The sequence below is a fragment of the Pseudomonas sp. DF11 genome (assembly GCF_058148565.1).
The window spans coordinates 1-57,671 of record NZ_JBYVYN010000004.1 but is presented as its reverse complement, the minus strand read 5'-3'; the positions used below and the strand labels follow the sequence as shown (position 1 = coordinate 57,671).

46 protein-coding genes (1 of these 46 running past the window's edge) are annotated in these 57,671 nt (G+C 62.1%); 14 read left to right on the top strand and 32 right to left on the bottom strand.

Annotated elements, in window-relative coordinates; genetic code table 11:
• Positions 1-267: the 3' end of a phosphoenolpyruvate--protein phosphotransferase gene (gene ptsP, locus AC30D9_RS13775; protein ID WP_058546640.1), read on the top strand. 2,013 nt of this gene lie to the left of the window's left edge; 267 of the gene's 2,280 nt are visible here — the last part of the coding sequence; its start codon lies off the left edge, out of view; it ends in the stop codon at positions 265-267.
• A gap of 132 nt (positions 268-399) precedes the next feature.
• Here the strand turns inward: ptsP and AC30D9_RS13770 are convergent, their stop codons facing one another.
• On the bottom strand, positions 400-1,146 hold the full coding sequence (locus AC30D9_RS13770; RefSeq protein WP_490144220.1) for an NRDE family protein: 747 nt from the start codon (positions 1,144-1,146) through the stop codon (positions 400-402).
• A 351-nt stretch (positions 1,147-1,497) separates the two neighbouring features.
• On the opposite strand from AC30D9_RS13770, the gene AC30D9_RS13765 reads away from it, so the two are divergent.
• The 3 genes from AC30D9_RS13765 (at position 1,498) to AC30D9_RS13755 (ending at position 4,176) form a co-directional block, all read left to right on the top strand.
• Positions 1,498-2,280, top strand: a complete 783-nt coding sequence (locus tag AC30D9_RS13765) for a sulfite exporter TauE/SafE family protein (protein WP_134922383.1) — start codon at positions 1,498-1,500, stop codon at positions 2,278-2,280.
• Positions 2,281-2,348: 68 nt separating this feature from the next.
• A complete protein-coding gene (lgt, locus tag AC30D9_RS13760) occupies positions 2,349-3,155 on the top strand; it encodes a prolipoprotein diacylglyceryl transferase (protein ID WP_490144219.1) in 807 nt (268 codons plus the stop codon).
• Positions 3,156-3,204: 49 nt separating this feature from the next.
• Complete coding sequence (locus tag AC30D9_RS13755) at positions 3,205-4,176, top strand: thymidylate synthase (protein ID WP_490144218.1); 972 nt, start codon at positions 3,205-3,207, stop codon at positions 4,174-4,176.
• Positions 4,177-4,312: 136 nt separating this feature from the next.
• Here AC30D9_RS13755 and cadR read toward each other — a convergent pair whose 3' ends face one another.
• A complete protein-coding gene (cadR, locus tag AC30D9_RS13750) occupies positions 4,313-4,759 on the bottom strand; it encodes a Cd(II)/Pb(II)-responsive transcriptional regulator (RefSeq protein ID WP_134922380.1) in 447 nt (148 codons plus the stop codon).
• Positions 4,760-4,845: 86 nt separating this feature from the next.
• On the opposite strand from cadR, the gene AC30D9_RS13745 reads away from it, so the two are divergent.
• The gene (locus AC30D9_RS13745; protein WP_490144217.1) at positions 4,846-7,065 is read left to right on the top strand and encodes a heavy metal translocating P-type ATPase; all 2,220 of its coding nucleotides are present in this window, start codon (positions 4,846-4,848) and stop codon (positions 7,063-7,065) included.
• 211 nt (positions 7,066-7,276) lie between these two features.
• Here AC30D9_RS13745 and AC30D9_RS13740 read toward each other — a convergent pair whose 3' ends face one another.
• From AC30D9_RS13740 to AC30D9_RS13730, 3 genes are read right to left on the bottom strand one after another with little or no spacing between them, the layout of a single operon-like run.
• Positions 7,277-10,324 carry an efflux RND transporter permease subunit gene (locus tag AC30D9_RS13740; protein WP_134922378.1) on the bottom strand — a complete coding sequence of 1,016 codons (3,048 nt, stop codon included), beginning with the start codon at positions 10,322-10,324 and terminating at the stop codon, positions 7,277-7,279.
• Positions 10,321-11,385 carry an efflux RND transporter periplasmic adaptor subunit gene (locus tag AC30D9_RS13735; protein ID WP_134922377.1) on the bottom strand — a complete coding sequence of 355 codons (1,065 nt, stop codon included), beginning with the start codon at positions 11,383-11,385 and terminating at the stop codon, positions 10,321-10,323. The genes AC30D9_RS13740 and AC30D9_RS13735 overlap by 4 nt, the downstream gene beginning before the upstream one ends.
• Positions 11,382-12,485, bottom strand: a complete 1,104-nt coding sequence (locus AC30D9_RS13730) for an efflux RND transporter periplasmic adaptor subunit (RefSeq protein WP_307573316.1) — start codon at positions 12,483-12,485, stop codon at positions 11,382-11,384. The genes AC30D9_RS13735 and AC30D9_RS13730 overlap by 4 nt, the downstream gene beginning before the upstream one ends.
• A 126-nt stretch (positions 12,486-12,611) precedes the next feature.
• On the opposite strand from AC30D9_RS13730, the gene AC30D9_RS13725 reads away from it, so the two are divergent.
• Positions 12,612-13,772 (top strand): AAA family ATPase, encoded by a 1,161-nt coding sequence (locus AC30D9_RS13725; RefSeq protein ID WP_307573314.1) that lies wholly within the window; start codon positions 12,612-12,614, stop codon positions 13,770-13,772.
• Positions 13,773-13,918: 146 nt separating this feature from the next.
• Here AC30D9_RS13725 and AC30D9_RS13720 read toward each other — a convergent pair whose 3' ends face one another.
• The 8 genes from AC30D9_RS13720 to AC30D9_RS13685 form a co-directional block, all read right to left on the bottom strand.
• On the bottom strand, positions 13,919-14,800 hold the full coding sequence (locus AC30D9_RS13720; RefSeq protein WP_490144216.1) for a transporter substrate-binding domain-containing protein: 882 nt from the start codon (positions 14,798-14,800) through the stop codon (positions 13,919-13,921).
• Positions 14,797-15,579 carry an amino acid ABC transporter ATP-binding protein gene (locus AC30D9_RS13715; RefSeq protein ID WP_307573310.1) on the bottom strand — a complete coding sequence of 261 codons (783 nt, stop codon included), beginning with the start codon at positions 15,577-15,579 and terminating at the stop codon, positions 14,797-14,799. The genes AC30D9_RS13720 and AC30D9_RS13715 overlap by 4 nt, the downstream gene beginning before the upstream one ends.
• Positions 15,576-16,235 carry an amino acid ABC transporter permease gene (locus tag AC30D9_RS13710; protein WP_307573308.1) on the bottom strand — a complete coding sequence of 220 codons (660 nt, stop codon included), beginning with the start codon at positions 16,233-16,235 and terminating at the stop codon, positions 15,576-15,578. Before AC30D9_RS13710 ends, AC30D9_RS13715 begins: the two co-directional genes overlap by 4 nt.
• Entirely contained in the window at positions 16,216-16,881 is a 666-nt protein-coding gene (locus AC30D9_RS13705; RefSeq protein WP_307573305.1) for an amino acid ABC transporter permease, read from the bottom strand. Before AC30D9_RS13705 ends, AC30D9_RS13710 begins: the two co-directional genes overlap by 20 nt.
• 598 nt (positions 16,882-17,479) lie before the next feature.
• On the bottom strand, positions 17,480-18,262 hold the full coding sequence (locus tag AC30D9_RS13700) for a MetQ/NlpA family ABC transporter substrate-binding protein (RefSeq protein ID WP_109751877.1): 783 nt from the start codon (positions 18,260-18,262) through the stop codon (positions 17,480-17,482).
• A gap of 212 nt (positions 18,263-18,474) precedes the next feature.
• A complete protein-coding gene (locus AC30D9_RS13695) occupies positions 18,475-19,410 on the bottom strand; it encodes a sigma 54-interacting transcriptional regulator (protein WP_307573302.1) in 936 nt (311 codons plus the stop codon).
• A 47-nt stretch (positions 19,411-19,457) separates the two neighbouring features.
• Positions 19,458-20,039: an alpha/beta hydrolase gene (locus AC30D9_RS13690; protein ID WP_134922374.1), complete on the bottom strand. Its 582-nt coding sequence runs from the start codon at positions 20,037-20,039 to the stop codon at positions 19,458-19,460.
• Positions 20,040-20,269: 230 nt separating this feature from the next.
• On the bottom strand, positions 20,270-20,515 hold the full coding sequence (locus tag AC30D9_RS13685; protein WP_490144215.1) for a DUF2789 domain-containing protein: 246 nt from the start codon (positions 20,513-20,515) through the stop codon (positions 20,270-20,272).
• 148 nt (positions 20,516-20,663) lie between these two features.
• Between AC30D9_RS13685 and AC30D9_RS13680 the strand changes: the two genes are divergently transcribed.
• Both AC30D9_RS13680 and AC30D9_RS13675 read left to right on the top strand, forming a co-directional pair.
• Complete coding sequence (locus AC30D9_RS13680) at positions 20,664-21,188, top strand: NfeD family protein (protein ID WP_307573297.1); 525 nt, start codon at positions 20,664-20,666, stop codon at positions 21,186-21,188.
• A 1-nt stretch (position 21,189) separates the two neighbouring features.
• Positions 21,190-21,951: a slipin family protein gene (locus AC30D9_RS13675; protein ID WP_109751872.1), complete on the top strand. Its 762-nt coding sequence runs from the start codon at positions 21,190-21,192 to the stop codon at positions 21,949-21,951.
• Between the two features lie 37 nt (positions 21,952-21,988).
• Here the strand turns inward: AC30D9_RS13675 and AC30D9_RS13670 are convergent, their stop codons facing one another.
• Genes AC30D9_RS13670 through AC30D9_RS13650 form a run of 5 tightly spaced genes read right to left on the bottom strand, consistent with a single transcriptional unit; the run spans position 21,989 to position 33,407 of the window.
• A complete protein-coding gene (locus AC30D9_RS13670; RefSeq protein ID WP_490144214.1) occupies positions 21,989-22,930 on the bottom strand; it encodes a sulfotransferase family protein in 942 nt (313 codons plus the stop codon).
• Complete coding sequence (locus AC30D9_RS13665) at positions 22,918-23,703, bottom strand: aspartyl/asparaginyl beta-hydroxylase domain-containing protein (protein ID WP_307573289.1); 786 nt, start codon at positions 23,701-23,703, stop codon at positions 22,918-22,920. Before AC30D9_RS13665 ends, AC30D9_RS13670 begins: the two co-directional genes overlap by 13 nt.
• Before the next feature lie 12 nt (positions 23,704-23,715).
• On the bottom strand, positions 23,716-25,230 hold the full coding sequence (locus AC30D9_RS13660) for a TolC family protein (RefSeq protein ID WP_134922371.1): 1,515 nt from the start codon (positions 25,228-25,230) through the stop codon (positions 23,716-23,718).
• 40 nt (positions 25,231-25,270) lie between these two features.
• Entirely contained in the window at positions 25,271-32,509 is a 7,239-nt protein-coding gene (locus AC30D9_RS13655) for an Ig-like domain-containing protein (RefSeq protein ID WP_490144213.1), read from the bottom strand.
• 52 nt (positions 32,510-32,561) lie between these two features.
• Positions 32,562-33,407 carry a sulfotransferase family protein gene (locus AC30D9_RS13650; protein ID WP_134922370.1) on the bottom strand — a complete coding sequence of 282 codons (846 nt, stop codon included), beginning with the start codon at positions 33,405-33,407 and terminating at the stop codon, positions 32,562-32,564.
• Positions 33,408-33,710: 303 nt separating this feature from the next.
• Between AC30D9_RS13650 and AC30D9_RS13645 the strand changes: the two genes are divergently transcribed.
• Together AC30D9_RS13645 and AC30D9_RS13640 are read left to right on the top strand one after the other, a co-directional pair.
• Positions 33,711-34,298 carry a phage tail protein gene (locus AC30D9_RS13645; protein ID WP_134922369.1) on the top strand — a complete coding sequence of 196 codons (588 nt, stop codon included), beginning with the start codon at positions 33,711-33,713 and terminating at the stop codon, positions 34,296-34,298.
• A gap of 45 nt (positions 34,299-34,343) precedes the next feature.
• On the top strand, positions 34,344-34,655 hold the full coding sequence (locus AC30D9_RS13640; protein ID WP_134922368.1) for a DUF6916 family protein: 312 nt from the start codon (positions 34,344-34,346) through the stop codon (positions 34,653-34,655).
• Positions 34,656-34,803: 148 nt separating this feature from the next.
• Here AC30D9_RS13640 and AC30D9_RS13635 read toward each other — a convergent pair whose 3' ends face one another.
• From AC30D9_RS13635 to AC30D9_RS13605, 7 genes are all read right to left on the bottom strand, one after another.
• Positions 34,804-35,295 (bottom strand): GNAT family N-acetyltransferase, encoded by a 492-nt coding sequence (locus tag AC30D9_RS13635; RefSeq protein WP_490144212.1) that lies wholly within the window; start codon positions 35,293-35,295, stop codon positions 34,804-34,806.
• 9 nt (positions 35,296-35,304) lie between these two features.
• Positions 35,305-37,401: an efflux RND transporter periplasmic adaptor subunit gene (locus AC30D9_RS13630; protein WP_490144211.1), complete on the bottom strand. Its 2,097-nt coding sequence runs from the start codon at positions 37,399-37,401 to the stop codon at positions 35,305-35,307.
• A gap of 1 nt (position 37,402) precedes the next feature.
• Entirely contained in the window at positions 37,403-38,722 is a 1,320-nt protein-coding gene (locus AC30D9_RS13625) for an efflux RND transporter periplasmic adaptor subunit (RefSeq protein WP_490144210.1), read from the bottom strand.
• Positions 38,719-39,495 (bottom strand): efflux RND transporter periplasmic adaptor subunit, encoded by a 777-nt coding sequence (locus tag AC30D9_RS13620; RefSeq protein WP_134922364.1) that lies wholly within the window; start codon positions 39,493-39,495, stop codon positions 38,719-38,721. The genes AC30D9_RS13625 and AC30D9_RS13620 overlap by 4 nt, the downstream gene beginning before the upstream one ends.
• A gap of 263 nt (positions 39,496-39,758) precedes the next feature.
• On the bottom strand, positions 39,759-42,194 hold the full coding sequence (locus tag AC30D9_RS13615; RefSeq protein WP_490144209.1) for a PEP-utilizing enzyme: 2,436 nt from the start codon (positions 42,192-42,194) through the stop codon (positions 39,759-39,761).
• Positions 42,195-42,203: 9 nt separating this feature from the next.
• Positions 42,204-43,646, bottom strand: coding sequence for a TIGR01777 family oxidoreductase (locus AC30D9_RS13610; protein ID WP_490144208.1), 1,443 nt, complete (start codon positions 43,644-43,646; stop codon positions 42,204-42,206).
• Positions 43,639-44,130, bottom strand: coding sequence for a cell division protein (locus AC30D9_RS13605; protein WP_490144207.1), 492 nt, complete (start codon positions 44,128-44,130; stop codon positions 43,639-43,641). Before AC30D9_RS13605 ends, AC30D9_RS13610 begins: the two co-directional genes overlap by 8 nt.
• A 619-nt stretch (positions 44,131-44,749) precedes the next feature.
• Between AC30D9_RS13605 and AC30D9_RS13600 the strand changes: the two genes are divergently transcribed.
• Positions 44,750-45,121 (top strand): DUF6124 family protein, encoded by a 372-nt coding sequence (locus tag AC30D9_RS13600; RefSeq protein WP_490144206.1) that lies wholly within the window; start codon positions 44,750-44,752, stop codon positions 45,119-45,121.
• 242 nt (positions 45,122-45,363) lie between these two features.
• A complete protein-coding gene (locus AC30D9_RS13595; protein ID WP_490144205.1) occupies positions 45,364-46,140 on the top strand; it encodes an RHS repeat-associated core domain-containing protein in 777 nt (258 codons plus the stop codon).
• An 80-nt stretch (positions 46,141-46,220) separates the two neighbouring features.
• Here AC30D9_RS13595 and AC30D9_RS13590 read toward each other — a convergent pair whose 3' ends face one another.
• The 7 genes from AC30D9_RS13590 to AC30D9_RS13560 all read right to left on the bottom strand — a co-directional run bounded on the left by AC30D9_RS13590 (position 46,221) and on the right by AC30D9_RS13560 (position 55,229).
• Complete coding sequence (locus tag AC30D9_RS13590) at positions 46,221-47,087, bottom strand: ABC transporter permease (RefSeq protein WP_307573272.1); 867 nt, start codon at positions 47,085-47,087, stop codon at positions 46,221-46,223.
• A gap of 12 nt (positions 47,088-47,099) precedes the next feature.
• The gene (locus tag AC30D9_RS13585; protein ID WP_490144204.1) at positions 47,100-47,960 is read right to left on the bottom strand and encodes an ABC transporter ATP-binding protein; all 861 of its coding nucleotides are present in this window, start codon (positions 47,958-47,960) and stop codon (positions 47,100-47,102) included.
• A 5-nt stretch (positions 47,961-47,965) separates the two neighbouring features.
• Positions 47,966-48,991: an ABC transporter substrate-binding protein gene (locus AC30D9_RS13580; RefSeq protein WP_307573270.1), complete on the bottom strand. Its 1,026-nt coding sequence runs from the start codon at positions 48,989-48,991 to the stop codon at positions 47,966-47,968.
• 37 nt (positions 48,992-49,028) lie between these two features.
• Complete coding sequence (locus AC30D9_RS13575) at positions 49,029-49,931, bottom strand: TauD/TfdA dioxygenase family protein (protein WP_134922359.1); 903 nt, start codon at positions 49,929-49,931, stop codon at positions 49,029-49,031.
• Positions 49,932-50,329: 398 nt separating this feature from the next.
• Complete coding sequence (locus AC30D9_RS13570; protein WP_134922357.1) at positions 50,330-51,697, bottom strand: HlyD family type I secretion periplasmic adaptor subunit; 1,368 nt, start codon at positions 51,695-51,697, stop codon at positions 50,330-50,332.
• Positions 51,687-53,843 carry a type I secretion system permease/ATPase gene (locus tag AC30D9_RS13565; RefSeq protein WP_134922356.1) on the bottom strand — a complete coding sequence of 719 codons (2,157 nt, stop codon included), beginning with the start codon at positions 53,841-53,843 and terminating at the stop codon, positions 51,687-51,689. The genes AC30D9_RS13570 and AC30D9_RS13565 overlap by 11 nt, the downstream gene beginning before the upstream one ends.
• Before the next feature lie 36 nt (positions 53,844-53,879).
• Positions 53,880-55,229 (bottom strand): TolC family outer membrane protein, encoded by a 1,350-nt coding sequence (locus tag AC30D9_RS13560; RefSeq protein WP_134922355.1) that lies wholly within the window; start codon positions 55,227-55,229, stop codon positions 53,880-53,882.
• On the opposite strand from AC30D9_RS13560, the gene AC30D9_RS13555 reads away from it, so the two are divergent.
• Positions 55,210-55,371, top strand: a complete 162-nt coding sequence (locus tag AC30D9_RS13555; protein WP_167659292.1) for a hypothetical protein — start codon at positions 55,210-55,212, stop codon at positions 55,369-55,371. The two genes, AC30D9_RS13560 and AC30D9_RS13555, sit on opposite strands and share 20 nt — an antisense overlap.
• A gap of 216 nt (positions 55,372-55,587) precedes the next feature.
• Positions 55,588-57,671: retention module-containing protein (locus tag AC30D9_RS13550; protein WP_490144203.1), on the top strand; the 2,084-nt coding region annotated here is incomplete at its 3' end.

The following is a 57,671-nucleotide window of genomic DNA, read 5'->3' as shown; positions in this document are numbered from 1 at the left end:
GTGAGCATCTGCGGCGAAATGGCCGGCGACCCGGCAGCGGCGGTGCTGTTGATGGCGATGGGTTTCGACAGCCTGTCGATGAACGCCACCAACCTGCCGAAAGTGAAGTGGATGCTGCGCCAGATCAACCTCAGCAAGGCCCAGGAGTTGCTGGCCGAGGTGATGACCATCGACAACCCGCAGGTGATCCACAGCTCCTTGCAACTGGCACTGAAGAACCTTGGGTTGGCGCGGATGATCAATCCGGCTTCGAACAAAACGCTCTGAACCTGTAGCGCCCCTATCGCGAGCAGGCTCGCTCCCACAGGAGATCTCGGTTGTTCACACAATATGTGTTCACCGCAGATCCACTGTGGGAGCGAGCCTGCTCGCGATAGGGCCAGACCTGACACCACAAAGCTAGACCCTGACCTCGACCTCCCCCAAGTGCCCCCCATGCGGCCCGAAACTGCGCTCGACCATATGCCGCGTCCCATCGGCATGGACAATCAACGCTGTGCTCGCCCGCGTCCCATAAGCCGGGCTGGCAATGAACACGCTCGACAACAGCATCTCGGTCGCCAACCCCACGCCCGTATCCGGCAGTTCAGCCACCGGGGCGGGTTGCGGGTCGTTCAGCAGCGCCAATAGGGCCTGGGGCTGCGGATCGTCGAGCACCTCGGCCAGCGCCGCCCGGGCCTTGAGCAGCTTGGGCCATGGCGTGTTCAGCCCGGCGTTCGACAAGCCATAGACGCCTTCGGCCAGTCGCTGTGGCCGGACATCGCGGGCGTTGTGGTGCCACAGCTCGGAGCCGTCGCCGAGCAGCAGGTTGAACCCGCCATACTCGCTGGCGCGGGGCACGACTTCGCTCAAGTACTCGGTAATCGAGAGGTTTCCGGTCAGGAACCGCGCCACCAGCTCACCACGCGACTTGAATGCCGGTAATTGGCCTGGGTCACGGATGTTGGTCAGGGCGGCAAAACGACCCTCGGCGCCAACGCCGAGCCAGGTGCCGCCGGCCTCCAGGTCGCGACCGGCATGGACCTGGGGCGCGTCAGGCCACTGGGCCAGGGGCAAGGTCGGCCGGGCGTAGAACTCGTCGCGGTTGGCCGCCACGATCAGTGGCTGGGCGTGGCCGGGGCGCCAGGCAAATACGATCAGGCACATCAGGTAATCCCGTTAGCGATGCCAGTCGGTTGAAAGAATAAAGCTGAACTCTGCTTTGCTGAACTCTGCTTTCGTGGCGAGGGGATTTATCCCCGCTGGGCTACGAAGTAGCCCCAAAACTTTCAACTCAATCAATCTGGTACACCAAGTTGCCAGGTTTTAGGGCCGCTGCGCAGCCCAACGGGGCGGTGCGACGTTTCGCTAAATCCCCTCACCACAGAGGTTCAGCGCAACTCAGCTATAAGTCACTCTACCCAGACATCGCCGCCACATCCATCGCCTTCAGTAGAGCCCAAGGCACTGGATCCGTTACCATGCCGCTCTTATTTCGGGGATGGTGGGGAGACGCTGGTGGAATTTGTGCTCTATCTGCTGCTCGGCGCCTGTGCCGGCGTGCTGGCCGGGCTGTTCGGCGTGGGCGGCGGGATCATCATCGTCCCGGTGCTGGTGTTCAGTTTCACCCTGCAGGGCTTCGACCCGCAGGTATTGACGCACCTGGCCGTCGGCACATCGCTGGCGTCGATCATCTTCACCTCGGTCAATGCCGTGCGCGAGCATCAGCGCAAGGGCGCGGTGCGCTGGCCAGTGTTCGCCTGGATGACCGTCGGCATCCTGATCGGTGCCGGTTTTGGCGCGATCACCGCCGAAGCGATTTCCGGCCCGCACCTGCAGAAGATCATCGGCGTGTTCGCTCTGATCGTCGCCGCGCAATTGGCCCTGGACCTCAAGCCCAAGGCCAGCCGTACTGTGCCGGGCAAGGGCGGCCTGACCTTGGCCGGCACGGTGATCGGCTGGGCCTCGGCGATCTTCGGCATCGGCGGCGGTTCGCTGACCGTGCCGTTCCTGACCTGGCGCAGCGTGCCGATGCAGCAAGCGGTCGCGACGTCATCGGCCTGCGGACTGCCGATTGCCCTGGTCAGTGCGTTAAGTTTCATGATTCTGGGCTGGCACGATCCGTTGTTGCCGGCCCATAGTCTCGGTTTTGTGTATTTGCCGGCGTTGCTGGGCATCGCCCTGACGAGCATGGTCTTCGCCCGTTTCGGTGCGCGGCTGGCCCATCGCCTGTCGCCGCGCTTGCTCAAACGGCTGTTCGCCGCTTTGCTGTTCTGCGTCGGCTTGAGTTTCCTGTTCTGACGCAATCCTGGCTTAATCCCGAGGTGGCAGCGTCGCCCGGGTATTTTTGACGTTTACGAGGAATATCAATGCTGCCTTACCCGCAGATCGATCCGGTGGCCCTGGCCATCGGCCCGCTGAAAATCCACTGGTACGGCCTGATGTACCTGGTCGGCATCGGCGGCGCCTGGCTGCTGGCGTCGCGCCGGCTCAACCGTTTCGACCCGACCTGGAACAAGGAAAAGCTCTCCGACCTGGTGTTCTGGCTGTCCATGGGCGTGATCGTCGGCGGGCGCCTGGGCTACGTGCTGTTCTACGACCTGAGCGCCTACCTGGCCAACCCGACGCTGATCTTCGAGGTCTGGAAGGGTGGCATGTCGTTCCACGGCGGGTTCATCGGCGTGATGCTGGCAGCGTTGTGGTTCGGCAAGCGCAACAACAAGTCGTTTTTCGAGCTGATGGACTTCGTCGCGCCGATGGTGCCGATCGGCCTGGGTGCCGGGCGCATCGGCAACTTCATCAACGCCGAGTTGTGGGGCAAGCCGACCGACGTGCCGTGGGCGATGATTTTCCCGCCGTTCAGCGATCCGGCACAGTTGCCGCGCCACCCGTCGCAGTTGTACCAGTTCGCCCTCGAAGGCGTGGCATTGTTCCTGATCCTCTGGCTGTTCTCGCGCAAGCCGCGGCCAACCATGGCGGTATCGGGCATGTTCGCGCTGTTCTACGGGATCTTCCGCTTCATCGTCGAGTTCGTCCGCGTACCGGACGCCCAGCTCGGCTACCTGGCGTGGAACTGGCTGACCATGGGCCAGGTGTTGTGCCTGCCGATGATCGTCGGCGGCCTGGCGCTGATCTGGCTGGCCTATCATCGCGCGCCAGCTGCGGCCAAGGTTTAAAATTCGAACCCCGGGGCGCTGGCCCCGGGTTCAAGGACACAGGTAACCCATGAAGCAATATCTCGATCTGGTGGCCCACGTCATCAAGAACGGCACCAAGCAAGCCAACCGCACCGGCGTGAACACCATCAGCTTTCCCGGCGCCATGCTGCGCTATGACCTGAAGGATGGTTTCCCGGCCATCACCACCCGCAAAATGGCTTTCAAATCGGCCATCGGCGAGATGTGCGGTTTTCTCCGTGGGGTCAACAACGCCGCCGAATTCCGCGCCTTGGGCTGCAAGGTCTGGGACCAGAACGCCAATGAAAATGCCCAGTGGCTGGCCAACCCGTTCCGCCAGGGCGAAGACGACCTGGGCGAGATCTACGGCGTACAGTGGCGCAAATGGCCGGCCTACAAACAGATCCCTTTGAGCAACCCGGCGGCCATCGAGCAGACTCTGGCCCAGGGTTACCGGCAGATCGCCGAAGGCGAAGAAGACGGCCAGGCCTACGTGGTGCTGTACAAGGCCATCGACCAGGTTCGCCAGTGCGTCGACACCATCATCAAGGACCCGGGCAGCCGCCGTATCCTGTTCCACGGCTGGAACTGCGCCCAGCTCGATGAAATGGCCCTGCCGCCGTGCCATCTGCTCTACCAGTTCCACCCGAATGTCGAGACCAGGGAAATTTCCCTGACCCTCTACATCCGCTCCAACGACCTGGGCCTGGGCACGCCGTTCAACCTCACCGAAGGCGCCGCGCTGCTGAGCCTGATCGGCCGCCTGACCGGCTACACGCCGCGCTGGTTCACCTATTTCATCGGCGATGCCCACGTCTACGAAAACCACCTGGACATGCTCAACGAACAGCTCAAGCGCGAGCCGTTCCCGATGCCGAAACTGGTGATTTCCGAGCGTGTACCGGAGTTCGCCAAGACCGGTGTGTACCAGCCTGAATGGCTGGAACTCGTGGAGCCGAGCGACTTCTCCCTCGAAGGCTACCAGCACCACGCGCCGATGACTGCGCCGATGGCGGTCTAAGCCACACCACCTCTCCCCTTGTGGGAGCGAGCCTGCTCGCGATAGCGTCCTCACATTCAATGCTTATGTGACTGACCCACCGCTATCGCGAGCAGGCTCGCTCCCACATTGAATCGGCATGAGCTCCAAGATCGGCTCAATGCCCATGACTCCTGCCCACATGTGAATGCTCCACCTCCGGCGCCACCGCCCCGCTCACTTCCAGGCGCTGCAAGATCCCGCATTGATCCAGGTCCGGCCCTTCGCCACAGCGATGACGCAGGTCGATCAGTTGTGTCTGCAAGGCCAGCAGGCCATCGATGCGGGCCTTCACGTGCTGGATGTGTTCGTCGATCAGCGCATTGACGTTTTCGCACTGGTCCTGGGGGCTGTCGCGCAGGGCCAGGAGGCTGCGGATTTCTTCCAGGGTCATGTCCAGGGTGCGGCAGTTGCGGATGAACGTCAGGCGCTCGGCATGGGCCTGGGTATAGACGCGGTAATTGCCATCGCTGCGGGCCGGTTCCGGCAGCAGGCCCTCGCGTTCGTAATAGCGGATGGTTTCGACCTGGCAGTCGGTGATTTTCGCCAGTTCTCCGATCTTCATGGTGCGGCCTCCCAAATAGGTGCTTGACCCTATAGTGGCTACAGGGTCTTTACTGTGCAACAGGCACTTTTCACGGACGTAACCCGATGAGCGATTCCCTCCACATCCACAAACCCGCCCACGGCCATGACCACGGACATTCCTGCTGCGCGTCGAAAGCGGCACCGGCGGTGGTCAACCTCGGCAAGACGCCGACGGACGGTGCGCGGCTGAGCAGTTTTCGCATCGAAGCCATGGACTGCCCCACCGAACAGACGCTGATCCAGAACAAGCTCGGCAAGCTCGAAGGCGTGCAGCAACTGGAATTCAACCTGATCAACCGCGTGCTGGGCGTAACCCACGATTTGCCCAGCGACGCGCCGATCATCAAGGCCATCGAATCCCTGGGGATGCAGGCCGACCCACTGACCCCGGGCCAGAAATCAGACCCCAATGACCTGCCCGCCCCAGCCAAGCCCTGGTGGCCGCTGGCGCTGTCCGGCATCACCGCCCTGGGCGCCGAGGTGATCCATTTCACCAGCGCCGCGCCAAACTGGGTGGTGGCGCTGGTGGCATTGGTGTCGATCCTCAGCGGTGGCCTGGGTACGTACAAGAAGGGCTGGATCGCCCTGAAGAACCGCAACCTGAACATCAACGCCCTGATGAGCATCGCCGTGACCGGTGCGGTGTTGATCGGCCAATGGCCGGAAGCGGCAATGGTGATGTTCCTGTTCACCGTGGCCGAACTGATCGAAGCCAAATCCCTGGATCGGGCGCGCAATGCTATCGGCGGCCTGATGCAAATGGCCCCGGAGCAAGCCACCGTGCAACAGGCCGATGGCAGTTGGCAGGTGCAGGCGGTCAAGGCCATCGCCCTCGGCGCGCGCGTGCGAGTGCGCCCCGGCGAACGCGTGGGCCTGGACGGTGACGTGGTCGCCGGCCGCTCCACCATCGACCAGGCACCGATCACCGGCGAAAGCCTGCCGGTGGAAAAAACCGTCGGCGACAAAGTATTCGCCGGCACCATCAACCAGGCCGGCGAACTGGAGTACACCGTGACCGCGGCGGCCGATCACTCCACCCTGGCGCGGATCATCCACGCCGTGGAACAGGCCCAGGGCTCCCGTGCGCCGACCCAGCGCTTCGTCGATCAGTTCTCGAAAATCTACACCCCGGCGGTGTTCATCCTGGCCTTGGCCGTGGCCGTCATCCCACCGCTGTTCATGGGCGCGGCATGGTTCGACTGGATCTACCGAGCGCTGGTGCTGCTGGTGGTGGCCTGCCCTTGCGCACTGGTGATCTCTACTCCCGTGACCATCGTCAGCGGCCTCGCCGCCGCAGCGCGCAAAGGCATCCTGGTCAAGGGCGGCGTGTACCTGGAGGGCGGTTACAAGCTCGACTACCTGGCCCTGGACAAGACCGGCACGCTCACCCACGGCAAGCCGGTGCAAACCGACTATGTGGCGCTGGACCCCACTGTGGAAAGCACCGCTCCGGCCCTGGCCGCCAGCCTCGCCGCCCGTTCCGACCATCCAGTGTCCCGGGCAATCGCCAACGCAGCTGTGGATAAGCAATTGGCCCCGCAGGTTGTGGATAACTTCGAGGCGCTCGGCGGGCGTGGCGTGCGCGGCGACATTGGCGGCCAGACCTATCACTTGGGCAACCACCGCCTCGTGGAAGACCTCGGCCTGTGCTCCCCCGAACTGGAAGAGAAACTCTTCGCCCTGGAAAAACAAGGCAAGTCCGTGGTGCTGCTGCTCGACGCGACGGGCCCCTTGGCGCTGTTTGCCGTGGCCGACACCGTGAAGGACTCCAGCCGCGAAGCCATTCGGGAGCTGCATGACCTGGGCATCAAGACCCTGATGCTCACCGGCGATAACGCCCACACCGCCGAAGCGATCGCCGCCCAGGTGGGCATGGATCAGGCCCGGGGCGATCTGTTGCCGGAGGACAAGCTGCAAGCCATCGAAGACTTGTACACCCTGGGTCACCGCGTCGGCATGGTCGGCGACGGCATCAACGACGCTCCGGCCCTGGCCCGCGCGGAAATCGGCTTCGCCATGGCGGCAGCCGGCACCGACACGGCCATCGAGACCGCCGATGTAGCCTTGATGGACGATGATCTGCGCAAGATCCCAGCCTTCATTCGCCTGTCGCGGCAGACTTCAAGCATCCTGAAACAGAACATTGCCTTGGCGTTGGTCATCAAGGCGATCTTCCTCGGGGTGACCTTCGCCGGCTTCGCCACCATGTGGATGGCGGTGTTTGCCGACATGGGGGTGAGTTTGCTGGTGGTGTTCAATGGGTTGCGGTTGTTGCGCAAGTGAAAGCGCTCTCGCGCTGATTTTCGGCGCAAACCCATCACACTTTGTGGCGAGGGGATTTATCCCCGCTGGGCTGCGCAGCAGCCTCAAAAAAGCCGCCAACCCGGTGTTTCAGGTTGATTGGGTTGTCCTCTGAGGGGCTGCTGCGCAGCCCAACGGGGATAAATCCCCTCGCCACAGGTTAACTCCTCTCCCCACAAAATCTGCGCATGGCTCAATCGCGCTTGGGCTCGCGAATCTTGTACCAGGCCACATACAGTGCCGGCAGGAACAGCAACGTCAGCAGGGTGGCGATGATGATCCCGCCAATCATCGCGTAGGCCATCGGCCCCCAGAACACTTCCCGGGCAATCGGGATCATCCCCAGGCTCGCCGCGGCCGCCGTCAGCAGAATCGGCCGGCGCCGATGTTCGGTGGCCTCCACCACCGCATCCCAGGGCTCGTAGCCGTCACGCTCATACTCGTCGATCTGAGTCACCAGGATCACCGAGTTACGGATGATGATGCCGATCAACGCGAGGATCCCCAGGATCGCCACGAAGCCCATGGGCGTGCCCGTCGGCACCAGCGCCAGCACCACGCCGATCAAGCCGAGGGGTGCGACGCTGGCCACCAGGAACAGTTTCTGCACGCTGTGCAGCTGGATCATCAGGAAGGTCGCCATCAAGAACAGCATCAGTGGCACGACACTGGCGATCGGCCCCTGGGCCTTGCTGCTCTCTTCCACCGTGCCGCCGGTGGCGACCTTGTAGCCCACCGGCAGGCCGGCGGCGAACTTGTCGATGGCTGGTTGCAGTTGCTTGACCAGGTCGGTGGGCTGGATTTCATCGCGCACCGCCGCCTTGATAGTGATGGTCGGCTTGCGGTCGCGACGCCATACCAGCGGCTGCTCCAGTTCATAGCCCACCGTGGCGAACGCCAGCAGCGGGATCGAGGTGCCGCTCGGGGTGACGATTTGCAGGTTTTGCAGGGTTTCCGGTGAGCCGCGCTCGGCGTCTTCGGCCCGGCCCACCACATTGATCAAGTAGATATCGTCATCGACCTGGGTCACTGGAGACCCGCTGACGATGCTGTTCATCAGCCTGGCCACGTCATCGGAAGACAAGCCCAGTTGCCGCGCCTTGTCCTGGGCGATGTCGATGCGCAGCACCTTGCCCGGCTCGTTCCAGTCGTAAATGATTTCGCCGATGTGCGAGTTCTTGTCCAGTTCGGTAGCCAGCTCGATCGCATGCTTGCGCACTTGGTCGATGTCCTTGCCACTGACCCGGTACTGGATCGGCCTTCCCACCGGCGGGCCCATTTCCAGGGCCTGCACGTAGCTGCCGACGCCGACGAAGTCTTCACGCAGGCGCTTTTGCAGACGCTCGGTGAGGGCGGTGCGCGACTCCAGGCCTTTGCTGACGATCACCAATTGCGCGTAGTACGGGTTCTGCAGTTGCTGGTCCAGCGGCAGGTAGAAACGAATGGCGCCTTCGCCGATGTAAGTGCTCCAGCGCTCGATGTCCGGATCGCCCTTGAGGCTCGCCTCCAGGCGATCGACGACCTTGCGGGTCTCATCCATCGAGGCGTTTTGCGGCAGGTTGAGGTCCACCAGGATTTCCGGCCGGTCCGAGGACGGGAAGAACTGGTTCTGCACAAACCGCATGCAAAACACCGCCAGCACGAACAGCAGCACGGTGATGCCAATGGCCCACCAGCGATTGCGCATCGCCCACAGCAGGCCACCGTTGAACGCCCGGCCGATCCGACCCGGCTCGGCGCTGTGGGGTTTCACGTTAGTGCTGAGGATGTGCACGCCAATCACCGGGGCGAACAGTACCGCGACGATCCACGACACCAGCATCGCCACGGCGATCACCGCGAACAGGGTAAAGGTGTACTCACCGGCGGAACTGGCGTTCAGGCCAATGGGCACGAAACCGGCCACGGTCACCAGGGTCCCGGTGAGCATCGGGAACGCGGTCGAGGTATAGGCGAACGTCGCGGCCTGGTCCTTGCTGTCGCCTTTTTCCAGGCGCGTGACCATCATCTCCACGGTGATCATCGCATCGTCCACCAGCAGGCCAAGGGCGATGATCAAGGCGCCGAGGGAGATCCGCTGCATGGTGATGCCGCTGTATTCCATGAACAGGAAGACCATCGCCAGCACCAGCGGAATCGAACAGGCCACCACCAGCCCGGCCCGTATGCCGAGACTGACGAAGCTGACGAGCAGGACGATGATCACCGCCTCGAACAAGGCGCTGGTAAAGCCACCGACCGCCTCCTCCACCACTTCGGCCTGGTCCGACACGGTATGCACGCCTACGCCCACCGGCAGGTCAGCGGTCAGCTCGCTCATGCGCGCATGCAACGCCTTGCCGAAATCCTGGATGTTGCCGCCCTTCTTCATCGCGATAGCCAGGCCGATGGCCGGCGTGCCATTGAAACGGAACATCGGTGTGGCGGGGTCGACGTAGCCGCGACGGATGTCGGCGATGTCGGCCAGTCGATAGAAGCGATCATTGAGCCGCAGGTTGACGTTGGCCAGGTCCTTTTCCGACTGGAATTGCCCGGACGTGCGCACGGAAATCCGCTCGGGCCCGGCGTCGATGACCCCGGCAGGTGTCACCGCGTTCTGCGATTGCAGGCTCTGCACCACCTGGCGTTGATCGATGCCCAGGGCCGCGAGTTTGCGCGTGGAGAAGTTCAGGTACAGCACTTCGTCCTGTTCGCCCACCATCTCGACCTTGCCCAGGCCGGGTACGTCACGGATCTCGGCGCGCACCTGTTCCACGTAGTCGCGCAACTGACGCATCGACAGGCCGTCGCCGGTGAAGGCGTACACCGAACCGTACACGTCACCGAATTCGTCGTTGAAGCCAGGCCCTTGCAAACCCTCTGGAAAGTCGCCGCGAATATCGTTGATCTTCTTGCGTACCTGGTACCAGATCTCGGGGATTTCCTTGGCCCCGGTGGTATCGCGCAGGTACACGAACACCGTCGATTCTCCCGGACGGGTGTAGCTCTTGACGTAGTCGAGGGAGTCGAGTTCTTCGAGCTTCTTCTCGATGCGGTCAGTGACCTGCTTGAGGGTTTCCTCCTGGGTCGCGCCGGGCCAACGGGTCTGGATGACCATGGTCTTGATGGTGAACGACGGGTCTTCTTCGCGCCCCAGGTTCATGTACGAAAACACGCCCATCAACAGCGCAACGAACATCAGGTACCAGACGAACGACTGATGCCGCAGGGCCCATTCGGACAGGTTGAAAGGCCCTTTCATCGTGCGTCCTCGTCGAGTTTCACTTTCTGCCCCGGCTGGAGACTGTTCACACCGGCGCTGACCACGCGGTCGCCAGCCTTGATGCCGTTGGCCACCAGCACCGAGTCGGCCAAACGTTCGAGAATCCGCACGTCACGGGGCGAGACTGTCTGGCTCTGCGGGTCGACCAGCCAGATGCGGGCCTTGCCATCGATTTCTTGCAGCGCGCTGAGCGGCAGCTCGATGCGCGGCTCGATGGTCGAGCTCAGGGTCACGCTGATCGCCGTGCCCAGGCGAAAGCCGGGCGGTGTATCGGCCAGCGTCAGGCGCGCGCGACGGGTGCGGGTGGCGCTCTGGGCCTGGGGTTCGATCTCCCGCACAGTGGCGGTGGTATGAATGCTCGGGTCCAATTGCGCGGCGACCTCGAACACCACGTCCTCGGGCAGGCGTTCGGCCAACCCGGCTGGCAGGTCGATCACCGCTTCCTTGATGTCTGGGCGGGCCAGGGTCACCACTTGCTGGCCGGCGGTGACCACCTGCCCGGCTTCGGCATTCCAGGCCGTGACGACCGCGTCGTGGTCAGTGCGCAGCTCGCTGTAGTTGAGCTGGTCGCGGGCCTGCTCCACCGCGGCGCGGGCCTGTTCGAGGGACGCGCCAGTGGTTTTCAAGTCGGTCTGGGCGATGTCCAACTGCGCCTGGGCGCCGACGCCACGGTCAAACAATTGCTGCTGGCGACGGGCATTGGCCTGGGCATTGATGTACTGCGCCTCGATCCGCGCCAGGTCGCCCTGGGCGGCGCGCAACTGGTTCTGCTGGTCGGTGGGGTCGAGAGTGGCGAGCAGGTCGCCCTTCTTCACTTCGGCGCCGACATCGACATTGCGGCTGGCGATCCGTCCCGGCACACGGAAACCCACGTTGCTCTCGTAACGTGCCTGGATATTGCCGGCAAACCGCCCCAGCGCCTGCTGGTCGAGGGCCTGAACCTCGACGGACAACACCGGACGCACCGGTTCGGGCGGTGCTTCTTCCTTGGAACAGGCGGCCAGCAAGAGAACGACCGAGACCATCCACAAACGCTTCATGGCTGGGCTCCCGACGTGGATTTTTCATGGGTGTTTTCGGCGATCTCGACGCGTACGCCGGGGTGCAGCAATTGCCCGCCGGCGGTGACGATTTTCTCACCGCCCTTGAGGCCGTCGCTGATGATGACCTTGCCGGTCAGGTAGCGGCCGACCGTCACCGTGTGCAACTGCGCCTTGCCTTCACCGTCCACCAGCCATACGGCCGGGTCGCTGAGGTTCTTGGTCAGGGCCGACCAAGGCAGTTCGAAGGCAGTCTTGCCGGCGGACTTGGCAGTGGCGCTGACCACCGACCCCAGGCGCATGCCTTCGGGTAAATCATTGAGGGTGACCTTGACCTGCACGGTGCCGGTCTGGGCAGACACCGCCGGAGTGATCTCGCGTACCGTGCCAGTGGTCTTGATGGCGGGGTTATCCAGCAAACTGATGGTGATGGCAGGGTCCGACGGCGGTTCGCTCAACAGCGATTCGTAGATGTTGAACACCGCGTCGCGCTCGCCGTCCCGGGCCAGGCTGAAGATCGGCTCCGTGGCCTGCACCACCTGGCCGACTTCAGCCTGGCGCGCGGTGATGATGCCCGGCGCCTCGGCGATCAGTGCGGTGTAGCTCAGTTGTTCGCGGGCGTTGGCCAGTTGGGCCTGGGCGGCGGTCAGCGCACTCTGGCTGCTGCGCAATTGGGCTTGGGCCGCGTCATATTCGCTCTGGCTGGTGTAGCCCTTGGGCAGGAGTTTCTGCTGGCGCACGAACGCCGCCGCACTCTGCTTGACCCGCGCCTGCTCGGCGGCCACCTGGGCCTCGGCGGAGTCGACATTGGTCTGCAAGTCGCGGGGATCGAGCCGCGCCAGTACTTGCCGGGCCGAGACCCGGTCACCGACATCGACCTTGCGCTCGATGATCTTGCCGCCCACGCGAAACGACAGATCGGTCTGCACGCGAGCCTGGACATCGCCGGTCAGGGTCACCGAAGCCGCATACTCGGAGGGCACGGCTTGCTGCACGAAGACCCGTGGCAGGGCTTTTTCCGCAGGCTTTTCATCACCGCATCCGGCCAGTAGCGCGCAAAGGCCCAGGCCTACTACCAGTTTGATTCGGGGACCAGCCATGCAGACTCCTTTGCGTTGTACAGACGTACCAGTGACGATACGACTGTGAGCTTAGAACAGGGTTCAACGAATACAATGGTCGCCGCAGATCAGGCACACTGATCGCCTCCCTGTAGGAGCCTGCGCATGCTCAAGACCCTGGCGGTGGCCAATTATCGATCCATCAACAAACTGGTCATCCCCCTGGGCCGGCTGAACCTGATCACCGGCCCCAACGGCAGCGGCAAGTCCAATTTGTACCGCGCCCTGCGCCTGTTGGCCGAGACGGCCCAGGGTGGAGTGGTCAACGCCCTGGCCCGCGAAGGCGGACTGGACTCGACCTTCTGGGCCGGGCCGGAAGAAATCAGCCGACGCATGCGCAACGGCGAGGTGCCGATCCAGGCCGTTGTGCGCCAGGGCACCAAGCGCTTGCGCCTGGGATTCGCCGGTGAAGACTTCAGCTATTCGATTGCCTTGGGCCTGCCGGAACCCAGTCTTTCCGCGTTTTCACTGGACCCGGAAATCAAGCGCGAATGCATCTGGGCCGGTCCGGTGTTTCGGCCGGCCAGCCTGCTGGTGGATCGCAACGGGCCGATGATCCGTGCCCGCGAAGGCCGTTCATGGGATGTGCTGGCCCAGCACACGCCGACCTTCGACAGCCTGTTCGACCAGGTCGGCAGTCTGCGCACTTCGCCGGAAGTCCTGCAGATGCGCGAGTTCATTCGTCGCTGGCGCTTCTACGACCATTTCCGCAGCGACGCCGACGCGCCGGTGCGCCAACCGCAACTGGGCACTCGCACGCCGGTGCTGCATCACGACGGACGCGACCTGGCCGCCGCGCTACAGACCATCCTTGAAATCGGTGACGTCGAGGCCTTGCATGCCGCCATTGGCGATGCGTTCCCCGGTGCCCACCTGCACATCGAGAAACTGCAAGGCGGACGTTTCGCCATCGCGTTCCAACAGCATGGTCTGCTGCGGCCGCTGTCCGCCGCCGAACTGTCCGACGGAACCCTGCGCTATCTGTTGCTGGTGGCCGCCCTGCTCACCCCGCGCCCACCCTCGCTGATGGTGCTCAACGAACCGGAAACCAGCTTGCACCCGGATCTGTTGCCGGCCTTGGCGCGGTTGATCATCCGCGCTTCGGCCAATTGCCAAGTCTGGGTGGTGTCCCATGCCACGCGCCTGATCGCCGCGCTGGAGCAGGATGAGGACTGCAATTGCATCGTGCTGGAAAAGGAGCTTGGGCAGACCGGAATCGTCGGGCAGCGGGCACTGGATGAGCCGGCTTGGCATTGGCCGGATTAATCAGCGCCAGATAAACCGCTTTCGCGAGCAAGCCCGCTCCCACAGGGGGAATGGTGCTCGACCGCAAATCTTCCGCCCCCCGCCGGCCAATGTGGGAGCGAGCCTGCTCGCGATGCGGTCCTTGAGGCGCTGCAACTGTCAGGAAATCAACCCTGCCACTTGCCACCCTCGACAATCACGCTCTCAGGCTTGGTGTCATCGCTCAATTCCTTGCGCACATACTGGTCGTACAGTTTGAGCAGGTATTTCTCTTCACCCAGCTTCGCCAACTCGGCGTTGACCCAATCACGCAGCTCGACATTGCCTTTCTTCACCGCCGGCGCGATCGGCGCTTCAGCGCCCAATGTCTGCGCCAGCACGCGATAGCCGGGGTTCTGCTTGGCCCAACTGAACAGCACCAGATTGTCCTGGGCATAGGCATCGCCACGACCGTTGGCCAGGGCTTGCAGGGACTCGGAGTTCTTCTCGAACTTGAGCAGTTTCCAATCCGGGTGATTCTTGGTCAGCCAGATATCCGCCGTGGTGCCGGTGGTGACGATGGTGGTACGGGTCGCCAGGTCATCCAGGTTTTTCACGGTGCTGGCTTGCGGCACCAGCGCCTGCACGGCGACTTTCAGATTAGGGTTGGTGAACTCCACCGCTTCCTTGCGCTCCGGGGTCACGGTCATGTTGGCCAGGATCAGGTCGACCTTGTCACTTTGCAGGAAGGGAATCCGGCTCGCCGGCTCGACCGCGACGAACTCGACCTTGTTTTCGTCGCCGAGCAGGTCCTTGGCGAATCGACGGCCGATGTCGGTATCGAAGCCGACATACCGCCCAGCCTCATCGACGAAGCCAAACGGCGGCTTGTCGGTGAAAACCCCAACGATCAACTTGTCCCGCGCCTTGATCTTGTCCAGGTAGCTGGCCGGCGCGGTGCTTTCGCTGGCGGTTTTCGGCTTTGGCGGTTCTTCGGTTTTGTTGCAGCCGGCCAGCAGTGCGAGACCGAGCAGCGGCAGTAGCAGCAGAGAAGACTTGGCAGTTTTCATGACAGTTCCAGTTCCTTTGTTTGGGTCGTTTTGGGTAGTGCGGCGACGTAGGAGAACTTCTCCAGGAACTGCTGCGCTCGTGCGGTTTGCGGGTTCGTAAAGAAAATCTCGGGAGGGTTTTGTTCAAGGATTCGCCCGCCATCCATGAACACAATGCGGTCAGCCACGGCCCGGGCGAAAGCCATTTCGTGGGTGACGATCAACAGCGTCATGCCTTCGCGGGCCAGGCCCTGGATAACCTCCAGCACTTCCTTGACCATTTCCGGGTCAAGGGCGGCGGTGACTTCATCGAACAACATGACCTTGGGGTTCATGCACAGCGAGCGAACGATGGCGATGCGTTGCTGCTGGCCGCCAGAGAGCTGGCGTGGAAAGGCATCGCGCTTGTCCAGCAGGCCCACCCGCGCCAGCAAGGCTTCGGCCTGGTCGCGCGCTTCGCGGCGGTCGCGTTTTTGCACTTTGACCGGGCCGAGCAGCAGGTTATCGAGCACACTCATATGCGGGAACAAGTGATAACTCTGGAACACCATGCCGATCTGCTGCCGCACTTCACGCCAGTCGGTGCCTTTGTCCAGCAACTCGCGACCAGCGAATGTCAGGCTGCCGCTGTGGGCCGCTTCCAGCCCATTGAGGCAACGCAGCAAGGTACTTTTGCCGCAACCGCTGGGGCCGAGGATGACGATCACTTCGCCGGCCTTCACTTGCAGGTCGATGCCGTCCAGCACCTGCTGTTCACCGAAAAACTTGTTGAAACCCTTGAACTCGATCAATGCGCTCATGCTTGCGTCCAGCGCCGCTCCAGCACGCGCGAGGCGGCCGAGAGCGGGTAGCAGATGAAGAAGAAAAACAGGAACAGCGCGCCGTAGATCAGCACGGATTCATAGGTGCGCTCGATGATCTGCTGGCCGACCTTGATCACATCCACCACGCCGATCAGCACGGCCAGGGAACTGGTCTTGATGATGCGTGTGTAGACGTTGATGGTTGGCGGCGTCATGCGTTTGAGCGCTTGCGGCAGCAGTACATGGCCGTAGAGTTGCGGACCGTTCAGGCCAATCGACAAACCCGCCTCCCGCTGGCCGCGCGGCAACGAATGCAAGGCTCCGCGCACCACTTCCCCGACTTCACTGGCGCCCCACAACGACAGCACCAGCACTGCGCACCAAAAACCTGGAAGGCTCAGGCCGAAAAAGATCGGTAGACCGAAGAACAGCAGGTACAACCAGACCAGCACCGGGATCGCCCGGAACAATTCCAGGTAGACCCGCAAGGCGACGTCCAGACACTTCACCCCCAGCGTACGCAACACGCCGTAAAGCACGCCGCCAACGGTGCTGATGGCGATGCTCAGCAAGGAAATCGACAGGGTTTGCGCAGCGCCCTTGCCCAGTTGCGGCAACGACACCCACAGCAATTCAAGACCCGAACTGGCCATGCTGGAGCCTCCTTTCCAGACGGCTGAGCAGCAGCGACAACGGCAAAAACAGCAGCACGCAAATCAGCGTCAGCACGGCGAGCATTTCGTAGGTCTTGTAATAGAGCGCGATGTAGCTCTTGGTGGTGTAGAGAATCTCCGGCACCGCCACGGCCGAGACCACGGTGGTTTCCTTCAGCAGGAAAATGAAGTTGGCGAACAGCGACGGCAGGCTGAGGATTCCGGCCTGCGGCAGGATCACGTAGCGCAACAACTGCCCGTGGGACAGCCCGATGGAACGACCGGACTCCAATTGCGCCTGGGGCACCGCGTCCACACCCGCACGCAGCACTTCCGTGAGGTAGGCACCGCCCAGGAACGTCATGGTAATGATCGCGGCCGCAAACCCCGAGACCTTGAGGCCCAGCGCCGGCAAGGCAAAGTAGACGAAGAACAACTGGATGAGCAGCGGCGTATTGCGCGCCAGTTCCACATACAACCCCACCAGGCGTTGCAGGTAAGGCGTGCGCGACACCAGGATCGTTGCGTTGAGCAGCGCCACCAGCAGCGATGTGGCGATGGCGATAAGGCCGACCTGCAGTGTCACACCCACGGCCTTGAGAAACGCCGGGAGGGTGCTGAGGATAAAAGCGTAATCGAAGTTCATTGAACATCCTGGACGCCGCTCGGTAAGCGGCGGTGGTGCGGTCCATGGGCAGCGGATAGCTACTCGGCAGGAACTGACTTTAAAGGTATAAGAAGCGCATTTTAAATACCGTTAAAGCATATTGATATCACGCAAAAAACTATCCCCTCGATTTGCCGCGATGGGCAAAGACGACTATTTTTCTTTGCGTCGCAGGGAGGACTTTTGTCCGAAATCCCCGAACCATTACAAGGAAGAAAACATGGCTGACGTAAAAGTGCCGCAGCGACTGGAACCGCAGGAAATACTGAAGTTGTTGGTGGCGTTGCGCAGGGCGTTGAAGACCAGGGTGGCCTGACAACTCATGTGACGAGGGGATTTATCCCCACTGGGTTGCGCAGCAGCCCCAAAGCCTGAAGGCGCAGTGCGCCAGATCCAGCGAACCCATCCAGTCCAGGGGTCTGCTGCGCAGCCCAGCGGGGATAAATCCCCTCGCCACAGGGCAGGTTCGACTCGTCTCAAATAAATAACTTTCCCCCACGGGATCTCGAGCACAAAAAAACGCCGACGCTGTATCAGCCGTCGGCGTTTGAAACCGTGAAAGGGTTTAGCGCGCCAATCAGAACGCCGGCAGTACCGCGCCGCTGTATTTCTTCTCGATGAACGCCTTCACTTCCGGGCTGGTCAGGGCCTTGGCCAGTTTCTGGATGGCCGGGCTGTCCTTGTTGTCCGGACGAGCCACCAGGAAGTTGACGTAAGGCGAATCCGCACCTTCGATCACCAAGGCATCCTTGGCCGGGTTAAGACCCGCTTCCAAGGCATAGTTGGTGTTGATCAGGTCCAGGTCGACCTGGTCCAGCACACGCGGCAGCATGGCCGATTCCAGTTCCTTGAACTTGAAGTTGTGTGGGTTCTTGGCGATATCTTTCGGGGTCGCCAAAGCGTTTTTCGGGTCTTTCAACTCGATCAGGCCAGCCTTCTGCAACAGGATCAGCGCACGGCCGCTGTTGCTGCCTTCGTTGGGCAGCGCGATGGTCGCGCCGTTTGGCAGATCAGCCAGCTTCTTGTACTTCTTCGAGTAGCCGCCGAACGGTTCGACGTGAACACCGATCACGGTCACCAGGTTGGTGCCTTTGCCTTCGTTGAAGTTTTTCAGGTACGGCAGGGTCTGGAAGTAGTTGGCGTCCAGGCGCTTCTGGTCGACCTGGACGTTGGGCTGGACGTAGTCGGTGAAAACCTTGATCTCCAAGTCAACACCTTCTTTGGCCAGGGCTGGCTTGATCAGTTCGAGAATCTCGGCGTGAGGCACCGGAGTAGCCGCCACCACCAGTTTTTCCGCGGCCTGGGCCAGGCCCGAGGTCAGGGCTGCCGCCAATGCGGTGAATAACAGAACCTTTTTCATGCAGTGTCCTTATCGAAAATCACTGTCGTCATGGACGACGGCCAAATGTGGGAGTGCCAGTGAAGTGCTATCGCTGGCGTGAGGCGGACAATACCGATATTTTTTATTCCTTAACAATATCTTTTATTCAAGTTCATATTCATTTTACTCATATAGAAAAACACCGCTTTGTGGCGAGGGGATTTATCCCCTCGCCACAATTCCGGTGTTCTCTATAGCGCTTGGCTCAACTGATTGAGCAGCGCCTTGAGGGCCGTGCGCTCGGCGGCCGTGCCTTGTGCAGCGACCTGCGCCACCTGGCGGTCGATCGATTCCAGGGCCGATGACTGGGACGGCAAATTCAAATGCTCCGGCAAGATTTCATCCCCCGTGCTCACCAGCAATGCGAAGTGAATGACGTTTTCCAGCTCGCGGGTATTGCCCGGCCAACTGTGCTGTTCAAGGGCATGCTGTGCCGCCTCGCTGATCAGCGGCACGCTGAGGCCGAGTCGCTGGCTATAGATGCCCAGGAAATATTCGGCCAGGGACAGGATATCGCCCACCCGCTCGCGCAGGGCCGGCAGTTCGAGCTGACCTTCACCAAGGTAATGGTAGAGCCGTTCGTGGAATTTCCCGGCCGCCACCGCTTGGGCCAGGTCGATGCTGGTGGCTGCCACCAGGCGGACATCCACCGGGCTGGGCTGGTGCGCACCAACACGGGTGACTTCGTGGTTTTCCAGGGCCGCCAGCAACTTGATCTGGATCGGCAGTGGCAGATCACCGATCTCATCCAGGTAAAGGGTGCCGCCATTGGCCGAGCCAAACCAACCGGCCCGGCTGCTGGCCGAACCGCTGTAGCTGCCGGCGGCATAGCCGAACAGTTCGGCGTCGGCGTAGGTCGGGCTGATGGCGCCGCAATTGACCGAGACGAACAACCCACCACGATCACTTGCGCGATGGATATGCCGGGCGAGCAACTCCTTGCCGCTCCCGGTTTCGCCGCGTATCAGCACCGAGATCGCACGCGGCGCCAATTGCTCCAACTCCTGGCGCAACTGCCGCGAACGGGGGTCGACGAACACCAGCGCCTTGGCGCGAATGCTCAGGGGGCTTTTTTCCGCATCGGGGAAGGTCAGCAATGGCTGACCGAAGGTTTCATGCAAACTCATGGCAGGCTCCCGCCCCAAACCGCCGGGAGACGGGGGGCGCTAAAAATTCAGGCGCGACGCAGGGCGTGATGCTCCATGCGATTTTGCAGACGATAGAGGTAAGCGAACCCCTGCTCCCAACGTTGGTGGCCGGACTTCACATTGATATGCCCCGCCCCCGCCAGGATGCCGGCCTCGGCCCCCCAGTTGCGCGCCAGCTCCAGGGCGCGCGGGGCGCTCACGGCGGCGTCATTGTCGGAGCTGACCACTTGGCTGGGGAACGGCAACAGATCGCTGGGGATCGGCGCGAAGTTGCGCAACGCCGGGGCGCAGGCTGGCCGTTCGACGTCCGCCGGCGCCACCAGCAATGCCCCACGCACCTGGCGCAGAAACTGCACCGGCGCGGTGGCGGCCCAATGGGCAACCGTGATGCAGCCCAGGCTATGGGCAATCAGGATGACTGGCGTGCTATCGGCGGCAATGGCTTCGGCCAAAGCCGCGACCCAGTCCTCGCGCCGCGGCGTCAACCAGTCGGCCTGCTCGACCCTGGCGCTGTTGGGCAGGCTGTTCTGCCAATGGGTTTGCCAATGATTTTCTGGCGATCCTTGCCAGCCCGGCACAATCAGGTAGCGAATCGATTCGTTGCGCATGGGTGCTCTCCTGCGTGTCTGTTCCCGGACGAGTATAGGGAGGAGAGCTATATTCTTTAAGGAATAAGAAGCTATTTATTAATTCGATTAAGGAATAAAAATTAAACTTGTGGGAGCGAGCCTGCTCGCGATAGCGGTCTATACGGCACATTCAATGTTGGCTGACACGCCCCTATCGCGAGCAGGCTCGCTCCCACAGGTTTTGGTTCACCGTCCAAATGGTGCGGGCCTCACTCGCTACGCCCCTTGCGCAACAACACATCCAACTGGTCTATCACTTCCGCCCAGTCCGCATCCTCAAGAATTTCTTCACGCAGCAATTGCTGCTGGCTTTCGCTCCAGAAAAACGCGTCAGCCAAGTGCAGCTCAGGCTTGAGGGGTGAATGGGTTGCGATGAATTTATCGATATCAACGGCTTTGTCAGACAGACCCAACTGCTTGAACAACGCGGGCAGGCTGTGGATCGGGGATTCCATGGGAGGCTCCTGGGCATAAGACCGATTGTTGAGTTCTTTCCCGCAGTCTAGCCCCTCGATGACCGCCAGACTGATCAAAATTCAATCAACCCTCGACTCGACTAGACTTTGGATAACATCCCGACGAATACACGTTGCGGAGGGTCCTGTGAACATTCACTGGTTGACGCTTGCGCTGCTGGCGATCAGCGGGCCTGCGTTCGGCGCCGATGGCCTCATGCCGCCAGGCACCGATCCCCTGGGTTTCTGGCTGGTCGCCGTTGGCGTGGCCTTGCTGGTCTTCGAGGCGGCCCTGCCCAATTATGGCGTCGCGGGACTGGGCGGCATTGTCCTGTGTGTGATTGGCGCGGTCATCCTGACCAACGCCGATGTGCCGGTTCCCCTGATGATCGGCCTGGGCCTGGTCAGCGCCTTGCTGCTGATCGTCCTGCTGGTCCGTGCGTTGAAAACCCGCCCACGCCAACCCGTCAGCGGCGACGCCGCGTTGCTCGGCAACATCACTACGGTGACCGCGTTGCAGGGCGGGAATAATCATCATGGCTGGGTCCAGTTGGAAGGCGAACGCTGGCAGGTGGCAAGCGCGACGCCGCTGCGCGCTGGGCAAGCGGTACGGGTCATCGCCCGCAAGGGTTTGCTGCTGGAAGTGGCCCCCGCTGATTCACAAGGAGTCTGAGATGGGCATGCAAATCGGTTTTGCGCTGCTGTTGTTGCTGTTGATCGCACTGGCGGGGGCGACGTTCCGGATCCTGCGCGAATACGAACGGGCCGTGGTGTTCCAGCTCGGTCGGTTCTGGCAGGTCAAGGGGCCGGGTTTGATCCTGCTGATTCCGGTGGTCCAGCAGATGATCCGCGTCGACCTGCGCACCATTGTCCTCGACGTGCCGCCCCAGGACGTGATCACCCGCGACAACGTCTCGGTGAAGGTCAACGCCGTACTGTACTTTCGCGTGCTCGACCCGCAGAAGGCGATCATCCAGGTCGAGAACTTCCTCATGGCCACCAGTCAACTGGCCCAGACCACCTTGCGTGCGGTCCTGGGCAAGCATGACCTGGACCAGTTGCTGGCCGAACGCGAGCAATTGAACAGCGACATCCAACAAGTACTGGACGCCCAGACCGACGCCTGGGGCATCAAAGTAGCAAACGTCGAGATCAAGCACGTGGACCTCAACGAATCGATGATCCGCGCCATCGCCCGACAAGCCGAAGCCGAACGGGAACGCCGGGCCAAGGTGATCCACGCCGAGGGCGAGTTGCAAGCCTCGGAAAAACTCATGCAGGCCGCCGAAATGCTCGGCCGCCAGCCAGGCGCCATGCAACTGCGCTACATGCAGACGCTGGGGTCGATTGCCGGGGACAAAAGCTCCACCATCGTCTTCCCGTTGCCGATCGAGCTGCTCAAGGGGATGGCGGAGTTGTCGCCCAACAAGTCTTGATCCACAAAGCGAGCCACAAAAGCAGGTTTGATCCTCGCTACGGGGGCAGTGACTTCAACGCTTCATAGGGCCCCAGCGCCCAGCGCATGACCCGTTCATGCAACAGCGCCGAGGCCTCCCGGTGCTTGTCCTCGCTATCGCCAACAAACGCCTGCGCCGGCTGCTTGGCATGCTGCCCCACCGTCGCGAACACTTGCCTGCATTGCTCATCATCCAGGCTGAAAAACGCCGCCAGCCTGCCCGTCATCGCCCCGGGCAGTTCGGTGTAGTTGACCGCCATCGCGGCAAATGCCTGGCAATGCTCCAAGCCCGTCGCCAACAACCGCCCCACCCGACGCGAGATGAAATCTTCCAGACCGCTGAACGGCAATCCATCGTCCAAGACACTCGTCCCGATCATCCCCGGCACCATGTGCATGCCCGGACGACGCAGATGAGAGACGGCGATTTCCAAGGGGTCGCGGTACAGGAACAGCCAGGGTGTGTCGGGAAAACACTCACGTAGCAGTGGCAGCTCACCGATGCTCCAGGCGTCCAGCTTGACCACCAGGCGTTGCTCCTCACCTCGGCGACGCTGCCCATAGGCCGACATCAAGCCCTTGAGCGCCACGCACCGCTCGGCAGGCGGCAAATCGCTGCGCAGCAACGTATCCAGGGGCGGCGGTTCAGAGATGACGATGTGGTCGTCCAATTGGGCGAGCATCTGGCTGATCAATGTCGAGCCACAACGCGAGGCATGGAAAATGAACGCACTGGGCGCAAGGCCCGGGCTTAGTCGCTGCCACTGGCTGAGAACGTCCAAGGACGTCTGGCGGCGAAACGCCTGGTTGAAGGGCAGGCGCAGGGCGTCATCCACCGCATCGCCAAAAAACGGTTGCAACAGCCGCGTGTCGCCAAACCAACACCAATCGACCTGCCATTGCGCAGCTTCTTGCCATAGGCGGATCGGCAGCCAACCGTGCAGATTCAGGTCTTCCACTGATCTCTCCACCGCTGGCGACCATTGCGCATCGCCGCCCGCAATTCTTCCCGAGTGAAATAAAGCCCTTGCTCAGCTCCCAGCGCCAGCGCGGACGCTATGAAAGCGTCCGGGTCATGCAGGCTCTGCAGCGCCCGGGCAAGGTGAGGGTCAGCTTCTACGCGCCGCTGAAAGCGGACAAGATCGCTTTGCCCGGCGCCAGCGGCGGGCGTGGTGGGCAGCCCATCGGCAATCTGCTGTTCCAACCATGGTCCTGGGCGGCAATCGAGCACCAGATGAACTCTCGGTGCAGCGCTGCGGTTATCGACACGATGAGGCCGCGCCAAGTCGAGGAACCAGCACTCGCCCGCCTTCATCGGAATGATCTGCCCATCCAGGAAGAAGTCCACCTCAGGCGGGCTGAGCAGCGGAACGTGCAGGCGCAAGTCGGCGTCCGGCCCACCCAGGTCATAGTCACGATGCTCGTGAATGCACCCACCCGGCCCGAGCCGCAGCAGCCGGGCCGAGACGATCTCCAGGGGCCAGTCGCGCAACGCTTCATGCCAACGGCCATCCTTTGACCAAGGCGCGCGATGCAGGGGCTGGCCGCGTCCGGGAGACAACTCGGTGACGGCATCGGCCGCCGAAATCAGCGCCACGCCGCTCCAGTCGCCGCTGTGATAGGCACTGTTGAAATGCCCTTGCCAGCGTTCGTCTTCAATGGCGGCCAGTGCCTGCAACAACAACGGCAGATCCACCGCCACCGGCAGCCGGGAAAACGCCGGGCGCGTCATGCCAGCGCCCGATTATTGGGTCACCGTGGCCGTCTTCGGCAGCGTGATATCGCCCTGGGCCCAGGCCGCTTCGCGGTTAGCCAGCGCCGTGGCGATCGACTGGACTTCGGTCGATTGCACTTCGTTTGGCAGCGGATCCAGGCCAGCGCTGGCGAAGATCTGCCCGTAGGCGTTGCGCAGGTCGGCGTAAGCCAGGTCCCGGCGCAGGTCGGCCTGCAGGGTGTTCAGTTCCCCCTGGATCAGGTCCAGCTCGCCGATGCCGGCAGCCTGGTGACGACTGCGCAACTGACCGACAATCTGCCCGTCGATGTCCGACAGTTGCTGGCTGGTCTTGAACTGGCGCAGCGCTTCGCGATAGTTGGCATTGGCCACGTACAACTGTGCCAGCACGGCAATCGACATCGCCTGGCGCCGCGCCGACGCCACTTCTTCACCGGCCTTGGCCACATCGATGGCCGCCGGGGCGGAAATCACGTTGAACAGGTTCCAAGTGACTTTCACGCCATAGTCGGCCCAGCCCTGCTCCACCAGGAACGAGTTGCTGTCGTAATGCCCGCCGGCGGAGAACTCCAGCCCCGGCAGCAGGCGCAGCATGGCCTTGCGGGTTTCAGCGGCGGTGATGCGAGTCTGATAGTCCTGCTCGCGCAGTTCCGGACGGCTGGCCAGGGCCTCCTGTTCGAGACGGGCCAGGTCGACCTTGAGTTCCGGGATCTCATATTCATCCTGGGTCGCCAGGGTCAGCTCGGTACCCAAGGGCAGGTTGATCAGGGTCGCCAGTTCGGTCTTGGCCAGGGACAGTGCCCGGCGCTGTTCTTCCAATTGGCGGGTGGCCTGGATCAGCGAGCGCTGGTAACCCAAGGCTTGCACCGGGTCGCCGATGCGCTGTTCGCTCATGCTCTGGCTGTTGCCGCGCGCCGTCTCGACCCGGGCCATCAGGCTGTCGATCTGCTTGAGCAGACGCTCGGCGGCCATGGCTCGCCAGTAGGCCGAACGCACGTCCTGGACGATGGTGTTGATCACCTTGCGCCGGCGTTCCTGCACGATCAGCCGCTGGTCTCCGGCCTGCTTGGCGCTGATGTAGCTGACGCCGAAGTCGAGCACGTTCCAGACCATGGTCAGGTCGGCCACCTCGCGGTCGCGATCCTGGGAAGTCGACGGCTCCAGGGACTGGGTGCCGGTTTCCACGCTCTGGCTGCTGGAGGCGTTGACGTTGTTACGGCCCACATAGCCGGCGTCCAAAGCCATGCGCGGCAGCATGTCAAAGCTGGCGAGGTCCAACTGACGCTTGGCCAGGGCCTCCTCCATGATCTTCAAGCGGCCTTCGAGGTTGTACTTCACTGCCCGGGCCATGGCCTGGTGCAGGGTCAATGGGCCGCTGAGGGGCTCCTGGTCCTTGTACATGTTTTGCAGGTCGGTTCGGGCGCGCTGTTCGCTGACGCTGCGATCGATCGGCTCGCTGGTGACCGCACATCCGCTGACCACCAACGCCAGCAAACTCATACCGAATAACTTCTGACTTCTATTCATTCCCTGGATTGCCCCTGGCTGCCCCAATATTTTTTTAGAATCAGGCCTGCACCTGGCTGATGCCGACCTGTCGTAACGCGGTTGCCAGGCTATCGACCTGACGCTGTTCAGTGTCCTTGAGATGTTGCAACTGCTGACCCAGGGTTGGCGCCCCGAACATCCCGCGCAGCCCTTGGGACACATCACCACCCTGCATCGACTGGTTGCCGAAGGCGTCCATCGACTCGCCCTCGGAAGTGGCGTCCTGGTTGAACAGTGTCGACAGCGTGCTGCTGCCGAATACCCCGCCATCGCCACCACCAAAGCCCAGAAACCCTTGGCCGGAGCCATCGCCGGCGGCGTCATTGCCGAACACCTGGGCGATATAACTCGGCGCCAGCGCGCCATGGTTGATGAAAATACTCCCTATCGGCTGAGTCCCGTTGCCCAGGTCCCGTTGCTCGAACAGCGGCGGGAAGCCCAGCGGCGTGCCCAGGTTGCCGGTCGGCGGCGTAAAGACGATCGGTTGCAACGGCACCTCGGACGGTGGAATGACTGTCACAGGGTCCGACGTCAGGAACTCCGGCGGCGGCTTCACATCGTTGGGCACTACGGTGTCGATCGCATAATTGTTCGACACAGCCACGCTGGCCCCGGCGTTGCCCGACAGGTCGCTGACGTTGCTGGTGTCCAGAGCAATGAAGTTGCTCGGGTCGGTGAGATTCACCGTTGGAGTGAATGTCGCCGTCCAGGTCTTGCCGCCGTCACTGGTGGTCAGGTTGGTCAGTTCACCGTTGGTGACGCTGAGGTCCGACAGGTCAAAATCCGTCACTGCTTCGCTGAAGGTGAAGGTCACCTGGGTCGTCTCGCCCACTGTCAGGTTCGGGTCGGCGACCACGATGGTTGCCGTCGGCCGGGTGGCGTCGAGTGCGTAGTTGCTGGAAATCGCGATGCCCACGCCGGCGTTGCCGGCCAGGTCCTGCACAGTGCTGGCGTCGAGCAGGATCAGGTTGGTGGCGTCGTTGACACCGGCAGTTGGCGTCAAGGTCGCCGTCCAGGTCAGGCCGCCATCACTGCTGGCGAGGTTGGACAACACGCCATTGGCGACACTCAGGTCCGACAAGTCGAAACCGGACACCGCCTCGCTGAAGCTGATGGTCACCGTCGTGCTCTGGCCGATGCCCAGGGTGGTGTCGCCCACGGTGATGGTAGCGCCCGGGCGAACCGTGTCGATCGCGTAGTTGTTGGAGTTCACCACGCCGACGCCACTGTTGCCCGAGGCGTTGACCACACCGCTGGTGTCCAGGCTGATCAGGTTGCTGGTGTCGGTGATGTTCGCGCTCGGGGCGAACGTGGCCGTCCAGGTAATGCCGCCGTCGGAAGATGAGACGTTGCTCAGCGTGCCGTTGCTCACGCTCAGGTCAGCATTGTCGAAACCGCTGACCGCTTCCGAGAAGGTGATGGTCACCAGTGAGGTTTCCCCCACCTTGAGTGCGTTGTCGGCCACCACGATCGTAGCCGTCGGTACTTGCGTCTCGACCGCATAGTTGGCCGAGTCGGTCGTGCCTGCCCCGGTATTGCCGGCCGCATCGCTGACGCCGGTATTGTCCAGGGTGATCAGGTTGCTGGCGTCGGTCACGCCCTGGGTCGGCGTGAAAGTCGCGGTCCAGGTCAGGCCGCCATCGCTGCTGCTGACTGCGCTCAACGTGCCATTGGCAACACTCAGGTCAGCGTTGCTGAAACCGGTCACCGCTTCGCTGAAGGTGATGGTCACCTGGGCGGTTTCACCCGGTTTCAACACCGAGTCGCTCAACACGATGGTGGCGGTCGGACGCTGGCTGTCGACGCTGTAGTTGTTCGAATCGGTGGTGCCGCTGCCGGCGTTGCCCGCCAGGTCGGTGACGCCGCCGTTGGCAAGGGTGATGACATTGCTGGTGTCGGTGATGCCAGCGGTTGGCGTAAAGGTCGCGGTCCAGGTGATGCCGCCGTCACTGCTGCTCAACCCACTGAGCGTACCGTTGGCAACGGTCAGGTCGGCGTCGGTGAAACCGGTCACGGCCTCGTTGAACGTGATGGTCACCAGCGAGGTCTCGCCCGCGGCAATGGCCGTGTCGGCCACGACAATGGTCGCCGTTGGGCGCACGGTATCGATGGCATAGTTGTTCGAGTCGGTGGTGCCGACGCCGGCGTTGCCCGAGACGTTGACGACACCGGTATTGTCCAGGGTGATCAGGTTGCTGGTATCGGCAATGCTCGCGCTCGGTGTGAACGTGGCCGTCCAGGTGACGCCGCCGTCGGACGACGACACGTTGCTCAACGTGCCGTTGCTGATGGTCAGGTCACTGTTGTCGAAACCGCTCACCGCTTCGTTGAAGGTGATGGTCACCAGACTGGTTTCACCGATGCTCAGGGACGTATCGGCCACTACGATGGTCGCCGTCGGCACCTGCGTATCGATCGTGTAGTTGGCCGAGTTGGTCGTGCCGGTTCCGGTATTGCCCGCCGCGTCGCTGACGCCGGTGTTGTCCAGGACGATCAGGTTGGACGTATCCCGCACGCCGAGGGTCGGCGTGAAGGTTGCGGTCCAGGTCAGGCCGCCATCACTGCTGCTGACTGCGCTCAGCGTGCCGTTGGCAACGCTCAGGTCAGCGTTGGTGAAACCGCTCACCGCTTCGCTGAAGGTGATGGTCACCAATGAGGTTTCGCCGACACTCAGGCTGGTATCGGCCATGACGATGGTCGCCGTTGGGCGCACGGTGTCGATGGCATAGTTGTTCGAATCGGTGGTGCCAATGTTGAAGTTACCCGCCAAGTCAGCGATGCCACCACTATTGAGCGTGATGACATTGCTGGTGTCGTTGACGCCCGCGGTCGGCGTGAAGGTTGCGGTCCAGGTGATGCCGCCGTCGCTGCTGCTCAGCCCCGAGATCACGCCGTTGGCGACGGTCAGGTCGGCACTGGTGAACGCCGTCACGGCCTCGTTGAAGGTGATGGTCACCAGCGAGGTCTCGCCAGCGGCAATGGCCGTATCGGCGACGACAATGGTTGCCGTTGGACGCACGGTATCGACGGCATAGTTGTTCGAATCGGTGGTACCCACGCCGGCGTTACCCGAAGCGTTGATCAAGCCGGTATTGTCCAGGGTGATCACGTTGCTGGTATCGGAAATGCTCGCGCTCGGCGTGAACATGGCCGTCCAGGTCACGCCGCCGTCGGTGCTGCTCATGGTGCTGAGCGTGCCGTTGCTGACTGTCAGGTCCGAATTGTCGAAACCGCTGACCGCCGAGTTGAAGGTCACGGTGACCAGTGACGTCTCGCCGATGCTCAGGGTGGTATCGGCAATCACGATGGTCGCCGTCGGCACGTTGGTGTCGACCTGGTAGTTGTTGGAATTGGTGGTGCCGGTGCCGGTGTTGCCCGCCGCATCACTGACCCCGGTGTTATTCAGGGTGATGACGTTGGACGTGTCGGTGACGCCGAGGGCCGGGGTGAAGGTGGCTGTCCAGGTAAAACCGCCGTCACTGCTGCTGACCGCACTCAGCGTGCCGTTGGCAACGCTCAGGTCCGAATTGTCGAAACCGCTGATCGACTCGGAAAAGGTAATGGTCACCAGCGAGGTTTCGCCGACGCTCAGCGCCGTATCGGCGACCACGATAGTGGCGTTCGGGCGCAGTGTGTCGACGATGTAGTTGTTGGAATCGGTGGTCCCGCTGCCGGTATTGCCCGCTCCGTCCACCACGCCCGTGTTGTTCAGCGTGACCAGGTTGGTGGCATCGTTGACGCCCACGCTCGGCGTGAAGATGGCGGTGTAGGTGATGTTGTCGCTGGTGCTCAGGCCGCTCAGGCTGCCGTTGGCCACCGTCAGGTCGGCCAGGGTGAACCCCGTCACAGGCTCGCTGAAAGTAATGGTCACCACCGTTGTTTCGCCAATGCCGATGGTCGAGTCGGCGACCACGATGGTGGCCGTCGGACGCGCGGTGTCGATGGCGTAGTTGTTGGAGTCGGTAGTGCCGCTGCCTGCGTTGCCCGCCGCGTCCGTCACGCCGGTGTTATCCAGGGTGATCAGGTTGGTGGTATCGCTGACGCTGGCACTTGGCGTGAGCGTGCCGGTCCAGGTGATGCCGCCGTCGCCGCTGCTCAACCCGGTGATCGTGCCGTTGGCGACCGTCAGGTCAGCGGTGGTGAAACCCGTCACCGCTTCGTTGAAGGTAATGGTCACCAGGGAGGTTTCGCCAACCCTCAAAGCGTTATCGGCGACCACGATGGTGGCGGTCGGGCGCACAGTGTCGACGGCATAGTTGTTGGAACTGGTGGTGCCGCTGCCGGCGTTACCGGCCGCGTCCACAATACCGGTATTGGCCAGGACGATCAGGTTGGTGGCGTCGGTGATGCTAGCGCTCGGGGTGAGCGTCGCGGTCCAGGTGATACCACCGTCGCCGCTGCTCAGCCCGCTCAGGCTGCCGTTGGCCACCGTCAGGTCGGCCAGGGTGAAACCGGTCACCGCCTCGCTGAAGGTAATCGTCACCAGCGATGTTTCGCCGATGTTCAGCGCGGTATCGGCCACCACGATGGTGGCGGTCGGGCGTAGCGTGTCGATCGCGTAGTTGTTCGAGTCGGTGGTGCCGGTGCCGGTGTTTCCGGACAAGTCAGCAATACCGGTATTAGCCAGTGTGATCAGGTTGCTGGTGTCGCTGACGCTGGCGCTCGGGGTCAGTGTCCCGGTCCAGGTGATGCCGCCATCGCTGCTGCTCAGCCCGGTGACCGAACCATTGGCCACCGTCAAATCGGCGGTGGTGAAACCGCTCACCGCCTCGCTGAAGGTAATGGTCACCAGCGAAGTTTCGCCGACACTCAACGCCGTGTCGGCTACCACGATCGTGGCGGTCGGGCGCAGGGTGTCGATGGCGTAGTTGTTGGAGTTGGTCGTACCCACGCCGGCGTTGCCATTGAGGTCCGCCACGCCGGTGTTATCCATGACAATCAGATTGGAGGTATCGGTGATAGCTGCATCCGGCGTCAGGGTGGCCGTCCAGGTGATACCGCCGTCGCTGCTGCTCAGGCCGCTGATCGAGCCGTTGGCCACGGTCAGGTCGGCGGCCGTGAAACCACTCACCGCTTCGCTGAAGGTGATGGTCACCACCGAGGTTTCACCGACCCTGAGGGCGGTGTCGCTGACCACGATGGACGCCGTCGGCGCCACGGTGTCGTTGATCACGTAATTGTTCGAGAGGGTGGTACCCACGCCAGCGTTGCCGGCCAGGTCGGCGACCCCGGTGTTGTTGAGGGTGATGACGTTGGTGGTGTCGGCAATGTTGCTGGCCGCGGTCAGCGTGCCGGTCCAGGTGATGCCGCCATCGCCGCTGGTGAAGGAGCCCACGGTGCCGTTCTGCACCGTCAGGTCCGCCGCGGTAAAGCCCGTCACGGCCTCGGAGAAGGTGATGGTCACCAGCGACGTACCACCAGAGTTCAAGTTGGTATTGGCCACCACGACAGTCGCCGTGGGCGGCGTCTCGTCCGGCACATAGTTGGTATTGATGGTGCCGCCATCGCCGTAGACGTTGGCCACCGACGCCGGCGAAACACCCGCGGTCCCCGCACTCGTGCCACCCACGCCACTGCCACCGACGTTGCCGGCCAGGGCCGCGAAGTTGGCCGCGGTGATCAGGATCGAACCTTTGTTCCAGATGGCGCCGACACCGACGCCGCCGGCACCGCCCGTGTGGTTGTAGCCGCCACCGGCGCCACCGCCACCACCACCGCCGCCCGCGCCGATGTTGTTGGAAATCACCGAGTTACCGATGATCCGCAAGGTCGCGCCGGTATCGTTATAAATACCGCCGACCGCTCCGCCACCGGCACCGCCGATGTCGTTGTAGCCATCGCCACCGCCACCGCCGCCGATGGACAGCGCACCGCTGACAGCGGTACCGCCCGCAGAGCCGGTGCTATAGCCCGGATAGGCGGAACCGCCATTCCCACCGGTGGAGGAGCCGCCACGCCCGCCCATGTTGAAGAAACCCCCACCGGCACCGCCCTGCCCCGTCGAGCCGTTGGAGCCCGTGGCATTGAGGGTGTCGCCGCCCCTGCCACCGGTACCGCCAGTGATCGCGCCACCGCCGCCACCGCCACCGCCGGCGTATTGCGGCGTCACACCCCCACCGCCACCGCCACCAGAAGCGGCGTTCGAGGTCACCGTCACGTTGCGCAGGGTCAAGGTGCCGGCGTTATAGATACCACCCCCCTTGGCGACGAGCGCATCGTCGCCACCGTTGCCACCGTTGCCCGCCACCATGCCCCGGGTAATCACCAGGCCATCGAGGGTGGCCGTGGTGCCGGCCGTCACGTTGAGGACCTGGGTCCGGAACTGGCCATCGAGGGTGACATCGGCGACGTTATCGTTGTTGAGATCACCATCGATAGTGACGTTCCTATTGACGTCCAACACCTGGGTCAGCGCGACGGTCATGCCGGTATTGAAGGTGACGATGTCACCGTTCTGCGCCGAGGCCAGGGCAGCGCGCAAAGAACCGACACCCGAATTGAGGTTGTTGGTGGCGGTCCAGGTGGCCAGGCCCCATTGGTAGTCGCTCATGGCGCTGGCCGAGAGCACATTGGCGCTTTCGATGTTGCCGGTGGCGATTTCCAGGTCCCAGTCGCCGCCCACGCCGGTGCGGTCGTTGGACGCCGCCACATCGCGGCCGGTCAACTGCGCCAATGAATCGACCAGGCTCAGGCCACGCTCCCCCTCAGCGGTGTAGCAGCCGTAGATCAGGATATCGCCACCGACGTTCATGTCCTGGCCGATCTGCGCCAGCACTTCGCTGCGGGCCTGGACGTTGTCCGCCGAGAGGTAGCTGTTGCCCAGCCACAAATCACCGGCGTTGCCGTGGGCGATGATCTGCACAGAGCTGATGCCCTGGTGGGTGTCCAGGTAATCGGCGATCTGCTGCAAGCCGTCCTTGGTGGCGTCCAGCTGCACGACCTGGGTGCCGGGCGCGACGCCTTCGAGCAGGCTGGCGGAATCCTTGACCCGGGAATCGACGAACACCACGGACTTGCCCGGCACGGCGACCTGGGTGGCATCGACCTGCCCCTGCGGCGCATGGGTGTCGGAAGCCTGGTCAGCCGTGGGCGTCTTGGCCGCCTCGGCGGTGGGATGGGCATCCGGTTGCGCGGCCTCGGCCACGGTGGCAGCCACCGCGCCGTCGAACAGCATTCGCGGCTCCAGGGACATGATCATTGGCGATGCCAGGGCCTGTGTGCCCTCGGTTACCCGCGATTTGCCTTTGCTCCACCACATGACGATCACCTGGACTCGAACTTCTTGAACACGCAAATGGAAAAAACCGCGATCAGCTGGTCGCGGCGTCGGTTTTCATACGAATGACATTGGCAGCGCTGGCGGAACCATCGCGCCAGAACGACAACTCGGCATACTTTTCAAACAGATCCGGCGGCAGCAAGGTCCGCCGGGCTTGCGGCGCGACCTTGGGCTTGACCTTGTGCAGGCCGGCAACGCCCAGGGCCTGGTCGAAGGCCGGGGCGTCGTAGGTCAAGTGATTGAAATCGTGTTCGAACCAGGGCTCGCCGATGAACTCGTACACCAGCCGCATCACCCGCTCCGGTGCCTGGCTCAGCAGGTCGTAATCGACAATCAGCAGCGACTCGGCGTTCTCGCCGTAATAGGCCTCTTTGAGCGCCGTCCAGGCGAATCCCACCAGGCGGTTACGCTGGGCCAGGGTTTCGCAGCGGCTGTAGACGGTATTGCGCTCGTCATCGTCGTTGAACAGCTTGGTGTTCTCGAACGGGTTGGCGCGGTAGAGCCGCTCCAGGCTGTCGAGTACCCAGGCGACGTTGCGCACACAGGCGATGGTCTTGGCTTGGGGGAACAGATCCTGCAGGGCCGGCAGGCGCGCGCACCATTGGCGGTTTGTATCGAAGATGACAGGTTTATCGGCTTTGTCGGCGTAGTAGGAATCGAAGAGTCCGCGCAATAGGCGGCGACGCAGGTCGGTGTCGATCACCGAGCCGAACTCACTGCCGGCACTGCATTGCTGCAGGACGCTGCTGAACAGCGAACCGACGGGGCTGGTCATGCCGGCATGGAAGCGCGGATTCTGCAGCAAAATGGCAGAAAGCAGGGTTGACCCCGACCGCGGTAAACCGGAGATAAAGTGAAACTGCGACAATCCCTTCACCGTATGTAGTCCCTTTGTAGCGCAAGCGTAGCCGAGGAAACAATCGCCGCCTAGTAGTACTTTGATATCAAATTCATCCGAATCTGTAAAAAAGATGGACGGTATAGGCGCAATGCGAACCTGAATCGATTAAGCCAATCGACAGCATTTTTCCGCCCTTGCAGCCTGCAGAATCAAACATCCCGGTCTACGCTCAGCCGTGCGTGACCAGGCCAGGGAGTGAAGAAGTCGGGCTGATCGCAATCCTCTCCCTTGGACCCTGTCGGCACGGCCAAATAAACAATCTGAAGGGATGAGGAATCTATGGAAGTCTTTATGGGCACCATCCAGCCGTTCGCCTTTAACTTCGCCCCCAATGGGTGGGCACTGTGCAACGGGCAGACACTCGGCATTTCCCAGTACCAGGCGTTGTTCTCCTTGCTCGGCACATACTACGGAGGCAACGGCACCACCAACTTCATGCTCCCCAATCTGCAAGGCCGCATGCTCTTGGGACAAGGCAGCGGCCTGGGCCTGACGCAGCGGGTCATCGGGGAAGTCGCCGGCACCGAAAACGTCACCCCGACGATCAACAACCTGCCCACCCACTCTCACACTATGGCGGGACTCACCGCCTCCACCACCCTGCAACTGGCGAACCCGGCCAGCAACCCGGTGAACACACCCACGGCCACCAATGCATTCATCGGCACCTCGGGCACCGGCCCGGGCGCGGCGAATATCTATTCCGACCAGCTAGGTGCCTCGCCGGTACCGGTCAAGGGCGTGAGCACCACCATCGACGGCACGATCTCCCCGACGGGCAACGGCTTGCCGCTGCCGATCATGAACCCGTTTCTGGCGATCAACTTCAGCATCGCCTTGAACGGCCTCTTCCCGTCCCGTAACTGATCAATCGTCGGAGGGCTTCGGCCCTCCGACCGTTGGAGAGTCGATATGCTGCAACAGGTTCACAGCCACCATTTCCAACCACTGCTGGGCCAGACCAGCAGCCTGACCCTACCCGACGGCAGCTCCTTGCCGGTGCGGATCGAGAGCCTCGCGCAAACACCTCGGTCGAAGTTGCCCAACAGCGAACGCATGCCGTTCAGCGTGGAGTTCAACAGCCTGGAAAGCACCGATTTCGTGGATGGTTTATGCGCCCTGGAAGTGCCTGAACTGGGCAGGCTCGAAGGGGTGTTCGTGTCGCGGATACCGCCCATGGGGCGGGATCCGGCGCTGGGGTATTTCTACATCGCATTCAACTGATCGCACAAAACTTGAGTTCACAACAAACCTATTGTGGGAGCGGGCTTGCTCGCGAAGGCGGTGTATCAGTTGGCAAATTTATTACTGACCCACCGTCTTCGCGAGCAAGCCCGCTCCCACAGGGATTTATGGCGTCTGCAAGATTGGGTCAGTTGCCTTTCGGATACCAGACCAGCCGCTCCGCCGCCGGGTTGCGTTCCTGCACTTCAAAACCCAGTGCCAGATAGTGCTGGCGCGCGTGGGGGTTGCTGCTCCAGACCACGGTCGCCACCGGGCAACGGATCTGTTGCGCGGCTTTCTGTACCCCTTGCAGCACTGCCCGACCGTAACCCTGCCCGCGCGCCTGGGGGATGAACGCCAGGTACAGCACGCGGATTTCATTGGGGCCAAAATCCGTGCTCAAGGCGCCAATAGCGGTGCCGAGTTTTTCCACGACGTAATGCATGGCGTTGGGGAAACTCTCGCCCAACCCCTGCTCCTGCACCTGGAACTGCTGGGCAATCACCTGTCGCACCTGCTCATGCTCACCGTCGATCCATTGCAGGTCCGGCCGCGCCGCCTGGTACAGGCTCTGCAAGAACGGCCCGTCGCTGACCCGCGATGGACGCACCACCAATCCCTCTGCCGCCACTGAATCCATGCCTACTCCTTAGAAGCCGCTTTCCCTGACTCCCAACGCCGCCAACCGGCGCCAGGCCGCGCCCAATACCGACTCGCCCTTGCCCTGCAACACCGCCACGCCGCGCAACGGTTGCAACGGAGCCGACGCGTCATCGATCGCACTCAGGCGCACGCCATATTGCGCCTGCACGGGCTCGGCCCGTTGCTGCGAATCGCGGCGCACGGCAATCGGCCCGTGATGGTCGGACGTCAACGCTTGCTGCTCGACCCAGGCCACGCCGTTGGTGTCGATTTCATTCAACTGCACGGCAATCGAGGCATGCATCGGATCGTCAGCGATGAAGCGTCCCGTGGCACCCGGTCCGACCCGCCAAAGCTCGGCTTCGGTCAGGTATCCGCGTAACCGTGAGTCGGTCTGCACCACCCGCGCCAGCGCTTGCGTGGGCGACAACCAGCGACCTACCGAGAGTTGCGGCAACAAGTCGCGCACCTGGCCGGCATGGGGCGCACGCAACAGCAGGCGTTCACGCTGGGCAACCAGGCCTAGGTACTCGGCCACCGCTTCGGCCAGTTGCTGTTCGATGATGCCGGCATCGGCGGCGGTTTCGCTGCGCCCGGCCTGGCGACGCATCTGCAACTGCTGGATCTCGATTTCCCGACGCACGATGGTCAGGCGCGAGGCCATGTCCGGCGACTCCAACTCGATCAGCACGTCACCCTGGGCCACGGTCTGGCCGTCGCGCACATTCACCTGCTTGACCCGCGCCGCCACTGGCGCATGCAAGGCACTGGCACGCCCGGCCTCGAGCATGGCCGGCACTTCCACGGCGCTGCGCCAGGGCAGCAACAACGCCAACACCAACGCCAGCAGTACCAGGGCGCTCAGGAACACCCGTGCACCATGGGCTTGCTCGCGGCGGCTCCACCATTGCCGCCACTCATTCAGGATGGGCATAAAAATGAACCACACCAATTCCACCATCATCAGAAAAATGCCCAGCACCTTGAAGAACAGGTGATAGACCGCCAGGGCAATCCCGAAAAACAACAACGCCCGCCACAACCAGGAACCATAGCCCCACACCAGCAAACGGCGACGCATCTTCGGCGACCAGGGTTCCGGGGCCGCCGCGCCATAACCGAACAAGGCTTCGCGCAGGCGCCAGCGGCACAGGGCGAACGCACGCCCCTGAAGGTTATCCACCGCCCAGAAATCACTGAGCAGGAAATACCCGTCGAAACGCATGAAGGGGTTCAGGTTGATGATCAACGTGGTGATCCACGTGGCGCTGGCCAGCATGAACGCCGCCGTGCGCGCCGGTCCGTCGGGCAACAGCGACCAGGCCAGCAACGCGATGCACGCCAGCAACAGCTCGGCCAGGACCCCGCCGGCGCCAATCAGCAACCGTGCGCGACGATCATTGATGCGCCAGGCGTCGCTGACGTCGGTGTAGAACATCGGCAACAGCACCATGAACGCCACGCCCATGCTTTGCACACGACAACCGGCGCGCTTGGCCATGAAGGCATGACCGAATTCGTGACACAGCTTGGCGAAGAGCAACGCCGCCCCGAAGGCCAACGCACCGCCCAGGCTGAACAGGTGCGGAAAGGTCGCGACGAAGCGCTGCCAATCCCGTGACACCAGGAAAATACCCAGGCCCAGGGTCAGCGGCAGGCCATAGCGCAGGATCCCCGGGCCGAACCGCGCCAACCAGGGCCAGGCACGATTGAGAAAGGCGTCCGGGCGCCACAGCGGAATGCGAAAAAACAGGTATTGATGCAGCAGGATCTGCCACAGAGTCTGGCGCTGGGCAGCGCTCTTGAATTGATAGCTGTCGCGCTGTTGCGGGTCCATCGCGCTGATCAGATCGTGGCCGCGCAAAAAGCCCAGCAGTTGCTCCAGGGATTCACCATTGAGCGGCAGGCCCGGCTCGCGGTTCGCGGCTTGCAGCACTTGCTCCGGATCACCCAGGGACCAGTGCCGCAACATGCGCATCGCCGCCGCGCCAAGCTTGAAATAGCGCCCGCGCACCGGATCGGCCAGGGTCCATTGAGGCGAACCATCCGGGTCCGGGGCTGCCGGGGACAATTGCAGGTCCGGCCGCAGGCTCGGCAGGTCCATGCTACAGGCCTACGCTCTGGCGCAGGCCGGCCAGTGGCCGACGCAACAGGTACAACGCCAGCGGCGCACGGTCGCCGAAGACCTTCGCTGTGCCCCGCAGGCCGATGCGCGGCGCGGCCGCATCGAAACGCGCATCCAACCGATACGCCAGTTGCCCGGCGGCGGTAGGCTGCGCTTCATAGGCCGAACGCTCCAGCCAGGCCAGGTGTCGCTGCAACGGATCACTGTCGAGAAACAACGCCACTTGCGCACCGGGCTCCAGGGCAATCGCGTCGCCCACCGCCAATTCAATGCGCAACTCGGCCTGGTTCGGATCGGCGATTTCCATCAATCGCTCGCCGGTCTGCACCGGTTTGCCGAGCCAGCGTTCAGCATCGGCGAACACTGCAATGCCATCGCGCTCGGCGCGGACTTCGCTGCGCTTGAGCAGTTCAAGGGCGTAGTTGCGCTCGGCGCGTTTCTGTTCGACACGGGCGGCCAGCAAATCAATCTTCGAACTCGACTCTGCGTCGGCAAACGAGCGCTGGGAATTGGCCTTGAGTTCCGCCTCGGCCACGCCCAACGCACGTTCGGCGACATCGGCCTGAGCCTTGAGGCTGGTGCTTTCGAAACGCAGCAGCAGGTCACCGTTCTTGACGGTCTGGTTAGGCTTGACCAGGAACTCGGCGATCACCCCGTCCAAAGGCGCCGCCACCACCTGCCCGCCCAACGGCACCACTTCGGCCGGGGCCAACACGGACTGGCGCACCGGAATCAACAACCCCAGCAGCAACACCGCCACCAGGGCGACCTGACGCTTACGAGTCCAGCGCAGGCGCCACGGCTTGCGCGGTTGCATCGCCAGCCAGGCGTGGCTGTAGGTGTCGCCCAGTTGCGACAGCAGCACTTGCTCGGGCGGGGTCCATGGCAGGTCGCGGGCCAGCCACAAACCGCCGAACACCTGGCCCTGATGATCGATCAATGGCAGCCAGAAGACTTGGCCGGCCGACAGGCTTCGCCAGTCTGCCCGGATGGATTCGCTGACCAGATCGGCGCTAATCACCCGAGCCTGGTTCAACACCCCTTGTTTGAACAACTGCGCCACCGCCTGCTCGACGAACGCCACGAATGGCGCGTTCGGTTCCACGGCACTGACGCCGGTCACGGCCTGGACCTTGCCGGCGATCAGTAGCGCAGCGTGACGAAAGCCGAACAGGGCCTGGCTGTCGTTGACCAGGCTGTAGCTCAGTTGCGCCGGCGTACGCGCGGCCCGCGTCTGGCGTTCCAGGTCGAGGAAGCGGGCGAACACCTGCTCGGCGTTGCCCGGGATCGGCGCGTTCACTTGGACTCCGCGAAGCGCGCCGTGCCGCTCATGCCGGACAGCAAGCCGCTGGCATCCGGCACGCTCGCCACCAACAGCAGGGTCTGGCTGCCCTCATCGATGCGCGCGCCCAGGCGTTTGACCGTCGCTTGCAATGGCTTGCCGGTTTCATCGGGAATAAACGTGAAGGGTTGGCCGGGTTTGAGCCTGCTCATCCAGCGCGACGGCACCAGCAGATGGATCTCCAGGGTGCGGTTGTCGACCACATCCAGCAACGGCGCGCCGGCCGCCACGCTTTCATAACGCTGGACCTTGCGTGTCACCACTTGCCCGTCGAACGGAGCGATCACGCTGCAGCGCTTGACCTGGACCTGATACACCTGGGATTGCGCCTGGGCCTCGCTGAGTCGAGCCTCGGCCCGCGACACTTCAAAGCGCCCGACTGATTTCAATTCCGCCAATTGCCGATTATGTGCCAACTCTTCACCGGCACCACGGCTGGCTGCCTGGGCCGCGTTGAGCTGGGCCTGATACGCCGAGCAATCGAACCGCGCCAGGGTGTCACCCTTCTTGAACGACTCGCCCTCACTGAACGGCAACTCGACGATACGCCCGGCCAACTCACTGGCCAGCACCGCCTGATCCCGTGCCCGAAGCACCCCTCGCGCCTCATTGCCCGACGCACTGGCCGAGACGTTGCTCTCAAGCAACGGATCGTCTGCTACAGGCGTTTGCGCCTGGGTACCGCTCGCTACAAAAGCCAATCCCACAACCCAACTACTCAAACGCCGCATGACCGTTACTCCCTGACGGATGGGCGGAGTCTACGACAGCGGTGGGGGGCGTCAAGGGAGAGGTCGTGAGAGGTGAGAAATCTGGTGGTCATACACGCCCTGTGGCGAGGGGATTTATCCCCGCTGGGCTGCGCAGCAGACCCAAAGCGATTTATTCAATTTCCCTGGCTCAACGAGGTTGTCAGGTTTCGGGACTGCTGCGCAGTCCAGCGGGAGCAAGCTCCCTCGCCACAGGTTCTGTGATCGACAGACATCGCACAGGCCTACTCCACCAACCTCAACTCACCATCGCAATACACCACCTCACGCCCCAACCAGGCCACATCAACCTGAGGCAATACCGCCGAAGGTTTGCGCAGTTCACGCAGTAGCGTCGAGCCGTGGGACAAGCGCCCGCCCATGCGCGCAATCACTGCCCGGGCGTGTTGATAGTGGGCATGACGGCCAGGGTCGAGGGTGTCTTCCAGCAGAATGTCCTCGCCCAAAATGCCTTGGGCCTGACCCGGGTAGATCAGGAAGCCGCTTGCCTGCTCGGTGCCTTCACGACCGTCCTGCCAGAAGCTGCCGTCGCGGCTGCGAATGTCCGGGTGCGGCGCGAACCAATGCGCCCGATCGGCTAACGGCATGGCGTGGTGCAGGCGAAAGAAGATTCGCATCAGGTTGTCGCGATACCATTCGCGTACTTGCAGGTAGTAACCGCGCAACCCCGGCAGACCCGCGCCGTGAGCCAGGCGAATCGCCAGGGGCCATTGGGGGAATACCTGCAGTGGCAGCTCGGTCGGGGCCGGGCGTGGCGTCGCCGGGTCGGTTTCCCACGGTAGTCGATGGGGGCTGTGTTCAAGGTTGTCATAGGCGGTCGGCGGTCGTCCCAACAGGTCGCCGCCGCTGCTGGCCAACGCGGTCGCAATGCACAGGTTGCCCTGCACCACGAACACATAGAACCGGGTGAACCAGTCAGCCAGTTGTTGGCCGTCAGCGCCTTGGGCGGTCAGTTCGTGCAACTCTTGGTCGAAGCGTTGCAAGCCGTTTTCCAGCGTCAGCAAATGGCCACGCGCAATACGCTGCATACGCAGGAACAATGGCAGCGAACGCAGCAGCCGCAGGGGCCGCCAAGGTAAATGCGGGGTGGCGCCACCGACCTCACCGGCGTAGCTGCTGGCGCTGATGCCCCAGTCGGCCAACCGGGCGAGAAACAGATCGTTGTTGATATACGAAGCACCGGCAAACACCGCCGTGAACGGCTCGTTGTCCTGCAACACCCTTGAGTCCCAACGAGCCATGATCGCCGGGATGCTCGCCGCCGCGCGGCGCTGGGCGTACTCCACCAACACGCTGGGCTGCGGCGGCAGGATCTCGGCGATGTTGGCGGCGGTCAGGTGGCGGCGCCAGCCGTAGTCGCTGATCGGCCGGTACTGCAGCAGCCAGAGTTGCGTGCCGTCCCAGGCCCATTCGACGTCGCCGGGCACGTAGTGAAAGACCCGCAATACGTCTTGGAGAAACCGCCACAGCGCTTCGGCGGTGAGGCCATGGGCTGGCTTGAATGCACCGCTGTTCCATGACTCGCCGAGACGGGAAATGATCGCCCTCTCGGGGCTCACGTGACCGTCTGCCAAGGACTCCAGGTGACCTTCGACCCATTCCAGTTCGACCGACAAGTGACGCACGAAGGCAATCCCGGACAGCCGTGGCGCGATGAAGCGCTGCACCACCACTTCCTCGACACCTGCCGCACTCAACTCGGCGATGCGCGCCGGCACGTTGGATGTCGGTTCCCGCAGGAACGTGGTGCTCAAGCCCGCGTTGGCCGCATCGGCTTGATCCTCCCCGTAACTGGAGGAGCGTACTGCCCAGATAGCATGCGGTTGGCTCTCCAGAAATTTTGGCAAGCGCGGATCATCGCAATCGTTGAGCGACAGCGCCGCAGGCACCGGCTGCCCAGCCAGTGCCGCCAGGCGCAAACGGCCTCCTTTGGTATGCGCGACAAACCCTCGCTCGCCGGACTCCAGCCACGCGGCGAATTCAGCCGGTGAGTCGATCCATGGGTAATGGCCCCAACCGGGTTTCAGGCTGATGGTCAAATCGGCACGGGCGAGAATGGCCGACCATGCCGCCGCCTGCGCGACGCCCAGTACCTTGTCCTGATCGCCCCAGACCAATTCGACCGGGTCGGTGATCCACTCCAGCAACGGCAACGCGGTGTTCGCCCGCACCAGATCCCAGTGCGGCACAAAAGCGCGACAACGGGCGTATCCAGCGCCCATGCGTTGGTACTGAGCGGGCGTCCAGGTCAGGCGGGAGAACTTGTGGGCAAACAGCGTCGGCTTGTTCGAAAGCAGCCAGTGAATGGTCTTGCGAATCGGCAGTGGCGACATCAACGCCGGCAACCGCCGCTGCCACAAAAACGCGCCCACCGGCGCCAGTAACACGCTGCGGCAAAAGTGCCCTGGCTGACGCTGCAAAGCGTGCAACACCAGCAACGCGTTGACCCCGACCGCCATGATCGCGCTGCCCTTGACCGTAGCCGCCAGCAACGCTTGGGCGTAGGCCGCAAGGTCTTCACAAGGGGCTTGGGGGTTGTTGCCAAAGCCCGGCAACTCCAGCGGCACCACGTCGTAGCGTTCAAAGTGCGGCAACGCGTCATCCCACCAATCGGCGGCGCTACCGTTGCCGGCCAGCAGGTACATCCGCGGCTTGCTCATGGATGCTCCTCAGGCCAGGTCGCGCAGGGCAGCGTCGAGTGTCGGGTAGCGGAATGCATAGCCGGCCTCGACGAGACGACCAGGCAGCACACGCTGGCCGTCGAAGAACAACTGGGCCATTTCGCCGGCCAGGGCGCGCACCGGCGCGGCGGGAATGTGGAACCACACCGGGCGCTTGAGCACCTTGCCGACGCTTTCGGCGAACAGCGCCTGACTGACCGTTTCTGGCGCCACCAGGTTGTAGGTGCCGCTCAGGCTTTCGTCATCGAAGGCGCGGGCGATGACGGCAATCACGTCGTCGCGGTGCACCCAACTCATGATCTGCCGACCATCGCCCATCCGCCCGCCGAACCCCAGGCGAAATGGAATCAGCAACGGCAGCAATGCGCCGCCCGGACCGAATACCACGCCCAGGCGCATCACCACCTGGCGCACACCCAGCTCGGTGGCGGGCAACGCCGAGGCTTCCCAGCGCGCACAGAGTTCGGCCATGAAACCATCTCCCCGGGCAGCGCTTTCATCGAGACTTTCACTGGCATCACGCACGCCGTAGAAGCCGATGGCAGAAGCTTGAATCCACAGCGCTGGCTTGTGCCGGGCGTTGTTCAGCCAAGCCATCAATGCCTCGGTGGTATTGACCCGGCTGGCGATGAGTTGCGCCTGACGCTTGGGGCTCCAGCGTGGGCCGGCAACCGGTGCGCCCGCCAGGTTGATCACCACATCGAAGGTTTCGTCATGGCCCAGCTTGCCCAGCGAACGCAGGCAACGGGCGCGGCCATCGAACAGATAGGCCGCCTTCAATGGATCGCGAGCCAATACACTGACCGTGTGCCCGGCGTCGAGCAGTTGGTTGACCAGGGTTTCGCCGATAAACCCGGTGCCACCGGTGACCAACACGCGCTTGTAGCCGCCACCGGCAAACGGGTTTGCGGGCTTGCCCGCGCGTTGCATGCGCAAGGCCGCCAAGCCGTCGCGAATCCCCGAAGCCGTGACGCCGATGGCGAACAAGGTCAGCAACCAACCGCGCCAGCCCAGGTCGATCCCGCTCAGGCCGGTGGGCAAACTCGCCCACTGCGCCAGTTGCACACCGTACAACGCGAAGAAGGCACCGCCGTTGACCGCCAGCACCGTGTGCATGATGCGTTCGATGGGCGGCAGCTTGCGGCTCCGGTCTTCGACCACGAAGTCCCAGAGCGTCAGGCCGATCTCCAAGGCGAACAGCAAGGCGATGACAATCGCCCACGCGCCTTCGAAGGCCAGATGCGCAATGCCCAGGAACAGGATCCCGTAGAAGCACGAACGCAAGGCATGGATGGACAATTCCAACCGGGCACTGTGGCGATAGGGCAAGGCAACGGTGAGTTCGTGGTGATACAGGGTATCCAGCGCACCTAGGATCGCCTGGGCAATCAACAGCGTGATGGCCCAGTCCAGCAGTGAAAAGTCAGGCATGGTTTGAATCACTCGACGCGTTGTCAGTCAGGGATGTGCGGCGGTCGTGGCGATAGAGCCAGAACAGCGGCGGCAATAATACGAGCAATGCGATACTGTCTAGCCACAGGTGCGACCAGACCCGGGCCTGGGCAGAGATCAACATGTCCTGGGGCGCCCAGAGCACGATGCCGGCGATCAACCAGCCCCAAGGCATGGCGCGCTTCAGACGACTGCCTATGTGCACGAGGGCAAGCATGTACAGCCCATAGCTTTGCAACGTGGCGCCGAACAAGGCCAGCCACCAGACTTGCTGCGCTCGGGCCGTAGCGGGCACCACCGTATTGGCGCCCCAGAAAGCCTGTTCAATGTTCTGTAGATAACCGTCGAGCAAGCCCGAATGACCGGCCCAAGTCAGCGTAACGCCGGCAAGCAGATGCATCAGGGCGGCGGCATATAACCAAACGACCAGGGCTTTGCGAAGGGTGTTGGGAGGGGTTGGCATTCCATGTCCTGAAGGCTTGCTTGAGGGCGGCCAGTCTAAAGGAAATGAACGGGGCTTTACTTGGCTAATGGGCTGGGCAGCGATAAATAAAATCTGCCACCTGGAGCGCTTGAAACCTGCGTCCCGCACCCAAGCCGAACACAGTTGTGGCGAGGGGATTTATCCCCGCTGGGCTGCGTAGCAGCCCTAAAACCAGCCGCCTCGGTGTGTCAGGTTGTTGGTCTTCAGCCATCTGGGGGGCTGCTGCGCAGCCCAGCGGGGATAAATCCCCTCGCCACAGGTTCTGTGTACCGCGTACCTACAGCAGGGTCCTAGGAGATTTCCTTCGAGCTGCGGCGATGTTGGTGAACTTGTCCGGCTTCGGGCCCACCGCTAGTCTGGGTTTGTCACTGAAAAAACGGTGACACGGCGTGCAAGCCCGGGTAAAAACCCAACCTATAATGCTTCCGGCCATTTATGGTGCATTCGTGCCTGTGTTTTATGGCGGCTGTGTTCGGGAGACTCTCGAGGTCTGCCGGGGTTTGGTTGGGTTGCCCGGTCTTGCACACTCGTACATAGCTGCCACCCTTCATTGCGTGCAGCGATCCAACGTGGTTCTCCCGTAAAGAGGAAACCCATCATGTTTAAACCCACTCCGAATCCACCCCAGAACTCGGTCAAATCCCACGCCGAAACCCTGGAAGCAAAGAAGTTCGACGAAACCGCCGAGCGCGTCCTCGACTACTACCTCAACCCCAAACCCACCGATGAAGGTTCGGGCAAAACCCAAACCGACCAACTCTTCATGGTCGCCCCGGACATCGACACCGAAACCCTGCTGGCCAATGCCTCCGAAGACTTATTGTCCATCAGCGCCATCGCCGCCGACCTGGCCGATGATGTCGATGGCACCCGTCGCAGCGTGATCCTGGCAATCAGTCGGATGGCTGATGGGATGCATTTGCTGGTGGAGCGGGCGATGGATCGGTTTGAGGTGCAAGCGGCGGGCTGATGTGCCTGTGGTGGCTTAAAGACCGCCTTCGCGAGCAGGCCCGCTCCCACACTGGATCTATGTAGAACCGAAATATCGAGCTCAACGCCGACAAGCTGTGGGAGCGGGCTCGCTCGCGAAGGCGTCAAACCAGACAACCCAGAAAGAGGGAACAACTAACAGTTCTGATAGTTCTCCAACCTGCGCAAGGAGAGTAGAACTATGGCCAACAGCTCCCAGCCTCATCCTTACAAGTGCTTCGTATGACTCAAATCAAACCGAAAGACCAAGAGAAACCGAGCCAGCAGCGTACGGTGTTGCTGGCAGTGGATCTCAAAAACTCGGTACTCGCTGAACTCGACGCGGGCAATACCAATCGCATTGCGTACTCACCATACGGTCACCACTCGGCCCAGCTTGAGGTCATGTCCCAATTGGGGTTCAACGGTGAACGGCGCGAAACGATGCCCGAACGGTACTTTCTGGGTAATGGCTACCGCGTCTACAACCCACGACTGATGCGCTTTCATAGCCCGGACAGTATGAGTCCGTTTGGTAAGGGTGGGTTGAATGCATACATGTATTGCGACGGGGAACCGGTGATGAATTCGGATCCGACGGGCCACTTCTTCTTGAGGGTTATAGCCGCCACGGCGGTCGCGGCGGTTGTGAAGAAGCTCGACGATGTAGTTGTCCCTACTCTGGGATTGACAACTGGTCAGTTGCCAATCCCCCCTATTAGTCAGGGTATAAAAAAACTCAACGACTTCACAAGACAGCTCAGAGAATGGGTGGCCAATATACCTAGCCAGCCAAATACGGAGCTGGCAACGAAAAGATCGTTTCACGTGCTCTCTGACAGGCCCTTCGGTAGTGGTTCTTCATCAAGTGGTTCTTCATCAGGAGGTTCTGGTAGTTCACTTAGCTATTCATACAGAAAGGATGTTACCCGCCCTCCACCAAAACCTGTCCGAACCACGGGTACCACGGGTAGCTCGGGTAGCTCGGGTAGCTCGGGTAGCTGGGGTAAAACCAAATGAATTCGCTTCGTCAATCGCGAATGTCAGCCAGTTTCGGCAGTTAGCTCATTACAGTTTTCCGTGATGAGCCAAACTGCTTTTTAGCGTTGCATCCCCCAACGCTTCACCGTCACCCGCTCCAGCGAATCAAACACCAAATTCTCCACCAACAACCCAATCAAAATCACCACCGCCAACCCCGCAAAGACCTTGTCGGTATACAGCTCATTACGATTCTGAAAGATGTACCAACCCAAGCCACCCTTGCCGCTGGTGGCGCCGAACACCAGCTCCGCGGCGATCAGGGTACGCCAGGCGAAAGCCCAGCCGATTTTCAACCCGGCGAGGATCGACGGCAGCGCCGCCGGGATCAGGATGAACAGCACAAAGCGCAGGCCCTTGAGCCCATAGTTGCGCCCGGCCATGCGCAGCGTTTCCGACACACTAAGAAACCCCGCATACATGTTCAACGCCAGCGCCCACAGCACCGAATGCACCAGCACGAAAATCAGGCTGTTCTGCCCCAGGCCGAACCACAACAGCGCCAGCGGCAACAGGGCGATGGCCGGCAGCGGATTGAACATCGACGTCAAGGTGCTCAGCAGGTCACGCCCCAATTGCGTCGACACCGCCAGGGTGGTCAAGCCAAACGCCAGGATGATGCCCAGCAAATAGCCTTTGAGCAGCACCACCAGGGAAATCCACACCTTGCCCAGCAACTCGCCGCTGAGCAAACCGTCGTACAACGCATTGGCGGTCTGCAAGAAGCTCGGCAGCAACAGGTCGTTGTTCTGGTAACGCGCCACGCCCTCCCACACCAGCGCCAGCACGAACAGGATAAAACTCTTGCGCAGCCAACCCTGCTGCCAGAGGCGCTGGCCCAAGGGCAAATCCCGCTCCAGCGGCACGTGGGTCAGGGGTTGCAGGTCAACTTCGTATTCTTCGCGCGCAGGCGATAACTGGCTCATGAAACGCTCCCCTTAATACGCGATACGGATGTCGGTGAAATCCAGCTCACGCTCGGTTTCAGGCGGCTGACCTTCATTGAACAGCAATCCATGAATCCGCCGCGCCGTATGCTGGAACCCCACGCCACCGAGGCTGTGCAGATCGTATTGATGGCTATGGACTTCCGCCCGGACACGTCCCGGGTGCGGAGACAGCAGCAGGATGCGATTGCCCACCACCAACGCCTCTTCGATGGAGTGAGTGACGAACAGCAAGGTGAAGCGCACCTCCTCCCAGAGCAGCAGCAATTCTTCCTGCATCTTGCGCCGGGTCAGGGCATCGAGGGCGGCGAAGGGTTCGTCCATCAAGAGGATTTTCGGCTGCATCGCCAATGCCCGGGCAATCGCGACCCGGGCCTTCATGCCACCGGACAACGTGTGGGGATAGGCATCGGCAAACGCCGCCAGGCCAACTTTGTCGAGGTAGTGCAGCGCCCGCTCCTCGGCCTCGCGACGCTTGAGCGTGCCCGACGCCAGCAGCGCGAACATCACGTTCTGCTTCACGGTCTTCCAGGGCGGCAGTTGGTCAAATTCCTGGAACACCACAATCCGATCCGGCCCCGGCGCACTGACGGTTTGGCCTTGCAAACGAATCTCGCCTTCACAAGGAGCGATGAAACCGCCAATGGCCTTGAGCAAGGTGGACTTGCCGCAACCGGACGGGCCGAGCAGCACAAAACGATCCGCCGGATCGACTTCGAAACTCACCTGGTGGGTAGCCCGCACCACGCGCTGCGGGGTGCGGTATTCGAGGCTGACGTTATCCACCGACAACAACGCGGTGCCGGTAGAAGTGGGGTTGCTGACCGCGTGGCCTTGCAAACGCGCGTTCATGACGATCAGCTCCCCTGCAACGGTTTGGCGTCCTGGAAGAAATAGTCTTCCCATGACGCGGGTTTGTTCTTGATCGCGCCGACGCGGTAGAGGAATTCGGCCAGCGGGTAGGTGTTTTTCGGGGTGACGGTGAATTCGATCTGCGGGTTATCGATGATCTTCAGCAAGGTCGCCCGATCAATGTTGGCCTTGGTCACTCGCAGGTAGGTGTCCGCCGCCGCGCCCTTGTCCTTCTGGGCGAACTCGGCCGCTTCGGTCAACGCCTCGACGAATGCCTTGTAGGTCTTCGGGTTTTCATCGCGGAATTTCTCGGTGGCGAACAGCACCGTGGGCGAGTTCGGCCCAAGCACGTCATAGGAGTTGAGCACCACGTGGACGTTGGGGTTTTGCAGGGCCTGGTCCTGGAACGGCGGGTTGGAGAAGTGCCCGGTCAACTCGGTGCCACCGGCAATCAACGCCGCCGTGGCGTCCGGGTGCGGAACCGCCAGGGTGTACTTGTCCAGGCGATTGAAATCCTTGTCGCCCCACTGCTTCGCGGCGGCGTATTGCAGGAACCGCGACTGCACCGAAACGCCCACCGCCGGCACCGCGATGCGGTCCTGCTCGGTGAAGTCGGCGATGGTCTTGATTTTGGGGTTGTTGCTCAACAGGTAATAGGGAAAGTTGCCCAGGGAAGCCACCGCCTTGACGTTCTGCTTGCCACGGGTACGGTCCCAGACCGTCAACAACGGCCCGACACCAGCCCCGGCAATGTCGATGGAGCCCGACAGCAACGCATCGTTGACAGCCGCGCCGCCGGACAACTGGGTCCAATCGACCTTGATGTCGATGCCCTCCTGCTTGCCGTGCTTTTCGATCAGTTGTTGATCGCGCACCACGTTCAGCAACAGGTAAACGATGCCAAATTGTTCGGCGATACGAATCTCGCCCTCGGCGTGGGCACTGGCGGGCGCGACCAGGCTGCCGGCCAGCAAACTGAACCCCAGGCCGATGGCGGCGGCCAGCGGTGCAAAAGCAATGCGTTTGGACATGGTGATTCTCCGGGCTCTTTGCGCGCTGCGCAGCCGATCAGAAAGGGGCGTCGCCCTGGATGGTGGTGCGATACAGCTTGCGGCGCAGATGACTCGGGCAACCGGCGGCCAGATGGATCAGCGAACGGTTGTCCCAGAACACCAGGTCATGGGGCTGCCATTGATGGCGATAGATGTTCTGCGGCAGCACGCTGTGGGCATACAGCTCGGCCAGCAGTGCGTTGCTCTCGTCCTCCGGCAGGCCGACGATGCGGGTGGTGAAGCCTTCGCTGACGAACAACGCCTTGCGCCCGGTTTCCGGGTGGGTGCGCACGATCGGATGCACCACTTCGGCAACCTGGGCCAATTGCTCCGGCGTGAGCGTCGGGCGCCAGTTGCCTTCGAATTTGGTCTCGCTGTAGCGCGCCGTGTAGGAGTGCGCCGCCGAGCGGCCCTCCACGGCTTTACGCAAGGCTTCGGGCAAGCCCTCCCAGGCCTTGTGCATGTCGGCGAACAGCGTGTCGCCGCCTTCGCTCGGCAGTTCCTGGGCGTGAAGCATCGAGCCGAGGCTGGGCAGTTCTTTATAGGAAAGGTCCGAATGCCAGAATTTACCGGCATCGCCGAGGCCGATGGATTGGCCGTTTTCGATGATGTTGGAGACGATGAGGATTTCCGGATGCCCGGCCAGCAGGAACTGCTTGAGCACATGGATTTGCAGCACGCCGAAACGGCGGCTGAAGGCAATCTGTTGTTCAGGGGTGATGCGCTGCTCGCGGAACACCACGACGTGATAGTCCAGGTGCGCACGGTGGATGCGGGCGAAGTCCTGGTCGTTGACCGGCCGGGACAAGTCCAGGCCGACAATCTCGGCGCCTATGGCATCGCGAAATGGGCGGATTTCGAACGACTGCGGTGCAATGTTCGCGATAGATGAATCTGGAGAATAAGAGACGGCTGGCATACATCACTCCCACGCACAGCGCGCTCTACAGGCGCGCGTCGATCAAAAACTCACGGAGGTCCCGTGTCGGTTTGTGTCGTGCGGCGCGCCGATTGGTCGGCAGGTACGCAGGAGGATGACTTTAAAGGTATAAGAAAGTTAATTTAAATATTAAAAATGCATAACTATATGGCAGAACCTGTGGGAGCGGCTTTGATTCTATGGCGAGGGGATTTATCCCCGCTGGGCTGCGCAGCAGCCCTAAAGCAGTTAACTCAATCTTCCTAGCACACCGCGTTGCCTGGTTTGGGGGCTGCTGCGCAGCCCAACGGGGATAAATCCCCTCGCCACAAAAGCTTCCAAGCAAGCCCAAGTCCCCAAAACCATAGATCAGCAGTTTGGGGAATCAGACCTGGGTGCTACCGCTCGTGCAACGCCTCGGCCCGGGCCTTGATGATGGGCTTGAGCAGGTAGCTGAGCACGGTTTTCTTGCCGGTGATGATGTCCACCGACGCCACCATGCCCGGAATGATCAGCAGCGGTTTGTCATCGGTGCCCAGGTGGCTGCGTTCGGTGCGCAGCTTGATGATGTAGTAGGTGGTTTTCTTGTCTTCATCGGTGATGGTATCGGCACCGATCTGTTCCAGCTTGGCTTTCAGCCCGCCGTAGATGGTGTAGTCATACGCGGTGAATTTCACCGTGGCGCTCTGGCCTGGGTGCAGGAAGGCGATGTCCTGGGGACGGATTTTCGCTTCCACCAGGATGGTGTCGTCCAGCGGCACGATTTCCACCAGGTCGCTGCCAGGTTGGATCACCCCGCCGATGGTGTTCACCAGCAACTTGTTGACGATACCCCGCACCGGCGATGTCACCAGGGTCCGGCTCACCCGGTCTTCCAGGGCCTTGCCGGTGGCTTGGGCCTTGTTCAGGTCAGTGCGGGCTTCGTTGAGCTGGGTCAGGGCTTCGCTGCGGAATTTGCCGCGAGTCTCGTCGATCTTGCGCTGCACTTCCTTGATCGCCGATTCGGCGCGGGGAATCGCCAGCGTGGTGGCGTCCAGTTGCCCACGGGTCTCGACTTCGGCGCGCTTGAGCCGCAGCACTTCCACCGGCGATACCGCGCCCTGGGCCACCAACGGCTCGGACATGTTGATTTCCTGGCGTTGCAGCGCCAGGCCGGAACGGTACTGCGCCTGCTTGGACACGAACTCGCGCAGCTCTTGCTGACGTTGGATCAACTGTTCCTGCAAGCCGCCGATTTCATCGTGCAACTGCTGACGGCGACTGATGTACAGCGACTCTTCGCTGGCCGCCTGGCCCGGCACCGCCTTGAGCACATCGGCCGGGAAATTCAGCGGCCGATCATCGACCTCGGCACTCAGGCGTTCGACCCGCAGCAGCATGGACAGGCGATCAGCCTCGGTTTCGCCGACGTTGGAGACAAACCGTGTGTCATCCAAACGAATCAACGGCGCGCCGGCCTCGACGATCTGCCCTTCCTTGACGAACAGTTCGGCGACGATCCCACCCTCCAGGTTCTGGATTTTCTGGATCTTGGACGAGGGAATCGCCTTGCCGTCGCCCTTGGTCACTTCGTCGATGACCGCGAAGTTGGCCCACAACGCGAGGAATACAAAGAAGCCGATGATCCCCCAGATCGTCAGGCGCACCACCCGGGGGGCGTCTTCGATCAGGGCCTTGTTGACTTCAGGCAGCGGTTGCCCGTGCAGCGAGTCGGAGCCTTTGAAATAGCGGCCCACGGCACCCTTCAAACCGGATTTAAGCAACACTGATCTGCCCCTTCTTCAACGCTTCCATGACAGCGGCTTTCGGGCCGTCGGCGAGAATCTGTCCACGGTCGATCACCAGCAGGCGATCCACCAGCGACAGCAAGGACGCTCGGTGCGTCACCAGCAGTACCGTCTTGTTCTCCACCACGGCGGCCAGGCGCTGTTTCAGGCGTTCTTCACCGGTGTTGTCCATGGCGCTGGTGGGCTCGTCCAGCAACAGGATGGGCGGGTTGAGCAGCAATGCGCGGGCCAGGGCGACGTTCTGGCGCTGGCCACCGGACAGGTTCTGCCCGCGCTCGCCGACCTGCAGTTCATAGCCTTGTGGATGCAGGCGGGCGAATTCATGCACGCCCGCCAGCTCGGCGGCCTGGAGCACCAGTTCGTCCTCGACGTAACGGGCGCCGGAGGTCAGGTTGTCCCGCAGGGTGCCGGCCAGCAGTTGGATGTCCTGGGGCACGTAGCCAATGTTGTAGCGCAGCTCGCTGACGTCGATCTGGCGGATGTCCACGCCGTCCACCAGCAACGCGCCGTCGTCCGGCTGGTACAAGCCCACCAGCAACTTGGCCAGGGAACTCTTGCCCGAACCGCTGCGGCCGATGATGCCGATTTTCTCGCCCGGCTTGATCACCAGGTTGATGTTCTTCAGCGCGGCGTTCTGCTGGTTCGGGTAGGTGAAATTCAACTGACGGCATTCAACGGCGCCCTGCAAGACCTTACGGCTCAGCGGGCGCTCGTCGAAATTTCGCTCCTGGGGCAGTTCCATCATCTGGTCGACCGAGGTCATGGTCACCCGCGCCTGCTGGTAGCGGGTCAGCAGGCCCGACAGCGAAGCCAATGGGCTGAGGGCGCGGCCGCTGAGCATATAGCAGGCAACCAGCCCACCCATGCTCAGGTTGCCGGCGATGATCAGGTAAACGCCGAAGACGATCATGACCACGCCGGCCAGTTGCTGGATCAGCAAGGTGATGTTCATCGCCAGGCCGGAGAGCATCTTCACCCGCAGTTCGAGGCGGCTGAGGGTGCCGATGGTCTGTTCCCACTGGTACTGACGCTCGCTCTCGGCGTTGTTGACCTTCACCGCGTCCAGGCCGGCCAGGGTTTCGATCAGGCTGGATTGGCGCTCGGCACCCAGGGCCATGGTGCGCTCCATGGTCGCTACCAAAGGCTTCTGCAAGGCATAGCCGATCAACAGGGCAATCGGGAACGCCAGCACCGGGATCCACACCAGGTGCCCGCCGATAATCGCGATGACCATGAAGATCAGCAGGGTGAACGGCAGGTCGATCAGGCTGGTGAGGGTCAGCGAGGCGAGGAAGTCCCGCAGGCTTTGGAATTCGTGAATGTTCTGGGCAAAGCTGCCGACCCGCGCCGGGCGGTATTTCATGGCCATGCCGACGATGCGCTCGAACAGCGTCGCCGAAATGATCAGGTCGGTTTTCTTGCCGGCCAGGTCCAGGCACAGGCTGCGCAGCATCTTGAGGATCAGGTCGAACACATAGGCGCCGGTGATACCGACGGCCAGCACCCACAGGGTCGATTCGGCCTGGTTCGGCACCACGCGGTCGTAGACGTTCATCACGAACAGCGGCGCGGCCATGGCGATGATGTTGATCAGCAGGCTGGCGGCGATGGCGTCGGCGTACAGCCAGCGGGATCGCTTGAGGGTGTCGCGAAACCAGGAACGCGCCCGAGGAATCAGCGTGCCGTGGTTCACGTCAAATTTATGCTGCGGCTGAGCGAAGAAAACCTTGCCAATGTAGTCATCGGCCAGCAGTTCGCGATTGACGGTAACCTCACCACCATCGCTTTCACTGAGCAGCAACCGCGCCTGATCGTCGCCGCTCCAGCCCAGCAGCACGGCGCTGCGACCGTCCTTGAGCAGCAACAGCGCCGGCATGGCGATGGTCGGAATTTGCTCGAGCTTGCGTTGCAGCACCCGGCCTTGCAAACCGGCACGGGCGGCGGCACGCGACAATAATTCGACGCTCAGCCGTTGCTTGGGCAACGGCAGGCCGGTGGTGAGCATCGCCGCGCTGGCCGGCTTCTGATGCAGCATGCAGAGCGCCAGCAGACCGTCCAGCAACGGGTCATCGTGCAGCGTGCGCGGGTCATGAACGAGTTCGACTGGACTAACTTCTGATTCCACGCTCTGCACTCTGACTGATTAAAACGGGTTGTAGGCTCAATTCATCCCAGGCAACTGAACCTTGGGTTTCATGTCGTTCTGCACAACCGATGCCAACGGTGCGACCACGCCCTGGCTTTTCAACAACTGACCCATGGTTGCCTTGATCCGGTACTGGGTGAACAGTTGCACATTCTTGATTTCCGCCAGGCGCCGGGATGCGCTGAACAGCTCGTTTTCGCTGTCGAGCAAGTCGAGCAGGGTCCGCTCGCCAAGGCTGAACTGTTTCTGGTAGGCGGTGCGCACGTTGGCGCTGCGATCCACATATTGCTGGGCGACCGGCACCTGGGCGTTGGCGTTGTTCAAGGCGTTCCAGGCCAGGCCCAGCTCTTCATTCAACTGGCGCAGCGCGTTGTTGCGGATGTCCAGGGCCTGGTTGGACAGGTACGACTTGGATTCCAGGTCCGCCTTGTTGCTGCCGCCGGCATACAGGTTGAAACGCATGCGCAGCATGGCTTGCCATTCATTATTGTGGCCGTTCTGGCCGTCCAGGTCGTTGTCGGCGGTACGGCCCAGCTCGGCGTCGAAGCGTGGGTAGAAGCTCGACTTGGCGGCTTCGTACTGCTGCTCGGCGGCAGCGATGTCGGCTTCGGCCGAACGCAGCACCGGGCTGTTTTCCAGCATCTGGGCACGGGCTTCGGTCAGGTTGGCCGGCAACAGCGCCATAAAGTCGGCAGGACGTTCCAGTTGATCGGGCAGTTGGCCGACGGCGCTGAGGTAGTTGGTCTCGGCATCGGCCAGGTTGGTTTGTTCGGTGATCAGGTTGTTGCGGGCCTGGGCCATGCGCGCCTCGGCCTGGTCCAGGTCAGCACCGCTGCCCACGCCACGGGAAGTGCGCAGCTTGATCTGGTCGAAGATGCGCTCGTGGCTCTTGAGGTTTTCCTCGGCCAGGCGCACGAACTCGCGACGGGTCAGCACGTCCAGGTAGACCTGGGCCACCGTCAACCCGGTGCGCTCGGAAGCGTCCAGCAACGAATAGGCACGGGCATTGACGGTGGCTTGTTGACGCCCCACTTCACTGGACGTCGCAAAACCGTCAAAAACCATTTGCGACAGACGCAGGCTCGACTCGCTGCGGTTCAAGGTTTCCCAATGATTGTTGCCGCCTGAACGGGTGGTGACGCTGTCGGTGCCTTCACGACCGTAGCCGGCGGCAAGGTCCACTCTAGGCAGGTAGCCGCCCTTGGCGGCCTTGAGTTGGTAATCCGCCGCGAGACGACTGTTCACACCGGCCTGGATTTCAGGATGGACATCCAGCGCCTGTTGCATGGCCTGCGGCAAGGTTTGTGCTTGTACGAAACTGGCGGCGAGGGCGAAGGGTAAAGCCATGAACAAGGGCGAACGCATGGGGGATTTCTTCCTGAAACACTTGTCTTGGATCACAGCGAAACGTGGCGCTGCATCAGATAATGGCAACCGGAATGACCGTATGTCGGAAAGTTCAAAACAGGAGCTGGAACACCCACCGAAAGAACAGGTCGCCGCTTAAATATCAATGTGACATTACGCCAATGATTGTTTAGGATGGCTGGCATAAGGTCAATAGTTTGGCACAAACAAAATAATTGAAAAACAAGAGCCAAAATATTGACATGTAAAAGCGTCAAATAACCTTACTTTGTGAACATGAACGTCCAGACCGCTGCCGCCTACAAGCTGCCGGGTCCATGGAAGTCTACTGAGCGTGGCACCCGGAGAGTCTTCAATGAGCAGTGTTATTGCCGTTGTCAAAAGCATTGTTGGTCAGGTTTTCGCCGTATCCCCCGAGGGCATCCGTCGCGTACTCATTGAAGGTGATCGCTTGTATACGGGCGACCAGTTGGACACTGGCCCTTCCGGCGCCGTCACATTGGATCTGGCCGATGGCCGCACCCTGGACCTGGGCCGCGACACTCAGTGGAGCGCCAATGCCCCGGACTCGTCCACCGATCTTGAGCAGGCCACCGCCCAGGCCGCACCGTCGGTAGAAGAACTGCAGCAAGCCATCGCCGCTGGCGTCGACCCGACGACCGCCCTGGAAGCCACCGCCGCCGGCGCTACTGCCGCGGGGACTGGTGGTGCCGCCGGTGGCGGCCACAGCTTTGTGGTGCTGGACGCCACCGCAGGCAGCGTCGACCCTACCGTCGGCTTCCCAACGGAAGGTCTCGCTGCGGCTGCCGCCACCGATAACAACATCCTCGGTGGCGATACCACGGATACGACCGCCAACGCCGTGCTCAATGCGACGATGACCCTGAGCGCCACGCCGACCCTGACCGAGGCTGGCGGCGTGCTGGTCTACACCGCGACCGTGACCCAGGCCCCGCAGACCAACCTGACCGTGACCTTGTCCAACGGCGCGGTCATCGTGATCCCGGCGGGTCAACTCACCGGTAGCGTCAACGTCCCACTCGCGCCGAACGACACGGTCTACAACGACCCAAGCCAGATCAGCGTGACCGTCACTGGCACCACCGGCGGTACCGGCATTGCCGTGACCTTGCCCACCACGCCTGCCGTGACTCAGATCACCGACACCATCGACACCACCACCGTCACCCTGACGGCGGGCAACACCGTGACCGAAGGCGGCCAGATCACCTACACCGCCACGCTGACTAATCCGGCTCAAACGCCGGTGACCGTGACCTTGAGCAATGGCTCGGTCATCACCATCGCGGCTGGTCAAACCACCGGCACTGTTGCTGTCGATACCCCGACCAATGACGTCTACAACAATGGCAGCACGGTCAGCACCACGATTACTGGCGCAACCGGCGGTAACTTCGAGAACCTGGTACCGAGCACTGCGCCTGCGGTCACCACGATTACCGATTCGGCTGATACCACCGGCCTGACTTTGACCGCTAGCAACACCATCACCGAAGGCGGCCAGATTACCTACACCGCTACATTGACTAACCCAGCTCAAACCCCGGTGACAGTGACCTTGAGCAACGGCTCGGTCATCACCATCGCGGCTGGTCAAACCACCGGCACCGTCAACGTCGAGACGCCTGCCAACGATGTCTACAACAACGGCAGCACCGTCAGCACCACCATCACCGGTGCGACTGGCGGTAACTTCGAAAACCTGGTGCCGAGCACCACGCCCGCCGTTACCACGATTACTGATTCGGTCGATGCTACCGGTCTAACCTTGACCGCTAGCAACACCATCACCGAAGGCGGTCAGATTACCTATACCGCTACATTGACTAACCCAGCTCAAACCCCGGTGACAGTGACCTTGAGCAACGGCTCGGTCATCACCATCGCTGCCGGCCAAACCACCGGCAGTGTTGCAGTCGATACCCCGGCCAACGACGTTTACAACAACGGCAGTACCGTCAGCACCACGATTACCGGTGCCACCGGTGGCAACTTTGAGAATTTGGTACCGAGCACTACGCCTGCTGTCACCACGATCACCGACTCCACTGACACTACCGGCCTGACACTGACCGCCAGTGACACCATTACCGAAGGTGGGCAGATCACCTACACCGCGACGTTGACCAACGCGGCTCAAACGCCAGTGACCGTGACCTTGAGCAACGGTTCGGTCATCACCATCGCTGCCGGCCAAACCACCGGCAGTGTTGCAGTCGATACTCCGGCCAACGACGTCTACAACAATGGCAGCACCGTCAGCACCACGATTACCGGTGCGACTGGCGGCAACTTCGAAAACCTGGTGCCAAGCACTGCACCTGCGGTCACTACAATCACTGACTCGGTCGATGCCACCGGCTTGACGCTGACGGCTAGCGATACCATCACCGAAGGCGGTCAGATCACCTACACCGC

Bases quoted from the DNA above. Each gene is read 5' to 3' on its own strand.
- AC30D9_RS13770 (WP_490144220.1), bottom strand. From the start codon at position 1,146: ATGTGCCTGATCGTATTTGCCTGGCGCCCCGGCCACGCCCAGCCACTG.
- lgt (WP_490144219.1), top strand. From the start codon at position 2,349: ATGCTGCCTTACCCGCAGATCGATCCGGTGGCCCTGGCCATCGGCCCG.
- AC30D9_RS13755 (WP_490144218.1), top strand. From the start codon at position 3,205: ATGAAGCAATATCTCGATCTGGTGGCCCACGTCATCAAGAACGGCACC.
- cadR (WP_134922380.1), bottom strand. From the start codon at position 4,759: ATGAAGATCGGAGAACTGGCGAAAATCACCGACTGCCAGGTCGAAACC.
- AC30D9_RS13745 (WP_490144217.1), top strand. From the start codon at position 4,846: ATGAGCGATTCCCTCCACATCCACAAACCCGCCCACGGCCATGACCAC.
- AC30D9_RS13740 (WP_134922378.1), bottom strand. From the start codon at position 10,324: ATGAAAGGGCCTTTCAACCTGTCCGAATGGGCCCTGCGGCATCAGTCG.
- AC30D9_RS13735 (WP_134922377.1), bottom strand. From the start codon at position 11,385: ATGAAGCGTTTGTGGATGGTCTCGGTCGTTCTCTTGCTGGCCGCCTGT.
- AC30D9_RS13730 (WP_307573316.1), bottom strand. From the start codon at position 12,485: ATGGCTGGTCCCCGAATCAAACTGGTAGTAGGCCTGGGCCTTTGCGCG.
- AC30D9_RS13725 (WP_307573314.1), top strand. From the start codon at position 12,612: ATGCTCAAGACCCTGGCGGTGGCCAATTATCGATCCATCAACAAACTG.
- AC30D9_RS13720 (WP_490144216.1), bottom strand. From the start codon at position 14,800: ATGAAAACTGCCAAGTCTTCTCTGCTGCTACTGCCGCTGCTCGGTCTC.
- AC30D9_RS13715 (WP_307573310.1), bottom strand. From the start codon at position 15,579: ATGAGCGCATTGATCGAGTTCAAGGGTTTCAACAAGTTTTTCGGTGAA.
- AC30D9_RS13710 (WP_307573308.1), bottom strand. From the start codon at position 16,235: ATGGCCAGTTCGGGTCTTGAATTGCTGTGGGTGTCGTTGCCGCAACTG.
- AC30D9_RS13705 (WP_307573305.1), bottom strand. From the start codon at position 16,881: ATGAACTTCGATTACGCTTTTATCCTCAGCACCCTCCCGGCGTTTCTC.
- AC30D9_RS13700 (WP_109751877.1), bottom strand. From the start codon at position 18,262: ATGAAAAAGGTTCTGTTATTCACCGCATTGGCGGCAGCCCTGACCTCG.
- AC30D9_RS13695 (WP_307573302.1), bottom strand. From the start codon at position 19,410: ATGAGTTTGCATGAAACCTTCGGTCAGCCATTGCTGACCTTCCCCGAT.
- AC30D9_RS13690 (WP_134922374.1), bottom strand. From the start codon at position 20,039: ATGCGCAACGAATCGATTCGCTACCTGATTGTGCCGGGCTGGCAAGGA.
- AC30D9_RS13685 (WP_490144215.1), bottom strand. From the start codon at position 20,515: ATGGAATCCCCGATCCACAGCCTGCCCGCGTTGTTCAAGCAGTTGGGT.
- AC30D9_RS13675 (WP_109751872.1), top strand. From the start codon at position 21,190: ATGGGCATGCAAATCGGTTTTGCGCTGCTGTTGTTGCTGTTGATCGCA.
- AC30D9_RS13665 (WP_307573289.1), bottom strand. From the start codon at position 23,703: ATGACGCGCCCGGCGTTTTCCCGGCTGCCGGTGGCGGTGGATCTGCCG.
- AC30D9_RS13660 (WP_134922371.1), bottom strand. From the start codon at position 25,230: ATGAATAGAAGTCAGAAGTTATTCGGTATGAGTTTGCTGGCGTTGGTG.
- AC30D9_RS13655 (WP_490144213.1), bottom strand. From the start codon at position 32,509: ATGTGGTGGAGCAAAGGCAAATCGCGGGTAACCGAGGGCACACAGGCC.
- AC30D9_RS13645 (WP_134922369.1), top strand. From the start codon at position 33,711: ATGGAAGTCTTTATGGGCACCATCCAGCCGTTCGCCTTTAACTTCGCC.
- AC30D9_RS13640 (WP_134922368.1), top strand. From the start codon at position 34,344: ATGCTGCAACAGGTTCACAGCCACCATTTCCAACCACTGCTGGGCCAG.
- AC30D9_RS13635 (WP_490144212.1), bottom strand. From the start codon at position 35,295: ATGGATTCAGTGGCGGCAGAGGGATTGGTGGTGCGTCCATCGCGGGTC.
- AC30D9_RS13630 (WP_490144211.1), bottom strand. From the start codon at position 37,401: ATGGACCTGCCGAGCCTGCGGCCGGACCTGCAATTGTCCCCGGCAGCC.
- AC30D9_RS13620 (WP_134922364.1), bottom strand. From the start codon at position 39,495: ATGCGGCGTTTGAGTAGTTGGGTTGTGGGATTGGCTTTTGTAGCGAGC.
- AC30D9_RS13615 (WP_490144209.1), bottom strand. From the start codon at position 42,194: ATGAGCAAGCCGCGGATGTACCTGCTGGCCGGCAACGGTAGCGCCGCC.
- AC30D9_RS13610 (WP_490144208.1), bottom strand. From the start codon at position 43,646: ATGCCTGACTTTTCACTGCTGGACTGGGCCATCACGCTGTTGATTGCC.
- AC30D9_RS13605 (WP_490144207.1), bottom strand. From the start codon at position 44,130: ATGCCAACCCCTCCCAACACCCTTCGCAAAGCCCTGGTCGTTTGGTTA.
- AC30D9_RS13600 (WP_490144206.1), top strand. From the start codon at position 44,750: ATGTTTAAACCCACTCCGAATCCACCCCAGAACTCGGTCAAATCCCAC.
- AC30D9_RS13595 (WP_490144205.1), top strand. From the start codon at position 45,364: ATGACTCAAATCAAACCGAAAGACCAAGAGAAACCGAGCCAGCAGCGT.
- AC30D9_RS13590 (WP_307573272.1), bottom strand. From the start codon at position 47,087: ATGAGCCAGTTATCGCCTGCGCGCGAAGAATACGAAGTTGACCTGCAA.
- AC30D9_RS13585 (WP_490144204.1), bottom strand. From the start codon at position 47,960: ATGAACGCGCGTTTGCAAGGCCACGCGGTCAGCAACCCCACTTCTACC.
- AC30D9_RS13580 (WP_307573270.1), bottom strand. From the start codon at position 48,991: ATGTCCAAACGCATTGCTTTTGCACCGCTGGCCGCCGCCATCGGCCTG.
- AC30D9_RS13575 (WP_134922359.1), bottom strand. From the start codon at position 49,931: ATGCCAGCCGTCTCTTATTCTCCAGATTCATCTATCGCGAACATTGCA.
- AC30D9_RS13555 (WP_167659292.1), top strand. From the start codon at position 55,210: ATGAACAAGGGCGAACGCATGGGGGATTTCTTCCTGAAACACTTGTCT.
- AC30D9_RS13560 (WP_134922355.1), bottom strand. From the start codon at position 55,229: ATGCGTTCGCCCTTGTTCATGGCTTTACCCTTCGCCCTCGCCGCCAGT.